Origin of the sequence: Enterobacter sp. ku-bf2, from assembly GCF_001742765.1 — a bacterium.
Classification (GTDB): domain Bacteria; phylum Pseudomonadota; class Gammaproteobacteria; order Enterobacterales; family Enterobacteriaceae; genus Enterobacter; species Enterobacter quasiroggenkampii.
The window spans coordinates 1-57,671 of the sequence record NZ_MDVW01000005.1 but is presented as its reverse complement, the minus strand read 5'-3'; the positions used below and the strand labels follow the sequence as shown (position 1 = coordinate 57,671).

At 55.5% G+C, this 57,671-nt stretch carries 52 protein-coding genes and 1 rRNA gene (1 of these 53 running past the window's edge); 20 read left to right on the top strand and 33 right to left on the bottom strand.

The window, feature by feature from the left end; translation table 11 throughout:
* From BFG58_RS10880 to BFG58_RS10870, 3 genes are all read right to left on the bottom strand, one after another.
* Window positions 1-496 carry the 5' portion of a DUF3748 domain-containing protein gene (locus BFG58_RS10880; protein ID WP_069719804.1) on the bottom strand. Its footprint begins 734 nt before the window's first position, so the window shows 496 of its 1,230 coding nt (coding positions 1-496); its start codon is at window positions 494-496; its stop codon lies off the left edge, out of view.
* 50 nt (window positions 497-546) lie between these two features.
* Window positions 547-1,359, bottom strand: coding sequence for a sugar-phosphatase (gene yidA, locus BFG58_RS10875; protein WP_008500165.1), 813 nt, complete (start codon window positions 1,357-1,359; stop codon window positions 547-549).
* A gap of 114 nt (window positions 1,360-1,473) precedes the next feature.
* Window positions 1,474-2,499, bottom strand: coding sequence for an NAD(P)-dependent alcohol dehydrogenase (locus tag BFG58_RS10870; protein WP_069719803.1), 1,026 nt, complete (start codon window positions 2,497-2,499; stop codon window positions 1,474-1,476).
* A 109-nt stretch (window positions 2,500-2,608) separates the two neighbouring features.
* On the opposite strand from BFG58_RS10870, the gene BFG58_RS10865 reads away from it, so the two are divergent.
* Window positions 2,609-3,544: a LysR family transcriptional regulator gene (locus tag BFG58_RS10865; RefSeq protein ID WP_045909363.1), complete on the top strand. Its 936-nt coding sequence runs from the start codon at window positions 2,609-2,611 to the stop codon at window positions 3,542-3,544.
* 34 nt (window positions 3,545-3,578) lie between these two features.
* Here the strand turns inward: BFG58_RS10865 and gyrB are convergent, their stop codons facing one another.
* The 4 genes from gyrB to dnaA are packed head-to-tail and all read right to left on the bottom strand — an operon-like array spanning window position 3,579 to window position 9,591.
* On the bottom strand, window positions 3,579-5,990 hold the full coding sequence (gene gyrB, locus BFG58_RS10860) for a DNA topoisomerase (ATP-hydrolyzing) subunit B (RefSeq protein WP_048030320.1): 2,412 nt from the start codon (window positions 5,988-5,990) through the stop codon (window positions 3,579-3,581).
* Between the two features lie 28 nt (window positions 5,991-6,018).
* Window positions 6,019-7,092 (bottom strand): DNA replication/repair protein RecF, encoded by a 1,074-nt coding sequence (gene recF, locus BFG58_RS10855; RefSeq protein WP_048030318.1) that lies wholly within the window; start codon window positions 7,090-7,092, stop codon window positions 6,019-6,021.
* Window positions 7,092-8,192, bottom strand: coding sequence for a DNA polymerase III subunit beta (gene dnaN / locus BFG58_RS10850; protein ID WP_008500170.1), 1,101 nt, complete (start codon window positions 8,190-8,192; stop codon window positions 7,092-7,094). The genes recF and dnaN overlap by 1 nt, the downstream gene beginning before the upstream one ends.
* A gap of 4 nt (window positions 8,193-8,196) precedes the next feature.
* Window positions 8,197-9,591 (bottom strand): chromosomal replication initiator protein DnaA, encoded by a 1,395-nt coding sequence (gene dnaA / locus BFG58_RS10845; protein WP_039267117.1) that lies wholly within the window; start codon window positions 9,589-9,591, stop codon window positions 8,197-8,199.
* A gap of 599 nt (window positions 9,592-10,190) precedes the next feature.
* Here dnaA and rpmH point away from each other — a divergent pair.
* From rpmH to BFG58_RS10805, 9 genes are all read left to right on the top strand, one after another.
* Window positions 10,191-10,331, top strand: a complete 141-nt coding sequence (gene rpmH / locus BFG58_RS10840; RefSeq protein WP_000831330.1) for a 50S ribosomal protein L34 — start codon at window positions 10,191-10,193, stop codon at window positions 10,329-10,331.
* Window positions 10,332-10,347: 16 nt separating this feature from the next.
* Window positions 10,348-10,707: a ribonuclease P protein component gene (rnpA, locus tag BFG58_RS10835; protein WP_024907873.1), complete on the top strand. Its 360-nt coding sequence runs from the start codon at window positions 10,348-10,350 to the stop codon at window positions 10,705-10,707.
* Window positions 10,671-10,928 carry a membrane protein insertion efficiency factor YidD gene (yidD, locus tag BFG58_RS23155; protein ID WP_001307474.1) on the top strand — a complete coding sequence of 86 codons (258 nt, stop codon included), beginning with the start codon at window positions 10,671-10,673 and terminating at the stop codon, window positions 10,926-10,928. Before rnpA ends, yidD begins: the two co-directional genes overlap by 37 nt.
* A 2-nt stretch (window positions 10,929-10,930) precedes the next feature.
* Complete coding sequence (yidC, locus tag BFG58_RS10830) at window positions 10,931-12,574, top strand: membrane protein insertase YidC (protein WP_023617679.1); 1,644 nt, start codon at window positions 10,931-10,933, stop codon at window positions 12,572-12,574.
* A gap of 72 nt (window positions 12,575-12,646) precedes the next feature.
* Entirely contained in the window at window positions 12,647-14,011 is a 1,365-nt protein-coding gene (mnmE, locus tag BFG58_RS10825) for a tRNA uridine-5-carboxymethylaminomethyl(34) synthesis GTPase MnmE (protein ID WP_021242672.1), read from the top strand.
* 111 nt (window positions 14,012-14,122) lie between these two features.
* On the top strand, window positions 14,123-15,298 hold the full coding sequence (locus tag BFG58_RS10820; protein ID WP_069719802.1) for an MFS transporter: 1,176 nt from the start codon (window positions 14,123-14,125) through the stop codon (window positions 15,296-15,298).
* Window positions 15,267-16,238 carry an HTH-type transcriptional regulator YidZ gene (gene yidZ, locus BFG58_RS10815; RefSeq protein ID WP_045909359.1) on the top strand — a complete coding sequence of 324 codons (972 nt, stop codon included), beginning with the start codon at window positions 15,267-15,269 and terminating at the stop codon, window positions 16,236-16,238. Before BFG58_RS10820 ends, yidZ begins: the two co-directional genes overlap by 32 nt.
* 122 nt (window positions 16,239-16,360) lie before the next feature.
* Entirely contained in the window at window positions 16,361-17,107 is a 747-nt protein-coding gene (locus BFG58_RS10810) for a 4'-phosphopantetheinyl transferase superfamily protein (protein WP_045909358.1), read from the top strand.
* 36 nt (window positions 17,108-17,143) lie between these two features.
* Window positions 17,144-17,710, top strand: coding sequence for an NADPH-dependent FMN reductase (locus BFG58_RS10805; RefSeq protein ID WP_014833835.1), 567 nt, complete (start codon window positions 17,144-17,146; stop codon window positions 17,708-17,710).
* A 91-nt stretch (window positions 17,711-17,801) separates the two neighbouring features.
* Here the strand turns inward: BFG58_RS10805 and adeP are convergent, their stop codons facing one another.
* Complete coding sequence (gene adeP, locus BFG58_RS10800) at window positions 17,802-19,139, bottom strand: adenine permease AdeP (RefSeq protein WP_021242668.1); 1,338 nt, start codon at window positions 19,137-19,139, stop codon at window positions 17,802-17,804.
* Window positions 19,140-19,304: 165 nt separating this feature from the next.
* Between adeP and yieH the strand changes: the two genes are divergently transcribed.
* Window positions 19,305-19,970, top strand: a complete 666-nt coding sequence (yieH, locus tag BFG58_RS10795; RefSeq protein ID WP_032648584.1) for a 6-phosphogluconate phosphatase — start codon at window positions 19,305-19,307, stop codon at window positions 19,968-19,970.
* Window positions 19,971-20,001: 31 nt separating this feature from the next.
* Here the strand turns inward: yieH and BFG58_RS10790 are convergent, their stop codons facing one another.
* The 21 genes from BFG58_RS10790 to asnC form a co-directional block, all read right to left on the bottom strand.
* Entirely contained in the window at window positions 20,002-21,177 is a 1,176-nt protein-coding gene (locus BFG58_RS10790; protein WP_069719801.1) for an esterase, read from the bottom strand.
* Window positions 21,178-21,311: 134 nt separating this feature from the next.
* Entirely contained in the window at window positions 21,312-22,037 is a 726-nt protein-coding gene (gene phoU / locus BFG58_RS10785; RefSeq protein WP_008500182.1) for a phosphate signaling complex protein PhoU, read from the bottom strand.
* Window positions 22,038-22,063: 26 nt separating this feature from the next.
* Window positions 22,064-22,837, bottom strand: coding sequence for a phosphate ABC transporter ATP-binding protein PstB (pstB, locus tag BFG58_RS10780; protein WP_008500183.1), 774 nt, complete (start codon window positions 22,835-22,837; stop codon window positions 22,064-22,066).
* Between the two features lie 47 nt (window positions 22,838-22,884).
* Complete coding sequence (gene pstA / locus BFG58_RS10775) at window positions 22,885-23,775, bottom strand: phosphate ABC transporter permease PstA (RefSeq protein ID WP_024907882.1); 891 nt, start codon at window positions 23,773-23,775, stop codon at window positions 22,885-22,887.
* Window positions 23,775-24,734 carry a phosphate ABC transporter permease PstC gene (gene pstC, locus BFG58_RS10770; protein ID WP_023309793.1) on the bottom strand — a complete coding sequence of 320 codons (960 nt, stop codon included), beginning with the start codon at window positions 24,732-24,734 and terminating at the stop codon, window positions 23,775-23,777. The genes pstA and pstC overlap by 1 nt, the downstream gene beginning before the upstream one ends.
* 126 nt (window positions 24,735-24,860) lie before the next feature.
* Window positions 24,861-25,901, bottom strand: a complete 1,041-nt coding sequence (gene pstS / locus BFG58_RS10765) for a phosphate ABC transporter substrate-binding protein PstS (RefSeq protein ID WP_032675678.1) — start codon at window positions 25,899-25,901, stop codon at window positions 24,861-24,863.
* A 321-nt stretch (window positions 25,902-26,222) separates the two neighbouring features.
* A complete protein-coding gene (gene glmS, locus BFG58_RS10760) occupies window positions 26,223-28,052 on the bottom strand; it encodes a glutamine--fructose-6-phosphate transaminase (isomerizing) (protein WP_021242665.1) in 1,830 nt (609 codons plus the stop codon).
* 224 nt (window positions 28,053-28,276) lie between these two features.
* Entirely contained in the window at window positions 28,277-29,647 is a 1,371-nt protein-coding gene (gene glmU / locus BFG58_RS10755) for a bifunctional UDP-N-acetylglucosamine diphosphorylase/glucosamine-1-phosphate N-acetyltransferase GlmU (protein WP_069719800.1), read from the bottom strand.
* A 139-nt stretch (window positions 29,648-29,786) separates the two neighbouring features.
* Window positions 29,787-30,206 (bottom strand): F0F1 ATP synthase subunit epsilon, encoded by a 420-nt coding sequence (locus BFG58_RS10750; RefSeq protein WP_003862360.1) that lies wholly within the window; start codon window positions 30,204-30,206, stop codon window positions 29,787-29,789.
* 20 nt (window positions 30,207-30,226) lie between these two features.
* Complete coding sequence (atpD, locus tag BFG58_RS10745; protein WP_003862362.1) at window positions 30,227-31,609, bottom strand: F0F1 ATP synthase subunit beta; 1,383 nt, start codon at window positions 31,607-31,609, stop codon at window positions 30,227-30,229.
* 31 nt (window positions 31,610-31,640) lie between these two features.
* Complete coding sequence (gene atpG, locus BFG58_RS10740; RefSeq protein ID WP_024907886.1) at window positions 31,641-32,504, bottom strand: F0F1 ATP synthase subunit gamma; 864 nt, start codon at window positions 32,502-32,504, stop codon at window positions 31,641-31,643.
* A 51-nt stretch (window positions 32,505-32,555) separates the two neighbouring features.
* Window positions 32,556-34,097, bottom strand: coding sequence for a F0F1 ATP synthase subunit alpha (atpA, locus tag BFG58_RS10735; RefSeq protein ID WP_003862367.1), 1,542 nt, complete (start codon window positions 34,095-34,097; stop codon window positions 32,556-32,558).
* A 12-nt stretch (window positions 34,098-34,109) separates the two neighbouring features.
* On the bottom strand, window positions 34,110-34,643 hold the full coding sequence (gene atpH, locus BFG58_RS10730) for a F0F1 ATP synthase subunit delta (RefSeq protein ID WP_008500192.1): 534 nt from the start codon (window positions 34,641-34,643) through the stop codon (window positions 34,110-34,112).
* 14 nt (window positions 34,644-34,657) lie between these two features.
* Entirely contained in the window at window positions 34,658-35,128 is a 471-nt protein-coding gene (gene atpF, locus BFG58_RS10725; RefSeq protein ID WP_003862370.1) for a F0F1 ATP synthase subunit B, read from the bottom strand.
* 48 nt (window positions 35,129-35,176) lie between these two features.
* Entirely contained in the window at window positions 35,177-35,416 is a 240-nt protein-coding gene (gene atpE / locus BFG58_RS10720) for a F0F1 ATP synthase subunit C (RefSeq protein ID WP_000429386.1), read from the bottom strand.
* 49 nt (window positions 35,417-35,465) lie between these two features.
* Window positions 35,466-36,281 (bottom strand): F0F1 ATP synthase subunit A, encoded by an 816-nt coding sequence (gene atpB / locus BFG58_RS10715; RefSeq protein WP_008500193.1) that lies wholly within the window; start codon window positions 36,279-36,281, stop codon window positions 35,466-35,468.
* Window positions 36,282-36,289: 8 nt separating this feature from the next.
* The gene (gene atpI, locus BFG58_RS10710) at window positions 36,290-36,670 is read right to left on the bottom strand and encodes a F0F1 ATP synthase subunit I (RefSeq protein ID WP_008500194.1); all 381 of its coding nucleotides are present in this window, start codon (window positions 36,668-36,670) and stop codon (window positions 36,290-36,292) included.
* Window positions 36,671-37,286: 616 nt separating this feature from the next.
* Window positions 37,287-37,910: a 16S rRNA (guanine(527)-N(7))-methyltransferase RsmG gene (rsmG, locus tag BFG58_RS10705; RefSeq protein WP_069719799.1), complete on the bottom strand. Its 624-nt coding sequence runs from the start codon at window positions 37,908-37,910 to the stop codon at window positions 37,287-37,289.
* A gap of 107 nt (window positions 37,911-38,017) precedes the next feature.
* On the bottom strand, window positions 38,018-39,907 hold the full coding sequence (gene mnmG / locus BFG58_RS10700) for a tRNA uridine-5-carboxymethylaminomethyl(34) synthesis enzyme MnmG (RefSeq protein ID WP_014072433.1): 1,890 nt from the start codon (window positions 39,905-39,907) through the stop codon (window positions 38,018-38,020).
* A gap of 374 nt (window positions 39,908-40,281) precedes the next feature.
* Complete coding sequence (gene mioC / locus BFG58_RS10695) at window positions 40,282-40,731, bottom strand: FMN-binding protein MioC (protein ID WP_069719798.1); 450 nt, start codon at window positions 40,729-40,731, stop codon at window positions 40,282-40,284.
* Between the two features lie 90 nt (window positions 40,732-40,821).
* Window positions 40,822-41,280 (bottom strand): transcriptional regulator AsnC, encoded by a 459-nt coding sequence (gene asnC, locus BFG58_RS10690; protein ID WP_008500198.1) that lies wholly within the window; start codon window positions 41,278-41,280, stop codon window positions 40,822-40,824.
* A 151-nt stretch (window positions 41,281-41,431) separates the two neighbouring features.
* Between asnC and asnA the strand changes: the two genes are divergently transcribed.
* On the top strand, window positions 41,432-42,424 hold the full coding sequence (gene asnA, locus BFG58_RS10685) for an aspartate--ammonia ligase (RefSeq protein ID WP_069719797.1): 993 nt from the start codon (window positions 41,432-41,434) through the stop codon (window positions 42,422-42,424).
* Here the strand turns inward: asnA and viaA are convergent, their stop codons facing one another.
* Both viaA and ravA read right to left on the bottom strand, forming a co-directional pair.
* Window positions 42,425-43,876, bottom strand: a complete 1,452-nt coding sequence (viaA, locus tag BFG58_RS10680) for an ATPase RavA stimulator ViaA (RefSeq protein WP_069719796.1) — start codon at window positions 43,874-43,876, stop codon at window positions 42,425-42,427. It abuts the gene before it with no gap.
* A complete protein-coding gene (gene ravA / locus BFG58_RS10675; RefSeq protein WP_032675673.1) occupies window positions 43,870-45,366 on the bottom strand; it encodes an ATPase RavA in 1,497 nt (498 codons plus the stop codon). The genes viaA and ravA overlap by 7 nt, the downstream gene beginning before the upstream one ends.
* A gap of 222 nt (window positions 45,367-45,588) precedes the next feature.
* Here ravA and kup point away from each other — a divergent pair, with 222 nt between their 5' ends.
* From kup to rbsR, 7 genes are all read left to right on the top strand, one after another.
* Window positions 45,589-47,457 carry a low affinity potassium transporter Kup gene (kup, locus tag BFG58_RS10670; protein ID WP_069719795.1) on the top strand — a complete coding sequence of 623 codons (1,869 nt, stop codon included), beginning with the start codon at window positions 45,589-45,591 and terminating at the stop codon, window positions 47,455-47,457.
* A gap of 216 nt (window positions 47,458-47,673) precedes the next feature.
* The gene (rbsD, locus tag BFG58_RS10665) at window positions 47,674-48,093 is read left to right on the top strand and encodes a D-ribose pyranase (protein WP_008503495.1); all 420 of its coding nucleotides are present in this window, start codon (window positions 47,674-47,676) and stop codon (window positions 48,091-48,093) included.
* Between the two features lie 7 nt (window positions 48,094-48,100).
* A complete protein-coding gene (gene rbsA / locus BFG58_RS10660) occupies window positions 48,101-49,606 on the top strand; it encodes a ribose ABC transporter ATP-binding protein RbsA (protein ID WP_024907897.1) in 1,506 nt (501 codons plus the stop codon).
* A 4-nt stretch (window positions 49,607-49,610) separates the two neighbouring features.
* Entirely contained in the window at window positions 49,611-50,576 is a 966-nt protein-coding gene (rbsC, locus tag BFG58_RS10655) for a ribose ABC transporter permease (protein ID WP_021242657.1), read from the top strand.
* Between the two features lie 27 nt (window positions 50,577-50,603).
* Window positions 50,604-51,494, top strand: coding sequence for a ribose ABC transporter substrate-binding protein RbsB (gene rbsB, locus BFG58_RS10650; RefSeq protein WP_008503498.1), 891 nt, complete (start codon window positions 50,604-50,606; stop codon window positions 51,492-51,494).
* A gap of 106 nt (window positions 51,495-51,600) precedes the next feature.
* Window positions 51,601-52,530: a ribokinase gene (gene rbsK, locus BFG58_RS10645; RefSeq protein ID WP_069719818.1), complete on the top strand. Its 930-nt coding sequence runs from the start codon at window positions 51,601-51,603 to the stop codon at window positions 52,528-52,530.
* Between the two features lie 3 nt (window positions 52,531-52,533).
* Entirely contained in the window at window positions 52,534-53,526 is a 993-nt protein-coding gene (gene rbsR, locus BFG58_RS10640; RefSeq protein WP_021242654.1) for a ribose operon transcriptional repressor RbsR, read from the top strand.
* Here the strand turns inward: rbsR and mdtD are convergent.
* Together mdtD and BFG58_RS10630 are read right to left on the bottom strand one after the other, a co-directional pair.
* Window positions 53,492-54,925, bottom strand: a complete 1,434-nt coding sequence (mdtD, locus tag BFG58_RS10635; protein WP_045909349.1) for a multidrug transporter subunit MdtD — start codon at window positions 54,923-54,925, stop codon at window positions 53,492-53,494. The two genes, rbsR and mdtD, sit on opposite strands and share 35 nt — an antisense overlap.
* On the bottom strand, window positions 54,922-55,629 hold the full coding sequence (locus tag BFG58_RS10630; RefSeq protein WP_069719794.1) for a FadR/GntR family transcriptional regulator: 708 nt from the start codon (window positions 55,627-55,629) through the stop codon (window positions 54,922-54,924). The genes mdtD and BFG58_RS10630 overlap by 4 nt, the downstream gene beginning before the upstream one ends.
* A gap of 453 nt (window positions 55,630-56,082) precedes the next feature.
* Here BFG58_RS10630 and BFG58_RS10625 point away from each other — a divergent pair.
* Window positions 56,083-57,622: ribosomal RNA gene (locus tag BFG58_RS10625) — 16S ribosomal RNA — on the top strand.
* Window positions 57,623-57,671: the final 49 nt, after the last annotated feature.

The window sequence follows — 57,671 nt, the reverse complement described above, 5'->3', positions numbered from 1 at the left end:
AAGGCGCCGCCACGCCGACGTTGCGTAAATCACGTTTAGGGTCGCGCACGTGCAGCACGTGGTCGTTATAGGTAAAGCTGACGAGCTGGCCGTTCGGGCTGAAGACATGGACGTGGCTGCCGCCGCGCAGCGCGCCAGGGGTGTACGGCGAAGTGATATCCATCGCGTCCAGGTTGCTCACCTGACCGTGAAGCGCAATCACCCCCTGACGATGATGAAAATCGTAGTGCCAGTCTGCATCCGGGTTTTTCGGGCCGTGGATGAAGACGTATTTCTCCTCCGCGGGATGAACGGTCACCACGCCAACATGCGCGCCGTCAGTGGCGCGATAAACCACGTCTACCTCGCCCGTGCCGACGTTGACCCGCTCGATGGTTTCTCCGGTGAACGATGCACCTGACGGGCGCACGTCATAGACCAGCCACTGGCTGTCCGGCGTCCAGGTATTGATGTTGGTCAGCTGGTGGTTGCGGGAAGCGAAGGTGATTTGTTTCATGAGGATACCCTGATGCGCAGTTATCGCATCAGGGTATAGCAAGCGGGTGTTTAGTTCAGCACAAACTTCTCAATGGCGTAAGCCACGCCGTCTTCGAGGTTAGATTTGGTGACAAAATTAGCCACTTCTTTCACCGACGGAATGGCGTTATCCATCGCCACGCCCATGCCCGCGAATTCAATCATCGCGATGTCGTTTTCCTGGTCGCCCAGCGCCATGATTTCGTCCGGCTTGATGCCCAGCGCGTCGGCCAGCGATTTCACGCCGGTGCCTTTATTGACGCGTTTATCGAGGATTTCAAGGAAGTACGGCGCACTTTTCAGCACGGTGTATTTCTCTTTCACCTCGGCCGGAATGCGCGCAATCGCTTTATCCAGGATCTCCGGCTCGTCGATCATCATCACTTTCAGGAACTGGGTGGCCGGATCCATTTTCTCGGCTTCACAGAACACCAGCGGAATGGTCGCCACGTAGGATTCATGTACCGTGTAGTAGCTGATATCACGGTTGGCGGTGTAAAGCGTATTGCGATCGAGGGCGTGGAAGTGGGAGCCCACTTCACGGGACAGTTTTTCCAGGAACCGGTAGTCATCGTAGCTCAGCGCGGTTTGCGCAACCGTACTGCCATCCGCGGCTTTCTGTACCAGCGCGCCGTTATAGGTGATGCAGTAGTCGCCAGGCTGATTCATATGAAGCTCTTTCAGGTAGCTGTGCACGCCCGCATACGGACGCCCCGTAGTGAGGACCACATTCACACCCTTGGCGCGTGCCGCGGCGATCGCGTTCTTAACGGCTGGAGAGATAGTGTGGTCTGGCAGCAACAGCGTGCCGTCCATATCGATTGCAATAAGTTTGATAGCCATGAGTTCCCCGGGATAAATGAGTGCTGCCTCATGCTAACGCGATTAAGCACACAAAAATAGAGCTATATTGCGCAACAAAAGCCCCCTTTTACGCTTCTCCCGGGGAATAAAAACTTACTCGCGAGTGAGAACGATTTTACCAAACGCACCGCGATCCAGATGCTCAAGTGCCTGTTCAAACTCGTTAAAACGGTAGCGATGCTCAATCACGGGTTTCAGGCCGGTGACATCAACAGCGCGGACGAAATCTTCCAGCGCCCTGCGGTGTCCTACGCCGATCCCCTGAATGACGGGAGATTTCTGCAACAGTTCGCCAGCAGAGAGCGAAATGTCAGTGCCGGCCAGCACGCCAATGACCGAGATACGTCCATGAACGGCAACGGCGCGCAGGGAGTGCTTCAGGTTCTCCCCGCCCACGGTTTCAATAATATGGTCGATGCCGCGATCCTGCGTCAGTGCCAGCGTATTTTCAGCCCAGTCGCCTTTCAGGCGGTTGATGCCCTGGCTGGCCCCCAGTTTTTTGGCCAACGCCAGCTTTTCATCGCTCCCCGAGGTGACAAATACCTCTGCGCCGTGCGCTTTGGCAATTTGCAGGGCGAAAATCGCCACGCCGCCCGTCCCCTGTACCAGCACCGACTGTCCGGCGCGCAGCTGGCCGCGTTCCACCAGCGCGAACCAGGCGGTAAGCCCTGCACAAGGCAAGGTGCTGGCCTCTGCGTCATCCAGGGTTTCCGGCGATGCCGCCAGCGCGTCTTCCTTCACAATCACATACTCGGCCAGCATTCCCTGGAAGTATCCACCGGACGTTCTATAGGGCAAATTGCGCGCGTCCGCCTGCGGTTTACCGTCGATCCACTCCGGGAAGAAGGTTGAGATAACGCGAGCGCCGGGCTGGAAACGCGTGACGCCTTCACCAACGCTGTCTACGACGCCCGCCATGTCAGACGCCGGGGTAAACGGGAAGGAGAGCGGAATCGGCATCGTGCCTTCAATCACCATTTTATCGCGATAGTTGAGCGCAACGGCATTCACCCGTACGCGTACTTCACCCGGGCCTGGCTGTGGAATGGGCTCCTGAGTGAGTGTGAGGCTCTCGCGCCCGAGGGCGTTCATCGTCCAGCGTTGCATTGTCTCTGTCATTTCTCTCTCCTGCGATCAAATAAGCTTCAGTACCGACAGTCTAGCGTTGACTCTTCGTCACCAGTGGCGATAAGTTTTCTCTTTATTGATGCCTGAATGGATACAATCCATGACCGATACGCTGAAAGATATTCCTGTTTTTGTCGCTGCCGTGGAGGCAGGAAGCTTTGCACAGGCCGCAGTTCGCCTGCACCTGTCGCGCTCGGCGGTGGGAAAAAGCATTGCTCGCCTTGAGGAACGCCTCGGAGTACGGCTCTTTCAGCGCACCACACGCAGCCAGCGGCTGACCGATAACGGCGCCCTGTTCTACGAGCGCTGTCTGCGCGCGCTGGAGGAGATTCGGGGCGCAGAGTCGCTGCTTGAAACAGGGAAACAGCAGGTCAGCGGCCGCCTGCGCGTTGCCATGCCGGTACTGTTTGGCCGCCAGTGCGTCGCGCCGCTGTTGATTGAACTGGCGCAGGAACACCCTGGGCTTGAGCTTGAAATGTCGTTCAGCGACCGCGTGGTGGATCTGGTGGAGGAAGGGTTTGATATGGCGGTGCGTAACGGCACGCTGCAGGACAGCAGCGTGCTGGTCGCCAGAAAGCTGGGGGAACACCGCATGGTGCTATGTGCCGCGCCGGATTATCTGCAGAAGAAAGGCCAGCCGCAAAGCGTGGCTGATTTACCCCATCATACGGCGATTAACTATCTGCGCGCAGGCAGAGTCCTCTCCTGGCAGCTGATGGATAATGAAGGGACCTCGCACAGCTTTACTCCTCGTTCATCACTCAATATGGATGATTTGCAGGCCATATGCGACGCGGCGTTGACCGGGCACGGCATTGCCTGGCTCCCCTGCTGGATGGCCATTAAAGAAATCCATCAGGGAAAACTCGTCCCGCTCCTGAAGCAGGCGCCGGATGTCCATTTTGACGTCCATGCGGTCTGGCAGCAGACGCCGCATCTGCCGCTGAGGGTAAGAATGGCCATAGACACGCTGGCGAGCCGTTTACCGTCCGTGATGTCGCTGGATATGCCTGCGCCCATAAAAAAGCCGCGCTAAAAGCGCGGCCAGTTATCGTGCGGTATAACGTCGATTAAATATCGATATTTGCCGCTTTCAGGGCGTTCTCTTCGATGAAGGCACGACGTGGTTCAACCGCATCGCCCATCAGGGTGGTGAACAGCTGGTCTGCAGCAATCGCGTCCTTAACGGTAACGCGCAGCATGCGACGGCTTTCCGGATCCATGGTGGTTTCCCACAGCTGCTCCGGGTTCATTTCGCCCAGACCTTTATAGCGCTGGATCGCGAGGCCGCGACGGGACTCTTTCACCAGCCAGTCCAGCGCCTGCTCGAAGCTGGCTACCGGCTGACGACGTTCGCCACGTTCGATGAACGCATCGTCTTCGATCAGGCCGCGCAGCTTCTCGCCGAGCGTGCAGATGCGACGGTATTCCGGACCGGTCACAAATTCGTGCTCCAGCGGGTAGTCGGTATCGACGCCGTGGGTACGCACGCGAACGATCGGCTCGAACTGATGATCGGCGTTCTGCTGAACATCGCATTTCCACTGGCTGCCGTGCTGCTCTTTCTCGTTCAGATCGGTCACCAGGGCATTCACCCAGCGGGTAACGGTTTGCTCGTCGCTCAGATCGGCTTCGGTCAGGGTTGGCTGATAAACCAGCTCCTTCAGCAGCGTTTTCGGATAACGGCGTTCCATACGCGTAATCATTTTCTGCGTGGCGTTGAACTCGGACACCAGACGCTCCAGCGGCTCACCGGCCAGTGCAGGAGCGTGCGAGTTCGCGTGCAGGGTTGCGCCATCAAGTGCGATCGCGATTTGGTACTGATCCATCGCTTCGTCATCTTTGATGTACTGTTCCTGCTTGCCTTTCTTCACTTTGTACAGCGGCGGCTGGGCAATATAGACGTGGCCACGTTCAACGATTTCAGGCATCTGACGATAGAAGAAGGTCAGCAGCAGCGTACGAATGTGCGAGCCGTCGACGTCCGCATCGGTCATGATGATGATGCTGTGATAGCGCAGTTTGTCCGGGTTGTACTCGTCACGGCCGATGCCGCAGCCCAGCGCGGTGATGAGCGTCGCCACTTCCTGAGAAGAGAGCATCTTGTCGAAGCGCGCCTTCTCAACGTTGAGGATTTTACCCTTCAGCGGCAGGATAGCCTGGTTCTTACGGTTACGGCCCTGCTTCGCAGAACCGCCCGCGGAGTCCCCTTCCACAAGGTACAGTTCGGACAGCGCCGGGTCGCGTTCCTGGCAGTCAGCCAGCTTGCCCGGCAGGCCAGCTAAGTCCAGCGCGCCTTTACGACGGGTCATTTCACGGGCTTTACGCGCCGCTTCACGGGCACGCGCCGCATCGATAATTTTACCCACCACGATTTTCGCGTCGGACGGGTTTTCCAGCAGGTATTCGCTCAGCAGTTCGTTCATCTGCTGCTCAACCGCCGATTTCACCTCAGAAGAGACCAGCTTGTCTTTGGTCTGTGAGGAGAACTTCGGATCCGGCACCTTCACGGAGACAACGGCAATCAGGCCTTCACGAGCATCGTCACCGGTGGCGCTGACTTTCGCTTTCTTGCTGTAGCCTTCTTTGTCCATGTAGGCGTTCAGGGTACGGGTCATCGCCGCACGGAAGCCTGCAAGGTGAGTACCACCGTCACGCTGTGGAATGTTGTTGGTGAAGCAGTAGATGTTTTCCTGGAAACCGTCGTTCCACTGCAGCGCCACTTCCACGCCAATACCGTCTTTTTCGGTGGAGAAGTAGAAGATATTCGGGTGAATAGGCGTTTTGTTCTTGTTCAGATACTCAACGAACGCCTTGATACCGCCTTCGTAGTGGAAGTGGTCTTCTTTGTTGTCACGCTTGTCGCGCAGGCGAATCGAGACGCCGGAGTTCAGGAACGACAGTTCACGCAGGCGTTTCGCCAGGATGTCGTACTCGAACTCGGTGACGTTGGTGAAGGTTTCGAGGCTCGGCCAGAAACGCACCATGGTACCGGTTTTGTCGGTGTCGCCCGTAACGGCCAGTGGTGCCTGCGGCACGCCGTGCGTATAAAGCTGACGGTGGATTTTGCCTTCGCGCTGGATAACCAGCTCCAGCTTCTGCGACAGGGCGTTTACTACCGAAACACCCACGCCGTGCAGGCCGCCGGAAACTTTATAGGAGTTATCGTCGAACTTACCGCCTGCGTGCAGGACGGTCATGATCACTTCCGCCGCAGAGACGCCCTCTTCCGGGTGAATACCGGTTGGGATGCCACGACCGTCATCGGTGACGGAGACGGAGTTGTCCGCATGGATGGTGACCACGATGTCTTTACAGTGACCCGCGAGCGCTTCGTCGATAGCGTTATCTACCACCTCGAATACCATGTGGTGCAGACCGGTGCCGTCATCCGTGTCGCCGATATACATACCCGGGCGCTTACGCACCGCATCCAGCCCTTTCAGGACTTTGATACTGGAGGAGTCATAAGAATTCGACATCAACGTTTCTCGCTCATTTCAACTTGGGTTAATCCGTTATTTTACCCTTTTCCACGGTAAACATCTTCGAATTTTCGTCCGACATGTCTATAACGTGTTCAGCGCTTATTGCGCTGACGAAAACCTGCGACTGCGTGGCTTTTAAGCGGCTGGCAAGCAGCCCGCGCCGCGCGTCGTCAAGTTCCGAGGCAAAATCATCTATCAGGTACAGGCAGCGTCGCCCGCTCTCGCGGGTAAGAAACTCCCCCTGTGCCAGGCGTAGCGCACACATCAGGAGCTTGAGCTGCCCGCGCGACAGCGTGTCTTCCACCGGCGCACCGTCAGCACGAATGCGGAAATCCGCCTTGTGCGGGCCGTGCGCGGTGTAGGTCAACATGCGGTCGCGCTCGAAGCTTCTCTCTAACACCTCGGCATAGTCCGTCTCTTTCTCCCAGCCGCGCTGGAAGGAGAAGGTGAGAGAGAATTCAGGTAAAAACTGTTTGCAGGTGTCGGCCATGTCTTCGGCGATACCTGCGCTGTATTCGGCACGCCAGCGGCTGATCTGTTCCGCGAGAGGGATTAACTCCATGTCCCACGGACGCAGCTGGGCGTAGCGCGTCACCTGACGCAGTGCGGCGTTACGCTGCTTGAGCAGACGCTTCAGGTTGCTCCAGGCGTTAAAGAATCCGGCTTCGTTGTGAAAGCATCCCCAGTCGAGGAACGCTCTTCTGTATTTGGGGCCGCCGTTGAGTAAAGTAAACCCCTCGGGCGTGATCAGCTGCATCGGCATCAGCAGCGCCAGCTCGGCCACCTTGTGACCGTCGGTACCATCGATGCGCACCTTGCTGTCGCCCTGCTTGTCTTTGGTCAGGCCGATGGCGGTTTCCCGCTCCTCGCCCTGCAAACGCCCGTGCAGAACAAAGGATTCCTGCTCGTGGCGAATGACGCGACCAATCTGCAAACTGCGAAACGCCCGGCCGTGGCCGAGCGTATAGATGGCTTCCAGCACGCTGGTTTTGCCGCTGCCGTTCGCGCCAACCAGGAAGTTAAAGCCAGGGGATAAAGCGAGATCCGCGCTCTCGATGTTGCGAAAGTCGCGGATCAACAGACGGGTGAGCGACATTACAGTCTCATTGGCATGACAACATAGGCAGCCGACTGTGATGCGGCATCTTCAATCTGTACGCTCGAAACGGAGTCGGTCAGCAGGATGCGCACGTTCTCGCATTTCAGCGCATTCAGCACATCCAGCACGTAGCTAACATTGAAGCCGATTTCCATCTCAGCCCCGGCGTAGGTGACGTCCAGAATCTCTTCTGCCTCTTCCTGCTCCGGGTTGTTGGCGGTGATTTTGATCTGGTTTTCACTCACATACAGACGCACGCCGCGGAATTTCTCGTTAGAGAGAATGGCCGCACGCGCAAACGCCTGCTTAAGGCTATCGCAACCGGCTTCCAGCGTTTTGTCCGGATTCTTCGGCAATACGCGGCGATAATCCGGGAAACGGCCGTCAACCAGCTTCGATGTGAAGACAAAGTCGCCCACGTGAGCGCGGATGTTATTGCTGCCGATCTGCACGCGCAGCGGCGTGTCGCCACCGTCGAGCATACGCATCAGCTCAATCACCCCTTTACGCGGCACGATCACCGAATGGTTTGGCAGTGAGTCGCCAATCGGCATGGAACAGACCGCCAGACGGTGGCCGTCGGTCGCCACGGTACGCAGCTCTTCACCTTCGGTTTCGAACAGCATGCCGTTTAAGTAGTAACGAACGTCCTGATGCGCCATAGAGAACTGCGTGGCTTCAATCAGACGCTTCATCGTTGCCTGCGGCAGGGTAAATTCCACTTCGCTCTGCCAGTCGTCCAGGTTCGGGAAGTCCGCAGCAGGCAGCGTGGAGAGCGAGAAACGGCTGCGGCCAGAGCGCACCAGCATACGGTCGCCTTCCAGCTGCACGGCGATTTCAGCGCCTTCCGGCAGCCCGCGGCAGATATCAAAGAATTTACGTGCCGGAACCGTGGTCGCGCCCGCGTCGTGCGGCTGCGTCAGCGTAACGCGTGCGATCATTTCCATTTCCAGATCTGTACCGGTCAGCGACAGCGTACCGTCCGCGACCTGAAGCAGCAGGTTTCCGAGAATAGGCAGCGTTGGGCGGCCGCCTAATGGGCCACTCACCTGTTGCAGCGGTTTTAATAAATGTTCACGTTCAACGGTAAATTTCATAGCGTCACGATGATAATGTTCTGATTAGATTGGAAAAATCTTCTTTTATGTCGTGGCTTTCTTCGCGTAACTGCTCAATCTTGCGACAAGCGTGCAGCACGGTCGTATGGTCACGGCCACCAAACGCATCCCCGATTTCCGGCAGACTGTGGTTGGTTAACTCCTTTGCCAGCGCCATCGCCATCTGACGCGGACGCGCCACCGAGCGGGAACGACGTTTAGACAGTAAATCTGCCACTTTGATCTTGTAGTACTCAGCCACCGTCTTTTGAATATTGTCGATAGTGACCAGTTTTTCCTGCAATGCCAGCAAATCGCGCAGCGCTTCACGCACAAAATCGATGGTGATCGCACGACCGGTGAAGTTGGCATTGGCGATAACGCGGTTCAGTGCCCCCTCCAGCTCACGCACGTTGGAGCGCAGACGCTTGGCAATGAAGAACGCCACTTCACCCGGCAGGCGAATGTCGTTTTCATCGGCTTTCTTCATCAGGATCGCGACGCGGGTTTCCAGCTCCGGTGGCTCGATCGCCACGGTCAGGCCCCAGCCGAAGCGGGATTTCAGACGATCTTCAACGCCGTTGATCTCTTTTGGATAACGATCCGAGGTCAAAATGATCTGCTGATTACCTTCCAGCAGGGCGTTGAAGGTGTGGAAAAATTCTTCCTGCGATCGTTCTTTGTTGGCAAAGAATTGAATGTCATCGATCAGCAGCGCGTCAACGGAACGGTAGTAGCGTTTAAACTCTTCGATCGCATTGTTTTGCAGGGCTTTTACCATGTCCTGAACGAAGCGTTCGGAGTGCATATACACCACTTTGGCATTGGGCTTGCGCGCCATAATGCCGTTGCCCACCGCATGAAGAAGGTGCGTTTTACCCAGACCCGTGCCGCCATACAGAAACAGCGGGTTGTAGGCCCCACCGGGGTTATCAGCAACCTGGCGAGCCGCCGCGCGCGCCAGCTGGTTCGACTTACCTTCAACGAAGTTATCGAACGTGTGTTTCACGTTTACGTTAGAGCGGTAGGTTGGCTCAGCCGGTGCGGGAACATTATCCCACCCCTGACGAGCGGGGGCGACGCGAGGGGCCGGAACAGGAGCGGCCTGAGCAGGTGCTGCGACGTTTACGGTTTCACGAACGGTTTGGGTGACCGGCTTTGTACCCACTTCAAAGCGCAGCTGTGGGGCATCTGACCCGCAGAAATCGTTCAGCAGTCCATTGATGTTATTAAGGTATTTGTCCCTTACCCAATCGAGCACAAAACGGTTTGGCGCATACAAAGCCAGCGTGTTATCGCTCAGTTCCGCCTGCAACGGGCGGATCCACATACTGAATTCTGTGGCTGGTAACTCATCCTGCAATCGGGCAAGACACTGCTGCCAAAGCGAAAGTGACACGGCGGACTCCACTCGAACAATAAAAGAAAACTATTGAATATTCATGATTGTTGGCGCACATCGGCATGACCCTGTGTAAAGGGGGACGTGCGAATTGCTATCTGCAATTTATCCTGACCAGGATCCTGGGATCCCGATCGGGACCGCGGATCATAGCCTAAACTGAGCCAGAGATCTTCTGTTTCTCACAGATTCTTCCCGATTTATCCACAGGAAGATCAGAAACCGGTTAAGTGTAAACGATCCTGGCGCGAGTGCCCCACGATTTAGCCCGCATATTGGAAAAATTAATGAGCACAGACAATTTATTGCTTAAATGATCTAACGAAGATCCGGGACGATCCTTGCGCTTTGTCGGTGAGCCCGTATAATCCTCGACCCGGCGCGTGATGCTCATCTTCCTGCGTCGTCCGTTGCTCATTTTCCACGCGAAAACGTGCGGAAATACGCGGGAAATAAGGAAAGAGAATTGACTCCGGAGTGTACAATTATTACAATCCGGCCTCTTTAATCACCCACGCTGAGGCGTTAGTCGTTCGAAACTCGTTCGGGTATACGCAAAAGTCAGTGAATTTATTCAAGTTTAGGTAGAAATCGCCATGAAACGCACTTTTCAACCGTCTGTACTGAAGCGCAACCGTTCTCACGGCTTCCGTGCTCGTATGGCTACTAAAAATGGTCGTCAGGTTCTGGCACGTCGTCGTGCTAAAGGCCGCGCTCGTCTGACCGTTTCCAAGTAATAAAGCTAACCCCTGAGTGGTTAAGCTAGCATTTCCCAGGGAGTTACGTTTGTTAACTCCCGCTCATTTCACTTTCGTCTTCCAGCAGCCACAACGGGCTGGCACGCCGCAAATCACCATCCTCGGCCGCCAAAATTCGCTGGGGCATCCCCGCATCGGTCTCACAGTCGCCAAGAAAAATGTTAAGCGTGCGCATGAACGCAATCGGATTAAACGTCTGACGCGTGAAAGCTTCCGTTTACGTCAGCACGAACTGCCTTCAATGGATTTCGTGGTGGTGGCGAAGAAAGGGGTTGCCGACCTCGATAACCGTGCTCTCTCGGAAGCGTTGGAAAAATTATGGCGCCGCCACTGTCGCCTGGCTCACGGGTCCTGATAGCCCTCATTCGGGTCTATCAACGCCTGATTAGTCCGCTACTCGGGCCGCACTGCCGTTTCACACCAACATGCTCAAGCTACGGAATTGAGGCATTGCGCAGGTTTGGAGTGATAAAAGGCAGTTGGTTGACGGTGAAACGCGTATTAAAATGCCACCCTTTACACCCAGGTGGAGACGACCCCGTCCCCCCAGGACCCTTTGATACCAGAGAACACTAACGATGGATTCGCAACGCAATCTTCTTATCATCGCTTTGTTGTTCGTGTCTTTCATGATCTGGCAGGCGTGGGAGCAGGATAAAAATCCTCAACCACAACAGCAGGTCACGCAGACAACGACCACCGCAGCGGGTAGCGCCGCCGACCAGGGCGTACCGGCCAGTGGCCAGGGGAAACAGATTACGGTTAAGACCGATGTGCTTGAGCTGACTATCAACACCCGTGGTGGTGATGTTGAGCAGGCGCTGCTGTTAACCTACCCGAAAGAGCTGAAGTCTAACGAACCGTTCCAGTTACTGGAAACCACGCCTGAGTTTATCTACCAGGCGCAGAGCGGCCTGACCGGTCGTGATGGCCCGGATAACCCGGCTAACGGTGCGCGTCCACTGTATAACGTCGAGAATGACACCTTTGTGCTGGCTGATGGTCAGAACGAACTCGTGATCCCGATGACGTACACCGACGCCGCAGGCAACACCTTCACCAAAACCTTCACCCTGAAGCGCGGTGAATATGCGGTGAACGTGGGCTACAGCGTACAGAACGCCAGTGCGAAACCGCTGGAGCTGTCGACCTTTGGCCAACTGAAGCAGTCCATCAATCTGCCGTCACACCGTGACACCGGAAGCAGCAACTTTGCGCTGCATACCTTCCGTGGCGCGGCGTACTCCACGCCTGACGCGAAGTACGAGAAATACAAATTCGACACCATTGCCGATAACGAAAACCTGAACGTCAGCGCTAAAGGCGGTTGGGTGGCGATGCTGCAGCAGTATTTCGCGACGGCGTGGGTGCCAAATAACGACGGTACCAACAACTTCTATACCGCGAACCTGGGTAACGGTCTTGCCGCCATCGGCTACAAATCTCAGCCGGTTCTGGTACAGCCGGGTCAAACCGGTAAGCTGGCCAGCACCCTGTGGGTCGGCCCGGAAATTCAGGACAAAATGGCCGCTGTTGCGCCGCACCTGGATCTGACCGTGGATTACGGTTGGTTGTGGTTCATCTCTCAGCCGCTGTTTAAGCTGCTGAAGTTCATCCACAGCTTCCTGGGTAACTGGGGCTTCTCCATCATCGTTATCACCTTCATCGTTCGTGGCATCATGTACCCGCTGACCAAAGCGCAGTACACCTCCATGGCGAAGATGCGCATGCTGCAGCCGAAGATTCAGGCAATGCGTGAGCGTCTGGGCGATGACAAACAGCGTCAGAGCCAGGAGATGATGGCCCTGTATAAAGCAGAGAAAGTGAACCCACTGGGTGGTTGCTTCCCGCTGCTGATTCAGATGCCAATCTTCCTTGCGCTGTACTACATGCTGATGGGTTCCGTTGAGCTGCGCCACGCGCCGTTCGCACTGTGGATCCATGACCTGTCCGCACAGGACCCGTACTACATCCTGCCGATCCTGATGGGCGTGACGATGTTCTTCATCCAGAAGATGTCGCCGACCACCGTGACCGACCCGATGCAGCAGAAGATTATGACCTTTATGCCGGTCATCTTCACCGTGTTCTTCCTGTGGTTCCCGTCAGGTCTGGTGCTGTACTATATCGTCAGCAACCTGGTGACCATTATCCAGCAGCAGCTGATTTACCGTGGTCTGGAAAAACGTGGCCTGCATAGCCGCGAAAAGAAAAAGTCCTGATCCGATAAGTTAACGCTAAAATAAGGGCGGTCGATTGACCGCCTTTTTTATTTGTATTGAACGAGAGCAACCATGAGCCATAACGACACTATCGTCGCCCAGGCAACCCCACCGGGACGCGGTGGTGTAGGCATTCTGCGCATCTCCGGCCTGAAGGCGCGCGAGGTGGCCGAAGCGGTACTGGGTAAGCTGCCAAAGCCGCGCTACGCTGATTACCTGCCGTTTAAAGATACCGACGGCACGCCGCTGGACCAGGGCATTGCGCTGTGGTTCCCCGGCCCGAACTCCTTTACCGGTGAAGACGTGCTGGAGCTGCAGGGCCACGGCGGCCCGGTTATCCTCGACCTGCTGTTAAAACGGATCCTGACCCTGCCGGGCCTGCGCATTGCGAAGCCGGGCGAGTTCTCCGAACGTGCCTTCCTCAACGACAAGCTCGACCTGGCGCAGGCGGAGGCCATTGCTGACCTGATCGACGCCAGCTCCGAGCAGGCGGCCCGCTCCGCCCTGAACTCGCTGCAGGGGGCATTCTCCGCGCGTGTGAATCACCTTGTGGAAGCACTTACTCACCTGCGCATCTACGTGGAAGCGGCTATCGACTTCCCGGATGAGGAGATCGATTTTCTCTCTGACGGTAAAATTGAAGCCCAGCTCAACCAGGTGATGGCCGATCTCGACGCCGTTCGCGCCGAAGCGCGCCAGGGCAGCCTGCTGCGCGAAGGGATGAAGGTGGTGATTGCCGGACGCCCTAACGCCGGGAAATCAAGCCTGCTGAACGCCCTGGCGGGCCGTGAAGCGGCAATCGTGACCGACATTGCCGGTACCACTCGCGACGTGCTGCGCGAGCACATTCACATCGACGGCATGCCGCTGCACATCATCGATACCGCCGGTCTGCGCGATGCCAGCGACGAGGTTGAGCGCATCGGTATCGAACGCGCCTGGCAGGAGATCGAACAGGCCGACCGCGTGCTGTTTATGGTGGACGGCACCACGACCGACGCCGTTGACCCGGCGGAGATCTGGCCGGACTTTATCGCCCGTCTGCCGGCAAAACTGCCGATCACCGTGGTGCGTAACAAAGCGGACGTGACCGGCGAAACGCTCGGTATCAGCGATGTGAATGGTCACTCACTTATTCGCCTGTCGGCGCGGACCGGTGAAGGCGTGGACGACCTGCGTAACCATCTCAAGCAGAGCATGGGCTTTGACACCAGCATGGAAGGCGGCTTCCTCGCGCGTCGCCGTCACCTTCAGGCGCTGGAAGAGGCGGCGAACCATCTCGTTCAGGGTAAAGCGCAGCTGATCGGCGCGTGGGCGGGTGAACTGCTGGCGGAAGAGCTGCGTCTGGCGCAGCAGAATCTGAGCGAGATCACCGGGGAGTTTACGTCGGACGATCTGCTGGGACGGATCTTCTCGAGCTTCTGTATTGGTAAGTAATTCCCGCTAATCCATGGTGATTTCCTTCAGGGAAATCACCATTGTCCAAATGGCAACTCGCCTAATCCCTTTTCACCCCCTATCCTGCATGCCTGCATCTATGGGGGGTTTATGGCGCGTTTTCTGTTTTGTAGTTTCGCATTAGTTCTGCTTTATCCGTCCGGTATTGATATGTATCTGGTGGGATTACCGCATATCGCCCGCGATCTGGGCGCCAGCGAAGCGCAGCTGCATATTGCGTTTTCGGCCTACCTCGCGGGGATGGCGTCGTCGATGGTCTTTGCCGGGAAGATCGCGGATAAAGCAGGCCGTCAGCCTGTCGCTATCGCCGGAGCCATCGTTTTTGCCCTGGCGTCCCTTCTTTGCTCACAGGCGCAAAACAGCACCGTGTTTCTGACCGGGCGCTTTATCCAGGGCATCGGGGCGGGCGGTTGCTACGTGGTGGCGTTTGCCATTTTGCGCGACACCTTAAGCGCCCAGCGTCGCGCTAAGGTGCTCTCGATGCTGAACGGTATTACCTGCATCATCCCGGTGCTGGCCCCGGTCGTGGGATATCTGATCATGCTGAAATTCCCGTGGCAGAGCCTGTTCTGGACCATGGCGGCGATGGGCGCGCTGGTGTTTATCCTGTCGAGCGCTGTGCTGAAAGAGACCCACCCGGGCTCGCAGAATACCGACCATACCGCAACCATTCACCCGGCAGAGAAGCTTCTCAACCGCTTTTTCCTCAGCCGTCTGGCCGTGACCACGTTAAGCGTGGCGGTGATCCTAACCTATGTAAACGTTTCCCCGGTGTTGCTGATGGAGACCATGGGCTTCGATCGCGGTGAGTATTCCACGGTGATGGCATTGACCGCTCTGGTCAGTATGGCTGTGTCGTTCTCCACCCCGTTTGCGCTGAATATCTTCCGCCAGCGCACGCTGATGCTGACCTCACAGGTTTTATTCCTCGCCGCAGGCGCGATCCTGGCGACCACCAGCTCACATGCGGTGATGCTGGTGGGCATTACGCTCATTTGTGCCGGGTTCTCGGTTGGCTTTGGCGTGGCGATGAGCCAGGCGCTTGGTCCCTTCTCGCTGCGGGCAGGCGTGGCCAGCTCGGTGCTGGGGATCGCGCAGGTCTGCGGCTCGTCGCTGTGGATTTGGCTGGCGGCGGTCATCGGGCTTAACGCGCTGAATATGCTGATCGGGGTTCTGATTGGCTGTAGCATAGTCTGCATTACCTTACTTATGGTCATCCAGCCCGCGGCGCACTATGAAGAAGCCCATCAGCAGTCTCGATCTTAACCTGTTGCTGTGCCTGCAGCTTTTGCTGCAGGAGCGCAGCGTTACCAAAGCGGCGAAGCGGATGAACGTGACGCCGTCAGCGGTGAGCAAATCGCTGGCTAAGCTGCGCGACTGGTTCGATGATCCGCTGTTTGTCAAAACGCCGCTAGGGCTGCTGCCGACGCCGCTGACGGTGAGCCTGGAGCAGGATCTGGCTGACTGGATGCAAATCGGCAACCAGATCCTCGATAAATTCCACCATGACTCTCCGGGCGGGCTGACGTTCGTGCTGGCCGCGGAAACGCCGCTGATGCTGATCCGCTTCAATACCCTGCTGGAGCAGGTGAACCAGCGCTATCCGCAGGCGACGGTGAAAATGCGCCAGTGGGATTACGACTCGCTGGACGCGATTACGCGTGGCGAGGTGGATTTGGGCTTCACCGGGCGTGAAACGCATCCGCGATCCCGCGAGCTGCTTAAGCTGATGCCGTGGTTTATCGACTACGAAATCCTGTTCAGCGACCGCCCCTGCGTCTATCTGCGCGAGGATCATCCGGCGCTTCAGCAAGAGTGGAATCTGGAGACCTTCCTGCGCTATCCCCATATCAGCATCTTCTGGGAACGCAGCGATACCTGGGCGCTGGATGAGGTGCTAAAGGAGATGGGACGCGAGCGCACGATCGCCATGAGCCTGCCGGGCTTCGAACAGGCGATGTTTATGGCGGCGCAGCCCGGCCATCACTATATCGCCACCGCCCCGCACTACTGTCACCACTACAATGAACTCCACCAGCGGAAGCTGATCGCCCTTCCCATTCCGATTGATGAGGAGCAGGCGGAAAAATTGACCGTGCCCTTCACGCTGATCTGGCATAAGCGGAACAGCCATAATCCAAAAATCCTCTGGCTGCGGGAGACCATCAAGGCGCTGTACGGTGCGAGCGATCCAATTTTTGCCTAAGAAAATGTAAAGTTCGGTCCTAAGGCTTCTCTTACGCCCATTTACTGATTAAAACAGGAGGCAAGTTAAGCGATAATCATGTAACCGTTTAACCGATTACGACCATTATCAAGGAGCGAAAAATGGCTACGCACTTTGCAAGAGGGATACTGACAGAAGGACGTCTCGTATCGGCAAGAATTTCTTCAGCCTGTCACCGTGAAGCACTCACGCTTCCGGAGCACCGCAGGTCGCGGTTTTTAGCGTCCCGGGCGCTTCTCGCGGAACTGCTGTTTATGCTGTACGGCACCAGCGAGCTGCCGGATATCATTACCCAGCCAGAAGGCCGTCCGGTCTTTGCTGACCCGGATCTCCCTCGTTTTTCCATTGCCTACACGGGCAATATCATTGGCGTCGCGCTAACCACCGAGGGGGACTGTGGGCTCGATATGGAACTTCAGCGTGCGACGCGCAGCTTCCATGGCGCTAATGCGCATGAAGACTATCCGCTCTCCAGCAATGAGAAGCTGTGGGTACGCAACCAGAACGATCCTGTCGAAGCCAGAGCGCAGCTCATTACCTTGCGCCAGAGCATTCGTAAGCTCTGCGGATGCGCCTCTGACGACGCCAGCCTGCTGCAGCTGTTGCCAGGCTCCGGACGTCTGCGCGCCACCCAGGCCACGCTGGTAGAAGCGCTCTGCGACGCTGAGGATGTGCTCATTTGGTCCATCGCGGTGACCCCCGCCATCGAACGCATGAAAATCTGGGAATTTGACAGTCAACAGGGATGGCGTAGCCTTCCTGATGTGCCCGAGCGCGCCAACGAGCCCGCCGCACGTCTGATGCGATTAACCAGTTTACCGGCAGAAAAAGCATTCACCCTAAGCTGATCCAATCAGGGTCATCATGATGAAACAGGAGTAATCATGTCTGATACGTTGAAAGTCGTTACGTTACTGGGAAGCCTGCGCAAAGGTTCATTTAACGGGATGGTAGCCCGCACGCTGCCACAGCTGGCGCCTGCAGGTATGGAAATTAGCGCCCTGCCGTCTATCGGCGATATCCCGCTGTATGATGCTGATGTACAGCAGGAAGAAGGGTTCCCTCAGAGCGTTGAGGCGCTGGCCGAACAGATCCGCCAGGCTGACGGCGTGGTTATCGTCACGCCAGAGTACAACTACTCTGTACCCGGTGGCCTGAAGAATGCCATCGACTGGCTGTCCCGTTTACCTGAGCAGCCGCTGTCAGGCAAACCGGTGCTGATCCAGACCAGCTCCATGGGCGCGATTGGCGGCGCGCGCTGCCAGTATCACCTGCGTCAGATCCTGGTCTTCCTCGATGCGATGGTGATGAACAAGCCGGAATTTATGGGCGGAGTGATTCAGAACAAGGTCGACCCGCAAACGGGTGAGGTGGTGGATCAGAGCACGCGCGACCATCTCTCTGGCCAGCTGACGGCGTTCGGGGATTATATTAAGCGGGTTAAAGCCTGATAAAAAAGCCCGGTGGCGCTAACGCTTACCGGGCCTACACTCGTCAGTAGGTCAGGTAAGCGAAGCGCCACCTGACACCACAAACCGCACCTTAGTGCGCGTCAATAAACACAATCTTCAGCACAAACAGCAGCGCCACAACAATCACGCATGGGCTGAGGTCGCGGAAGCGGCCAGTACCGATCTTCATTACGCAGTAAGAGATAAAGCCCAGCGCGATACCTTCGGTAATCGAGAAGCTGAACGGCATCATCACGGCGGTAATAAACGCCGGCACCGCTTCGGTTAAATCATCCCACTTCACGCGAGACAGGCTGGAGGTCATCAGCACCCCCACGTAGATCAGCGCACCCGCCGCCGCGTACGGAGGCACCATGCCCGCCAGTGGCGAGAGGAAGATCACCAGCAGGAACAGAATACCCACCACAACCGCCGTCAGGCCGGTACGGCCACCCACAGAAACCCCGGAAGAGGATTCAATGTAAGCGGTAACAGACGAGGTTCCGATAAATGAGCCGGTCACAGAGGAGATACTGTCCACAAACAGCGCCTGCTTCATGCGCGGGAATTTGCCTTTCTCATCTGCCAGACCCGCTTTGTCGGTCACGCCAATCAGCGTACCGGAAGAGTCGAACAGGTTCACCAGCATGAAGGAGAAAATCACGCCCGCCAGGCCCAGGTTCAGGGAACCCGCCAGATCAACATGACCAACAACGGTAGAGACGCTCGGTGGCGCGGAAACGATGCCGTTATAGTGAACGTCGCCCAACATCCAGCCCAGCAGCGTGGTCACCACGATGGACACCAGCACCGCCGCATGAATATTACGGGAAGCCAGGATCGCGATGATAAAGAAGCCCAGCACGCCCAGCAGCACGTTATGAGAGGTCAGGTGACCGATGCTCACCAGCGTATCCGGGTTCGCCACGATAACACCGGCGTTTTTCAGCCCCATCATCCCGATAAACAGACCGATACCGCTGGTAATGCCCACGCGCAGGCTCACGGGGATGTTCGCAATCATCCAGTAACGCACGCGGAAAATGGTCAGCAGCAGCAGGCCAACCGCGCCCCAGAAGATGGCGCCCATACCCACCTGCCACGGCAGACCCATCGCCTGAACCACCACGAAGGCAAAGAACGCATTCAGGCCCATCGCCGGTGCCAGCGCGACCGGCAGGTTAGCGAACACGCCCATCAGAATGCTGCCAAGGGCCGCGATCAGACAGGTTGTTACGAAGACGGCGCTGGTATCCATGCCAGCAACGCCCAGAATTTGAGGGTTAACAAAAACGATATAGACCATCGTCAGGAAGGTGGTGAAACCGGCGATCACTTCGGTGCGTGCCGTCGTGCCGTGCTCGCGCAGTTTAAACACGCGCTCAAGCAGACCCTGACCAGATGTCTGGGTAGTGTGTTGTTGACTCATCATCAATTTCCGAACAAGGAGGGAAAATTCGTCGCTATCCTATACCAAAATGCGACAATAGTGGCGGTTACGTGATACTTTTTTCATTGAATTTGCTTATACGGCAACGATTGCGTTCCGGTGAACTGCCGTACGTAAACGTTAAACTGGTTAAAAGGGAAAGGCATGTCCGGAATTGAAGCGGTATTTTTCGACTGCGACGGTACGCTGGTCGACAGTGAGGTCATTTGTTCCCGCGCGTATGTGGCCATGTTCCAGGAATTTGGCATTACGCTGGAACTCGAAGAGGTGTTTAAACGCTTTAAGGGCGTGAAGCTCTACGAGATCATCGACATCATTAACGAAGAACACGGCGTCGTTCTGGAGAAAGCGGCTCTGGAACCGGTGTACCGCGCCGAGGTTGCACGCCTGTTCGATTCGGAGCTGGAGGTGATTCCGGGCGCAAACGCGCTGCTGGATGCCATGACGGTGCCGATCTGCGTGGTCTCCAACGGTCCGGTCAGCAAAATGCAGCACTCGCTGGGCAAGCTTGAGATGTTGCACCACTTCCCGGAAAAACTGTTCAGCGGCTACGATATCCAGCGCTGGAAGCCGGACCCGGCACTGATGTTCCATGCGGCAAAGGCGATGAACGTTAACGTAGAGAACTGCATTCTGGTGGATGACTCGTCTGCGGGCGCGCAGTCGGGGATTGATGCGGGAATGGAGGTGTTTTACTTCTGCGCCGACCCGCACAACAAGCCGATCGATCATCCCAAAGTCACGACCTTCACCGATCTGGCGCAGCTACCCGCGCTGTGGAAGGCCCGCGGGTGGGATATTACGCGTTAAGCAGACCCTCCCGGCAGGGAGGGCGACAGGTTTATCTGAAGAGCTTTTGAACAAACTCAGCATAGGCCGGACGCCAGACATCCATTTCGTGATTCAGACCGGGGTACATTTTATAGTCGAATTTGATGCCCTGCTTTTCCAGCTCCGCTTTCAGACCGGCGATATCTTTGCCGGTCACCGAATCGCGCTCTCCCACGACGACGGTGAAGTTATGCAGCTGACGGTTAATGGCCTCCGGCTGCTTAAAGCGTGCGGCCACGCCGTCGTCAGGCACGGTTGTTGTGGTAACGCCGCTGAACGTCCCCAGCCAGCCGAAGCTCTCCAGATGGTTCATACCGGTTACGAGCGCCTGATAGCCGCCCTGTGACAACCCCGCCAGCGCCCGGCCGTCAGCATCTTTACGCACGTTGAAGCGTGTATCCACCAGCGGAATAATCTCGCTCATCAGTTCACGGTCTGCGGCTTTCGCATTAAGCGGGTAGAAGGATTTCCGGCGTTCTGCCGGGGGGAAATTCTCGGGAATGGCCTCAGCGCTCTCCGTCTCGGTGTCGGGAACGACCACCAGCATCGGTTTTATTTTCCCCTCGGCCATCAGGTTATCCATCATTTGCGGCAGGCGGCCCTGATCGATTGCCGAGAGCCCGGTATCCCCAAAGCCATGGTAGAAGTAGAGCACCGGTAGAGGTTCCCCTCTGCCGTTGTAGCCAGGGGGAGTCCATACATAAACGCGGCGCTCTGACTTGAGTGACGGCGAGTGCCAGGTCAGGGTGGTGAGATCGCCATGCGGTACGGCACGATCGTCGAGAATGCTGCCCGGAACCAGAATCAGGCTGGTGTTCACCTGCCGCTGAGGTTTTTGATAACGGCTTCCCGTGTCGACTGAACGGAAACCATCGATGTCGAAATAATATTCGTAGAGATTCGGGGCCATCGGCTCACTTTTCCATGTCCAGACGCCATTTTTCTCTTTCGTCATATCATGGGAAACCTGGGTTTCAGGCATTGACCCCGTCACCACGGAGACTCGCGTTGCGCCGGGCGCAAACAGGCGAAACGTAATGCTTTTATCCGCATTGACCTGCGTCACATAGCGGCTGACCGGGGTAGCCGGGTCGGGTGTCGCTGGCAACGGTGCGGCAATCACGTTTGTTCCAGCACCGATCCCGATGCTGATAGCCATCGCCAGGCACGCTAATGAATTTTTCATATCCCATCCTTTGCTGTTTTTTTCGTCTCACGTTAGCGCGTTTCGAACGTCAGGCAACGGATGAAGGGGAGAATTGTGATTACTATAGAAATAATAACGCCGGTAAGTACCGGCGTTATTATAAGATGACAGGATTACTCTTTCGGATCTTTACCCGCCAGCAGCTTGTCCAGTTCGTCGCCGCCCACGTGACGGAAGTCCTGACCCTTCACGAAGTAGAAAATGTATTCGCAAATGTTCTGGCAGCGGTCGCCAATACGCTCGATGGAGCGCGCGCAGAACAGGGCCGTCAGTACGCTTGGGATCGTACGGGAATCTTCCATCATGTAGGTCATCAGCTGACGCACGATGCCTTCATACTCCTGATCGACCTTCTTGTCTTCGCGGTAGATACGCACCGCTTCGTCCAGATCCATACGCGCAAAGGCATCCAGCACGTCGTGCAGCATCTGCACGGTATGGCGGCCCAGCGACTCCAGGCTGACCAGCAGCGGCTGATGCTGCTGAGAGAACTTCTCCAGCGCGGTGCGGCAGATTTTATCGGCGACGTCACCGATACGTTCCAGCTCGGCGATGGTTTTGATGATCGCCATCACCAGACGCAGGTCGCTCGCCGTCGGCTGACGCTTCGCGATAATGCGCACGCAAGCCTCGTCGATGGCGACTTCCATCATGTTGACGTTTTTGTCGCCTTCGATCACGCGCTTCGCCAGCTCGCTGTCCTGGTTGTGCATCGCCGTAATCGCATCAGAAAGCTGCTGCTCGACCATGCCGCCCATGGTCATCACCTGGGTGCGAATGCTTTCCAGCTCTGCGTTGAACTGGCCGGAAATGTGTTTATTAAGATTGAGGTTGTCCATGGTTTCTCCACATGCACTAAGGCAAATCAACCGTAGCGGCCAGTAATATAATCTTCGGTTTGTTTCTTCGCGGGCTTAGTGAACAGATCGTCCGTGTTACTGAACTCAATCAATTCACCCAGGTACATAAACGCCGTGTGATCGGAGCAACGTGCAGCCTGCTGCATGTTGTGGGTCACGATAACCACGGTGTAATCCTGCTTCAGCTCGGTGATCAGTTCTTCAATACGACCGGTTGAAATCGGGTCCAGCGCTGAACACGGCTCATCCAGCAGCAACACTTCCGGGCGAATCGCAATACCGCGCGCAATGCACAGACGCTGCTGCTGACCACCGGAGAGAGAGTACCCGCTCTGGTGCAACTTATCTTTGGTTTCGTTCCATAATGCGGCCTTGGTCAAAGCCCACTGCACGCGCTCATCCATATCGGCACGGGAGAGCTTTTCAAACAGACGCACACCAAACGCAATGTTGTCATAAATAGACATCGGGAACGGAGTGGGTTTCTGGAACACCATCCCCACTTTCGCACGCAGCAGGGCAATATCCTGAGCCTGGGTCAGAATGTTTTCACCATCGAGGATGATTTCCCCTTCAGCGCGCTGCTCCGGATAGAGCGAATACATTTTGTTAAAGGTACGCAGCAGCGTGGATTTCCCACAGCCGGACGGACCGATAAATGCCGTGACCTGGTTCTTTGCGATATCCAGGTTGATGTTCTTCAGGGCATGGAATTTGCCGTAGTAGAAGTTCAAATCACGAACCTGAATCTTACCCGGGGCAGTATCAACCATACTCATTGACTCATTTCCTCATTCGGCGCCGCGATCTGCCGCGCCGTAAAAAATTAACCGTGTTTCTTCTTCGCGAAAATGACGCGCGCCAGAATGTTCAGCAACAGTACGCAAAGGGTAATGATCAGCACCCCGGCCCAGGCCAGTTGCTGCCATTCCGCGAAGGGGCTCATCGCAAATTTAAAGATCGTCACCGGCAGGTTGGCGATCGGCTGCATCATGTCCGTGCTCCAGAACTGGTTGGAGAGGGACGTAAACAGCAGCGGTGCCGTTTCACCCGCGATACGCGCCACCGCCAGCAGGATACCGGTCATGATCCCGGAGACCGACGCCTTCAGCGTAATCGCAGAGATCATCTTCCATTTCGGCGTACCCAGCGCGTAAGCGGCTTCACGCAGGCTGTCCGGCACCAGTTTCAGCATGTTCTCGGTGGTTCGAATCACAATCGGCACCTGCAGCAGTGCCAGCGCAATGACGCCCGCCCAGCCGGAGAAGTGTTCCATCTGCGCCACCACCACGGTGTAAACGAACAGACCCACGACGATAGACGGGGCTGACAACAAAATGTCGTTAATGAAGCGAATCACTTCCGCCAGCCAGGATTTACGGCCGTATTCTGCCAGGTAGATCCCCGCCATGATGCCCAGCGGCGTGCCGAAGACCGTCGCCCAGAGGATCAGCAGTCCGCTGCCCGCCAGGGCATTCGCCAGGCCACCACCCGCCGTGTTCGGCGGCGGCGTCATTTCGGTGAACAGCGACAGTGACATTCCGTCAATCCCGCGAACGACCGTCGAGAAGAGGATCCAGACCAGCCAGAACAGGCCGAATGCCATCGTCGCCATAGAGAGCGTCAGGGCAATGCGGTTTTTCATGCGGCGTCTGGCCTGCATTTTGCGGCGGGATTCCGCCAGTTCAGCAGTTGCTTGCATTTCGAGAGTGGCCATTAGCGTGCTCCCTCATTTTTAGCGAGACGCATAATCATCAGCTTAGAAATCGCCAGAACAATGAAGGTAATAACGAACAGAATCAGACCCAGCTCCATCAGCGCCGCGACGTGCAGACCCGATTCCGCTTCCGCAAATTCATTCGCCAGCGCAGAGGTAATACTGTTACCCGGCATATAGAGCGACGCGCTGTCGAGCTGGTAGGTGTTACCGATGATAAAGGTGACCGCCATGGTTTCACCCAGCGCACGACCTAAGCCCAGCATCACGCCCCCGATCACCCCATTTTTGGTGAACGGAAGGACGATGCGCCAGATCACTTCCCAGGTGGTGCAGCCGATACCGTAGGCCGACTCTTTCATCATCACCGGCGTTTGTTCGAAGACATCGCGCATAACCGCCGCAATGTACGGAATAATCATGATGGCGAGGATCACGCCAGCCGCCAGAATGCCGATACCGAAAGCCGGGCCAGAGAACAGGGCCCCCACAAACGGAATGGCAGAGAGGACGTTACCCACCGGTTCCTGGAAGTACGTGGCGAACAGTGGCGCAAAGATGAACAGGCCCCACATGCCGTAGACGATACTCGGAATAGCTGCCAGCAGTTCGATGGCGATCCCCAGCGGACGACGCAGCCAGCCCGGCGCCAGCTCCGTCAGGAACAGGGCAATACCAAAGCTTACCGGAACCGCAATCAGCAGGGCGATGAACGAGGTCACCAGCGTGCCGTAAATTGGCACCAGGGCACCGTAGATGTCGTTCGGCGCGTCCCACTCTTTGGTCCACAGGAAGGAGAAACCGAATTTCTGGATGCTCGGCCAGGAGGAGAAAATCAGAGACACGATAATGCCGCCCAGCAGCAATAGCACAATCAGCGCAGCCAGTTTGACCAGCGCGCTGAAAATCATGTCACCTTTTTTACCCGGAGGGTTAAATGCAGGCTTGGTTGCAGCCATAAATTACTCTTCTGTTAAACGCGTTTACGAAATCGCCGGGTGGCGCTTGCGCTTACCCGGCCTACAGTCGGAACCGTAGGGCGGGTAAGCGCAAGCGCCACCCGCCATTTTCGTCAGAATGCTAAATTAATACAATGCTTTACCGCTGCTGTCTTTTACGTTGGTTTTCCATGCAGCGCGAATCTGCTCAACCACGTTGTCCGGCAGGGTGGCGTAATCCAGAGCGTTAGCCTGTTTGCCGCCGTTTTTGTATGCCCAGTCGAAGAACTTCAGCACTTCAGCGCCCTGCTCAGGTTTCTTCTGCTCTTTGTGCACCAGGATGAAGGTGGTAGAGGTGATTGGCCATGCACCTTCGCCCTTCTGGTTAGTCAGATCCTGCGCGAAGGATTTGCTCCAGTCAGCGCCTTTGGCGGCGTTAGCAAAGTTCTCTTCGGTCGGGCTAACCGGTTTGCCGTCGGCAGAAACCAGTTTGGTGTAGGACAGGTTGTTCTGCTTCGCGTACGCATACTCTACGTAGCCGATGGAGCCAGGCAGACGCTGTACGAACGCGGCGATACCGTCGTTACCTTTACCGCCCAGACCGGTAGGCCAGTTAACGGTAGAGCCGGAGCCGACTTTAGATTTCCACTCTTCGTTCACTTTCGCCAGGTAGCTGGTGAACACGAAAGAGGTACCGGAACCATCCGCGCGGCGAACCACGGCGATGTTCTGAGAAGGCAGCTTCAGGCCTGGGTTGAGCTTAGCGATCGCTTCGTCATCCCATTTTTTGATGTTGCCCAGGTAGATGTCACCCAGCGTTTTGCCGTCCAGCACCAGCTCGCCCGACTTCACGCCCGGCAGGTTGATGGCCAGAACCACGCCACCGATCACGGTAGGGAACTGGAACAGGCCTTCCTGAGCCAGTTTGTCATCAGACAGCGGAGCGTCAGACGCGCCGAAATCAACCGTGTTCGCGGTAATTTGTTTCACGCCACCGGAGGAGCCGATACCCTGATAGTTAACCTTGTTACCGGTTTCTTTCTGGTAGGTATCCGCCCATTTGGCATACACCGGCGCAGGGAAGGTTGCACCAGCGCCAGTCAGGCTTGCTTCTGCAAATACAGAGAACGCGCTCAGAGATAAGGTCGCGGCGACAACAGTTGCGACAGTGGTACGCATAACTTTCATAATGTCTCCTGCAAGATTTTCGTAAATCGTTGTTTAGTGGCTACGATGAGCAAAATAGGACAAACAGGTGACAGATAAATGTACGAATTATGACAGTTTTATGACAATGAAAATTTAACTTAAAATTAAACAAAACAAAGCTTAATTTTCATCGAGTTAGCCACTTTTATGACAGGTTGTTTTCAGAAATATTTTCTTTATGTGACACTGAAAAAAGTAGCTGAAGATGACAAATTGTCATTATTAAAAATGAGAAAGGATTGATGAAAAACAAACCAGGCAGGATAAAAAAGCTCCACCCGAAGGTGGAGCCTGAAGGGTTTATTCTACAGTGACCGATTTCGCCAGGTTACGCGGCTGGTCGACGTCGGTGCCTTTGATCAGCGCCACGTGGTAAGCCAGCAGCTGCAGCGGAACGGTGTAGAAGATCGGTGCAATCACCTCTTCCACATGCGGCATCTCGATGATGTGCATGTTGTCGCTGCTGGCGAAACCGGCATCTTTGTCGGCGAAGACGTACAGGACACCACCGCGGGCGCGCACTTCTTCGATGTTAGATTTCAGTTTTTCCAGCAGTTCGTTGTTGGGTGCCACAACGATGACCGGCATATCGGCGTCAATCAGCGCCAGCGGGCCGTGTTTCAGTTCGCCTGCCGCATACGCTTCAGCGTGAATATAGGAGATCTCTTTCAGCTTCAGCGCGCCTTCCAGCGCAATCGGATACTGATCGCCACGACCCAGGAACAGGGCGTGATGCTTGTCAGAGAAATCTTCCGCCAGCACTTCAATGCGTTTGTCCTGAGACAGCATCTGCTCAATACGGCTCGGCAGCGCCTGCAGACCATGAACGATGTCATGCTCAACGGAAGCATCTTCGCCTTTCAGACGCGCCAGCTTCGCCACCAGCATCAGCAGAACGGTCAGCTGAGTGGTAAACGCTTTAGTGGAGGCCACGCCGATTTCGGTACCCGCTTTGGTCATCAGCGCCAGATCGGATTCACGCACCAGGGAAGAGCCCGGGACGTTACAGATGGCCAGAGAGCCCAGGTAACCCAGCTCTTTAGACAGTCGCAGCGCAGCCAGGGTATCCGCCGTTTCACCAGACTGGGAAAGGGTGATCATCAGGCTGTTACGACGCACCGCAGATTTGCGATAGCGGAATTCAGACGCAATTTCCACATCACACGGCACGCCCGCCAGGGATTCAAACCAGTAGCGAGAGACCATACCGGAGTTGTAGGAGGTGCCGCAGGCCACGATCTGAATATGCTCAACCTTGCTGAGCAGTTCGTTCGCGTTTGCGCCCAGCTCGCTCAGATCCACTTCACCGTGGCTAATGCGCCCGGTCAGGGTGTTTTTGATGGCGTTTGGCTGCTCGTAAATCTCTTTCTGCATGTAGTGACGGTATGCGCCTTTGTCGCCCGCGTCGTACTGAAGGTTAGACTCGATCTCCTGGCGCTTCACCTGCTCGCCTTTGGTATCGAACACGGTCACGCTGCGGCGAGTCACTTCGGCGATATCCCCCTCTTCCAGGAAGATAAAGCGGCGGGTGACCGGCAGGAGCGCCAGCTGGTCAGAGGCGATAAAGTTTTCCCCCATGCCCAGACCGATAACCATCGGGCTACCGGAACGCGCGGCCAGCAGCGTGGACGGATCGCGGGAATCCATGATCACCGTACCGTACGCACCGCGCAGCTGAGGGATAGCACGCAGCACCGCATCACGCAGTGTACCGCCCTGCTCAAGCTCCCAGTGCACCAGGTGAGCAATCACTTCGGTGTCGGTTTCAGAGACGAAGGTGTAGCCGCGCGCTTTCAGTGCTTCGCGCAGCGGTTCGTGGTTTTCGATAATGCCGTTGTGCACTACCACGATGTGTTCAGACACATGCGGGTGCGCGTTGCCTTCAGACGGTTCGCCGTGCGTCGCCCAGCGGGTATGCGCAATACCGGTTCCCCCGTGCAGCGGATGTTCTTCCGCGGCCTGGGCCAGCATCTGCACTTTACCGAGACGACGCAGACGGGTCATATGACCTTCTGCATCGACGACAGCCAGACCGGCAGAGTCGTAACCACGGTATTCCAGACGACGTAAACCTTCGAGAAGGATTTCAGCAATATCACGCTGCGCAACTGCGCCAACAATTCCACACATAATTTATATTCCGAATTTAGGCATTATGCCTGCGTTGTCGCTGACCTGTATTTGCCCTTTCCGGGCGCCCCGAGCCTTGTAGAGAGTGGGGTTATTTTTATGGGTACTGCTTGTGGGGGGAGATATATATTTATCTCCTCTCCCGGGTTTGCCTGATGACGGCTACGCCTTATCAGGCCTACTCAATCGTAGGGCGGGTAAGCGTAGCGCCACCCGCCTTGTTGTTACTTTTTCTTCACCGGGCGTTTCCAGCCCTGCTTGCTGACCTGCGGAACGCGGCTTAATACCAGCTCGTTCTCGGCCACATCGCGCGTTACGGTTGTTCCAGCGGCAATAGTCACCCCGTTACCCACGGTAACAGGCGCCACCAACTGCGTATCGGAGCCAACGAACACGTCATCACCAATGATCGTTTTAAACTTATTAGCGCCGTCATAGTTACAGGTAATCGTCCCTGCACCAATATTCACGTTATTGCCAATTTCCGCGTCGCCCAGATAGGTCAGATGACCTGCTTTAGAGCCTTTACCCAGACGCGCTTTTTTCATCTCCACGAAGTTACCCACGTGAGCGCCTTCCAGCAGCTCAGCACCCGGGCGCAGGCGCGCAAACGGGCCGATAGTACAGGCCACGTCCAGACGGGCATCTTCCACCACGCTGTACGGGCTGATTTCGCAGTCGTCACCGATGATGCTGTTTTTGATCACGCAGCCGGCGCCAATTTTGACGCGGTTGCCCAGCGTCACGTTACCCTCGAGGGTGACGTTAGTATCAATCTCAACGTCACGCCCGTGAGATAATGAGCCACGCAGATCGAAACGCGCCGGATCGCGCAGCATCACGCCTGCCAGCAGCAGTTTTTCAGCCTGTTCGGACTGATAAACACGCTCAAGGCGGGAAAGTTGAAGACGGTTATTCACCCCTTCGGTTTCGCTGATGCGCGCCGGATGGACTGCCGCAATCTCGCGCCCTTCGTGGTACGCCATCGCAATAATGTCGGTGATGTAGTATTCACCCTGCGCATTGTTGTTGTTGAGCTTCGACAGCCAGCGCTTCATATCCGCGCCATTGGCAATCAGGATACCGGTGTTGATCTCCTGAATCTGACGCTGCGCCTCACTGGCATCTTTATGCTCAACAATACCCGTAACGTTGCCGTTTTCACGGGTGATACGACCATAACCGGTTGGATCGTCCAGCACGACGGTTAATAAACCGATGCCGCCCTGCGGTTTGGCTTCACGCAGGCGAGTCAGTGTTTCAACAGAGATCAGCGGGACATCGCCGTAGAGCATCAAAATGTCTTCGTCATCCGCAAAGAAGGGCGCAGCCTGCTGCATGGCATGGCCTGTACCCAACTGTTCAGCCTGAAGCACCCAGTTGAGCTTGTCGTCGTTCAGCGTCTTTTTAAGCAGATCGCCGCCGTGGCCGTAGACCAGGTGAACCTGATTAGCACCCAGTTCATTCGCTGCATCAATGACATGCTGCACCATTGGCTTTCCTGCAAGCGTGTGAAGCACTTTAGGCAGGTCGGAATACATGCGGGTCCCTTTGCCTGCGGCAAGGATCACCACGCTCATCGCACTGTTTGACATACGCATCCTGACGGTAGTTTGAGTGAGAAGTAAAAACGTTTGATGCTTAAAATTCTACATCTTTTTCAGCATGAATTAAGGCCGAAAAAAAAAAGCCAGCCTGGTATCCAGACTGGCTTTTGTGCTTTTCAAGCCGGTGTTACATCGCTTTTTTGGTCAACTCGATAACGCGCAGTTTCGCGATCGCTTTGGCCAGCTCCGCAGACGCCTGAGCGTAATCCACGTCACCATGAGAGCTGTTAATGTGCTCTTCAGCCTTACGCTTCGACTCCAGGGCTCGCGCTTCGTCGAGATCCTGGCCACGAATAGCGGTATCGGCCAGAACGGTCACACTGCCAGGCTGCACTTCAAGAATGCCGCCGGACAGATAGATAAACTCTTCGTGACCGAACTGTTTAACGATGCGGATCATACCAGGCTTAATGGCGGTGAGCAGCGGTGCGTGCCCCGGGAAAATACCCAGTTCACCTTCACTACCCGTTACCTGGATTTTTTCGACCAGACCAGAGAACATTTGTTGCTCTGCGCTGACGACGTCCAGGTGGTAAGTCATTGCCATATCACCCTCCGATTAAGGCGTTAAAGTTTTTTGGCTTTTTCCACAGCTTCTTCGATGGAACCAACCATGTAGAACGCCTGCTCTGGCAGGTGATCGTATTCGCCTTCCATGATGCCTTTAAAGCCACGGATGGTGTCTTTCAGGGAAACGTATTTACCTGGAGAACCGGTGAATACTTCCGCAACGAAGAACGGCTGGGACAGGAAGCGCTGGATCTTACGCGCACGTGCTACCACCAGTTTGTCTTCTTCAGACAGTTCATCCATACCCAGGATGGCGATGATGTCTTTCAGTTCCTGATAACGCTGCAGCAGGGACTGTACGCCACGCGCGGTGTCGTAGTGTTCCTGACCAACAACCAGTGGATCCAGCTGACGGCTGGTGGAGTCCAGCGGGTCAACGGCCGGGTAGATACCCAGAGACGCGATCTGACGGCTCAGTACCACGGTTGCATCTAAGTGCGCAAAGGTGGTGGCTGGTGATGGGTCAGTCAAGTCATCCGCAGGTACGTATACCGCCTGAACGGAGGTGATAGAACCGGTTTTGGTAGAGGTGATACGTTCCTGAAGAACACCCATCTCTTCCGCCAGCGTAGGCTGATAACCTACCGCTGAAGGCATACGACCCAGCAGTGCAGATACTTCAGTACCGGCCAGGGTGTAACGATAGATGTTATCAACGAACAGCAGAACGTCACGGCCTTCGTCACGGAACTTCTCAGCCATCGTCAGGCCGGTCAGCGCAACGCGCAGACGGTTTCCAGGTGGCTCGTTCATCTGGCCGTAAACCAGGGATACTTTGTCCAGAACGTTGGAGTCGGTCATTTCGTGGTAGAAGTCGTTACCCTCACGAGTACGTTCACCTACGCCCGCAAACACAGAGTAACCGGAGTGCTCGATCGCGATGTTACGGATCAGCTCCATCATGTTTACGGTTTTACCTACACCCGCACCACCGAACAGACCAACTTTACCGCCCTTCGCGAACGGACACATCAGGTCGATAACTTTGATACCGGTTTCCAGCAGTTCCTGAGAGCTGGACAGCTCTTCGTAGGAAGGTGCCGCGCGGTGGATAGCCCAACGCTCTTCTTCACCGATGTCGCCTTTCATGTCGATTGGCTGACCCAATACGTTCATGATACGACCCAGTGTTGCTTTACCTACCGGGACTTCGATCGGGTGCTCAAGGTCTTTTACTTCCAGACCACGACGCAGACCGTCGGAAGAACCCATCGCGATGGTACGCACGATACCGCCGCCGAGCTGCTGCTGAACTTCCAGCACCAGGCTCTCGTTACCATTCTGTACCTCAAGCGCGTCGTACACGCGTGGTACGGCGTCCTGAGGGAACTCGACGTCCACCACGGCGCCGATTACCTGGACAATCTTTCCAGTAGCCATCTTGAATCCTCTACGTAATTCGTAAACCTGGTTAAACCGCGGCGGCCCCCGAGACGATCTCGGTGAGTTCCTGAGTAATGCTGGCCTGACGAGCTTTGTTGTAAACCAACTGCAGCTCTTTAATCAGGCTGCCGCCATTATCGGTCGCGGCTTTCATCGCCACCATTCGTGCGGCCTGCTCGCTGGCCAGGTTTTCTACAACGCCCTGATAAACCTGAGATTCAACGTAACGACGCAGCAGGGTATCCAGCAGCGGTTTCGGATCGGGTTCATACAGGTAATCCCAGGTTTTTTGCTTCAGCTCGCCATCTTCTGATGCCGGTAACGGCAGCATCTGAGTGAGCGTTGGAACCTGAGACATGGTGTTAATGAATTTGTTGCTGACAACGTACAGTCTGTCCAGACGGCCTTCATCATAAGCCTGCAACATCACTTTAACCGGGCCGATCAGTTCGGACAGGGACGGGTTATCACCCATACCGGTCACCTGAGCGACAATGTTGCCACCAACGGAATTAAAGAAAGAGACGCCTTTAGAGCCGATCATTGCGATATCGCACTGAACGCCTTTTTCAGACCATGCTTTCATATCCGCCAGCAGTTTTTTGAACAGGTTAATGTTCAAGCCGCCACACAGACCACGGTCGGTCGACACCACCAGGTAGCCCACGCGCTTAACGTCGCGTTCTTCCAGGTAAGGGTGCTTATATTCCAGATTACCGTTTGCAAGGTGACCAATCACTTTGCGCATGGTTTCTGCATAAGGACGGCTGGCCGCCATGCGATCCTGCGATTTACGCATTTTGGAAGCGGCGACCATCTCCATCGCTTTAGTGATCTTTTGCGTGTTCTGGACGCTTGCGATCTTACTACGTATCTCTTTTGCGCCGGCCATGAGCTTCTCCTCAATGCCAGGCGGCTTGTCCTGAGACAAGCCGCCGGACGATTACCAGGATTGGGTTGCTTTGAAGGAATCGAGGATAGCTTTCAGCTTGCCTTCGATTTCGTCGTTATAGCCACCGGTCTGGTTGATCTCTTGCATCAGCGGAGCGTGATCACGGTCGACGTAAGCCAGCAGAGCGGCTTCGAAGCTACCGATTTTCGCCAGTTCCACATCTTCGAGGTAACCGCGTTCAGCCGCGAACAGAACCAGGCCCTGCTGAGCAACAGACATTGGTGCGTACTGTTTCTGCTTCAGCAGCTCGGTCACTTTCTGACCGTGGCTCAGCTGTTTACGGGTTGCTTCGTCCAGATCGGATGCGAACTGAGAGAACGCAGCCAGTTCACGATACTGTGCCAGCGCGGTACGGATACCACCGGACAGTTTCTTGATGATCTTGGTCTGAGCAGCACCACCAACACGGGATACGGAGATACCCGGGTTAACTGCCGGACGAATACCGGAGTTAAACAGGTTGGTTTCCAGGAAGATCTGACCATCGGTAATGGAGATTACGTTGGTCGGAACGAACGCAGAAACGTCACCCGCCTGGGTTTCAATGATCGGCAGAGCGGTCAGAGAGCCCGTTTTACCCTTCACTTCACCTTTGGTGAAGTTCTCGACGTATTCCGCGTTAACGCGGGAAGCACGCTCCAGCAGACGAGAGTGGAGGTAGAATACGTCGCCAGGGAACGCTTCACGTCCAGGTGGACGACGGAGCAGCAGGGAAACCTGACGATAAGCAACAGCCTGTTTAGACAGGTCATCGTATACGATCAGCGCATCTTCACCGCGGTCACGGAAGTATTCGCCCATTGCGCAACCGGCGTATGGCGCCAGGTATTGCAGTGCAGCAGATTCAGACGCGGTCGCCACCACAACGATGGTGTTAGACAGTGCGCCGTGCTCTTCCAGTTTACGAACCACGTTGGAAATGGTGGACGCTTTCTGGCCGATGGCCACGTACACACATTTGATGCCGGAGTCACGCTGGTTGATGATGGCGTCGATAGCCATCGCGGTTTTACCGGTCTGACGGTCACCGATGATCAGTTCACGCTGACCACGACCGATTGGGATCATGGCATCAACGGACTTATAACCTGTCTGAACAGGCTGATCTACGGACTGACGGTCGATAACGCCCGGTGCGATAACTTCGATTGGGGAGAAGCCATCGTGCTCAACCGGACCTTTACCGTCGATTGGCGCACCCAGGGTGTTAACAACGCGACCCAGCAGGCCACGGCCAACCGGCACTTCCAGAATACGGCCAGTACACTTAACCTTCATGCCTTCGGCGAGGTCAGCGTATGGACCCATCACAACTGCACCAACGGAGTCGCGCTCCAGGTTCAGTGCGATAGCGTAACGGTTACCCGGCAGGGAAATCATCTCACCCTGCATACAATCGGCCAGGCCGTGGATGCGGATAACACCGTCACTTACAGAAACAATAGTACCTTCGTTGTGAGCTTCACTCACAACATTGAACTGAGCAATGCGCTGCTTGATCAGTTCGCTGATTTCGGTGGAATTCAGTTGCATGCTCCAGTCCCCTTAAGACTGCAAGACGTCTGCAAGGCGCTCAAGACGGCCGCGTACGCTGCCATCAATGACCATATCACCCGAGCGGATGATTACGCCTGCCATTACAGACTTATCGATTTTGCAATTCAGCTTAACTTTGCGTGACAGACGTTTTTCCATCGCGGCGGTAATTTTCGCAAGCTGTTCGTCACTCAGTTCAGTCGCAGAAGTCACTTCGACTTCAGCGGTAGCTTCACTAAGGGCACGTAAGTGCTCAAACTGCTCGAGAACATCCGGGAGCACACGGAGACGACCATTCTCTGCCATCACCTTAATCAGGTTCTGGCCGTTGGCATCCAGTTGCTCTCCGCACACGGCGATAAACGACGCGGCGAGGGTTTCAGGTGCTAACGCACCGGAAAGCAACTCGGCCATTTGTTCGTTTTTCGTCACCTCAGCGGCAAACGCCAGCATATTCTGCCAGCGATCGACATTTTGGTGTTCGATAGCAAAGTCAAAAGCTGCTTTGGCGTAGGGGCGAGCTACCGTAACAAATTCAGACATCAGCCCCTCCCTCCTTACAGTTCAGCGACAAGTTTGTCCACGATGTCGCTGTTAGCAGCTTCATCCACGGAACGTTCGATGATCTTCTCGGCGCCAGCAACAGCCAGAATCGCAACCTGCTTACGCAGTTCTTCACGAGCACGTTTACGCTCAGCTTCAATTTCAGCCTGAGCCTGTGTCACGATCTTAGTACGTTCCTGTTCTGCTTCAGCTTTGGCTTCGTCCAGGATCTGCGAACGGCGTTTGTTAGCCTGTTCGATGATAACCTGAGCTTCCGCTTTCGCTTTTTTCAGCTGGTCTGTCGCGTTGGCCTGTGCAAGGTCCAAATCTTTCTTAGCGCGTTCTGCAGAAGCCAGACCGTCAGCAATTTCTTTCTGACGTTTTTCGATGGCAGCCATTAAAGGCGGCCATACATACTTCATGCAGAACCAGACAAAGAGAATAAACGCGATGGCCTGGCCGAGGATTGTTGCGTTCATGTTCACAGCACAATACCTCTTTAATATCTGTGGCTTAGGGTTTTAAAACTACTACTACGCGACAGCAAACATCACGTACAGACCCAGACCTACAGCGATCATTGGGATAGCATCCACCAGACCCATAACGATAAAGAACTGAGTACGCAGCAGAGGAATCAGATCAGGTTGACGCGCAGCGCCTTCCAGGAATTTGCCCCCGAGGATGCCGATACCGATCGCAGCACCGATAGCCGCCAGACCCATCATCACAGCGGCAGCCATGTACAGCAGATCCATATTCAGGTTTTCCATGACAGTCTCCAGTTTGTTTCAATTAAAACGTAGTAGTGTTGGTAAAAAATCAGTGCTCTTCAGACGCCATCGACAGATAGACGATCGTCAGAACCATGAAGATAAAGGCTTGCAGCGTAATGATCAGGATGTGGAAAATGGCCCACGGCACATTCAGAACCCACTGTGACCACCACGGCAGAAGACCCGCGATCAGAATGAAAATCAGCTCACCCGCATACATGTTGCCGAACAGTCGCAGACCCAGTGAAACAGGTTTGGACAGCAGGCTAACGCCTTCCAGGATCAGGTTGACCGGAATAAACGCCCAGTGGTTGAACGGCTGCAAGGTAAGCTCTTTCACAAAGCCGCTTACGCCTTTCATTTTGATGCTGTAGAAAAGAATCAGGATAAACACGCCCAGCGCCATCGACAGGGTGATGTTCACGTCCGCAGACGGTACCACACGCAGTGCAGGCAGGCCGAAGATGTGCTCGCCGATAAACGGCAGCAGATCGATTGGCAGCAGGTCCATCAGGTTCATCAGGAAGACCCAAACGAACACGGTCAGCGCCAGCGGAGCAATCAGCTTGCTCTTGCCATGGTACATGTCTTTGACGCTGCCATGGACGAAGCCGATGATCATTTCGATGAAGGTCTGGAATTTCCCTGGTACACCGCTGGTCGCTCGTTTAGCAACACCGCGGAACATGGCCAGGAACAGAAGACCCAAAACCACCGAGAAGAACATGGAGTCGATGTTGATCGTCCAGAAGGTGGCCGGGGGGTTATGTGGATCCACCAGCGAGAATGTACGCAGGTCCAGCTGAAGGTTATTCAGATGGTGACCTATGTAATCCTGCGGCGTCATATTTTCTGAAGCCATGATGCCTTTTACCCTTTGTTATTGATTACAGCTGGAGCCAGAACTTGTACCACCAGCACCAAAACCCACGTTGCTATCAGCGGCATGAAGACCACTTTCAAAACCGCCAGCGCCATCACCAGTAGAGCAAAGGTCAGCAACACCTTACACACTTCGCCGAGGGCGAAGGACCAGGCCACGCGGCCTTTGGCAGGTGTATGCGCCTGATGACGCCAGGCAAAAATCATAAACAACACGTTTGGCAGCACAACCGCCAAACCCCCGCACACGGCGGAGATGCCCCAGAAGGGGTCTTTGAGGCTAAACAGCAGTCCACTTGCTATCACAGCCAGAAACTGAATGAACAGAAGCTTACGAGCAACGTTTCTACTCAAGAGCGACACAGACATCACGTTTTTACTCCTGCTCCCTTCGAGGTATGCCGCGTGTCGTATAAAACGTCCTTTAAGGCTCAGAGTCAAGCATCAAAAAGCGGTCAAATTATACGGTGCGCACCCGTGATTTCAAACATTAAGTAGCGAAAAGGTGAATAAATGTTTAAATATTTTTCCCCACCGCTATTTTTTAACTTTCGCTGAAAGCGTCAACCTTCGACCAAAACTGCAAACAGCGCGAAAACGTTGACGATAAAGCGTGCACGAGATCACAAAACACACATTTGCAATAAGGTTGTATTTATCAAAGGCGCAAATCGCGGAAATTTATCTTTATGAAATTAAAAGCAAAACGTCGTAACTATTTTCAAAACAGCCCAGTACACAATAAAAACCTTTTATTGACATTCTTAATAAATAATTAACATTGCGTTCTGGTTACTGCCTTCCACTTTTAGCAGACTTATATTTTCACAGATGACTATCTTCTCGGTGAATAATAGTTACTTCGTTAACCGGAAGAAAAACCTTAGTGAAGCAGAGGTTAAAAGCTGCCCGAAAAATCCCCGCTAGTTGTGCTGTTTTTTAACATGATAAGAACAGCACGAATTCCACATTTTTTATTAATTTTTTAAAAATTGTTTGGCTTAATTATCACCAGGTGACGTTCACCTTCGAGCTGAGGAATCTCTAATTTCTCAATAGACTCGACAGCAAAACCGTCCGGAAGCTGTTCAATCTCATCGCCTGGCAACTGCCCTTTCAGCGCATAAAAGCGGCCGTTCTCCGCAGGTAAGTGTTTGCACCAGCTCACCATATCGTTGAGCGACGCAAATGCGCGGCTGATAACCCCGTCAAACGGCGGCTCTGCCGGGAACTCCTCTACCCTGCTCTGCACGGGCGTGATGTTCTCAAGCTTCAGCTCATGCTGTACCTGACGTAAAAATCGCACGCGTTTGCCGAGGCTGTCCAGCAGCGTGAAATGGCTCTCAGGGCGAACAATCGACAGCGGAATACCCGGCAGACCAGGGCCCGTCCCCACGTCGATAAAGCGTTCACCTTTCAGCCAGGGGGCAACCACGATGCTGTCGAGAATGTGGCGAACGAGCATCTCGTTGGGGTTGCGAACAGACGTCAGGTTGTACGCTTTGTTCCATTTGTTCAGCATATCGACATAGGCCACCAGCTGATTTTTCTGGTGATCGGTGAGCGAAATACCTGCCTGATCCAGCAGACGAGAGAGTTTGTTGAGCACGGTGAATACCTGTTGAGAGACTTAAGTGGCGGGTGGCGCTTCGCTTACCCGCCCTACGGAGTTCAGTAGGCCCGGTAAGCGCAGCGCCACCGGGCAATTTCAAGGCTTTACGCGCTACGGCGCAGCATGCCCTGCTTTTTCAGCCACACCAGCAGGATCGAAATCGCCGCTGGAGTCACGCCCGAGATGCGGGAAGCCTGGCCGATCGATACCGGTTTGTGATCGTTCAGCTTAGCGATCACTTCGTTGGAAAGGCCCGTCACCTGGCGGTAGTCCAGCATTTCCGGCAGCAGCGTGTTTTCGTTACGCTGCTGTTTTTCGATCTCATCCTGCTGACGCGCGATGTAACCTTCGTACTTCACCTGGATCTCAACCTGCTCCGCCGCTTCAGCATCTTCCAGGCCCGGCGCGAACGCGGTCAGTTTGACCAGGTTCTCGTAGGTGACTTCAGGACGGCGCAGCAAATCTTCACCGCTGGCCTCGCGCGACAGCGGCGCGGTTAAGTGAGCGTTTACTTCAGCAGCGGTTTCCGCCTGCGGATTCACCCAGGTGGTTTTCAGACGCTGACGTTCCTGTTCAATGCGCTCCAGCTTCTCGTTGAAGCGCGCCCAGCGTTCGTCATCGACCAGGCCGAGCTCGCGGCCCATTTCGGTCAGACGAAGGTCGGCGTTATCTTCACGCAGCATCAGGCGATATTCTGCGCGAGAGGTAAACATACGGTACGGTTCTTTGGTACCCAGCGTGCAGAGATCGTCAACCAGCACGCCCAGGTACGCCTGAGAACGGCCGGGTGCCCAGCCTTCTTTCTCGGCAGAGAAGCGCGCAGCGTTCAGGCCGGCAAGCAGGCCCTGTGCAGCCGCTTCTTCGTAGCCGGTGGTGCCGTTAATCTGACCCGCGAAGAACAGACCGTGGATGAATTTGCTCTCCAGGGTCGGCTTCAGGTCACGCGGATCGAAGAAATCGTACTCAATAGCGTAGCCAGGGCGAACGATTTTTGCGTTCTCCATACCCTGCATTGAGCGAACAATTTGCATCTGCACGTCGAACGGCAGGCTGGTGGAGATGCCGTTCGGGTAAATTTCGTTTGAGGTCAGCCCTTCCGGCTCCAGGAAGATCTGGTGCTGGTTGCGATCGGCAAAGCGCATCACTTTGTCTTCAATCGACGGGCAGTAGCGCGGACCGATCCCTTCGATCACGCCAGCGTACATCGGGCTGCGATCGAGGTTATTGCGGATCACATCATGGGTTTTCTCGTTGGTATGCGTGATATAGCACGGCACCTGCTGCGGATGCTGTGCCGCATTGCCCATGAACGAGAAGACCGGCATTGGGTTATCACCGTGCTGTTGCGCCAGCACGCTGAAATCAATGGTACGCGCATCAATACGCGGCGGCGTACCGGTTTTCAGGCGGCTAACGCGCAGCGGCAGTTCGCGCAGACGGCGAGACAAGGGAATAGACGGCGGATCGCCAGCACGACCACCGCTGTAGTTATCCAGGCCGATATGAATTTTACCGTCCAGGAATGTCCCCACGGTCAACACCACGGCTTTGGCGCGGAATTTGAGGCCCATCTGGGTCACCGCGCCTACGACGCGATCGTTCTCAACGATAAGATCTTCGACCGCCTGCTGGAAGATCATCAGGTTCGGCTGGTTCTCCAGCGCGGTACGTACCGCCTGACGGTAAAGTACGCGGTCTGCCTGTGCACGGGTCGCTCGAACAGCAGGCCCTTTGCTCGCGTTTAGTATCCTAAACTGGATGCCGGCATGATCGATCGCTTTCGCCATCAGGCCGCCAAGTGCATCCACTTCTTTTACCAGGTGTCCTTTCCCAATGCCGCCAATCGCCGGATTACAGGACATTTGTCCCAGCGTGTCGATATTGTGTGTCAAAAGCAGGGTCTGCTGACCCATTCGCGCTGCGGCCATTGCGGCCTCAGTGCCTGCGTGACCCCCGCCAATGATGATGACGTCAAAAGGATCCTGATAAAACATGGTGGTCTGCCTCGCGTAAAGCGGTATGAAAATGGATTGAAGCCCGGGCCGTGGATTCTACTCAACTTTAGTCTTTCGAGAAAGCATTGGGATCCTGGGCTATTAAAAAGAAGATCTTTTTATTTAGAGATCTGTTCTATTGTGATCTCTTATTAGGATCGCGAACCCATGTGGATAAGTCCGATCTCATAAAGAAGATCATGCAGTTAGAAAGGATCGTTTGCTGTGAATGAACGGTGATCCTGGACCGTATAAGCTGGGATCAGATCGCGACTTTATACACAGGCCAAAAACGACGCTACGGTTGTTCTTTGGATAACTACGGGTTAATACGAGCTTTTAACCAGAGTTATCCACATCTGTTCGCGCGATCTTTAATCGTTTTTGAGTAAATTTTTCCATTCCGCGAGCCAGATCTCGGCTGGATCCTCCGGAATGTCATGATCGAGGATGTTGATCTTGAGTGTTTCACCCAGCTGTTTTGCTCCGCAGGAGGTCACAGCGGTTTCGACTTTCTCTATTGCCCCGCAAAAGGTGTCATATTCACGACTGCCGATCCCTACTGCGCCAAAACGGACGTTTGACAGATCGGGCTGCTGTTCCAGCAGTTCGTCATATAAAGGTTGCAGGTTATCCGGCAGATCGCCCGCGCCGTGCGTAGAGGTGATCAGCAGCCAGACCCCATCAGTCGGGAGATCTTCCAGCAACGGGCCGTGCAGGGTTTCCGTGGAAAAGCCCGCCTCTTCCAGCTTTTCAGCCAGATGTTCCGCTACGTATTCTGCACCACCCAGGGTGCTGCCGCTGATAAGGGTAATGTCCGCCATTGATCGCTCGCCCAGATAAAGAGACGGCCATTGTACGCTGTGAACGAGCTGGGATCTACCTGTGGAAAATGTGGGAATGGATTTGCCCGATCACGGGCGGATGGTACGCATGATCGGGTTTTGCAGGGAGATCAGGGTCTCGGTGGACTGAATTTCATCGATTGTTTGGATCTTGTTGATAAGTACCTGCTGGAGCGCGTCGATGGATCGGCACATGACTTTAATAAAGATGCTGTAGTGCCCGGTGGTGTAGTACGCCTCGGTGACTTCATCCAGCGCGTTCAGTTTCGCCAGGGCGGAAGGGTAGTCTTTGGCGCTTTTAAGAATGATGCCGATGAAGCAGCAGACGTCGTAACCCAGCTGCTTCGGGCTGACGTCAATGCGTGCACCGGTGATGATCCCTGCCTGCTTCATCTTCTCTACGCGAACGTGAATGGTTCCCGGGCTGACGCCAAACTGTTTCGCCAGTTCGGCGTAGGCGGTACGGGCATTGGCCATTAACGCCTCCAGAATGCCGCGGTCGAGATTGTCGATCTGATAATTTTCCATAGCTTTTTCTTATGAAGATTAATGAATCACTCTATTCTAGCGCCTTATATTATCGAATCAAAAGTGAAGGTGGCTTTTTGTTGATGGGTTATTGAATAAGGTGCCATTTCTGTTGCTTAATCAATATCAACAGGACGCAGGAGTATAAATAATGAAAACCGCTTACATCGCAAAACAACGCCAGATCAGTTTCGTAAAATCCCATTTTTCCCGCCAGCTGGAAGAGAAGCTTGGGCTGATTGAAGTCCAGGCGCCGATCCTCAGCCGCGTGGGTGACGGGACGCAGGATAACCTCTCTGGATGCGAAAAAGCGGTACAGGTGAAAGTGAAAACACTGCCAGATGCTCAGTTCGAAGTGGTTCATTCACTGGCGAAATGGAAGCGTCAAACCCTGGGGCAACACGACTTCAGCGCGGGCGAAGGGCTCTACACGCACATGAAAGCCCTTCGCCCCGATGAAGACCGCCTTTCTCCGATTCATTCCGTTTATGTTGACCAGTGGGACTGGGAGCGCGTGATGGGTGATGGCGAGCGTCATGTCGGCACGCTGAAATCCACCGTTGAGGCGATCTACGCCGGGATCAAAGCAACCGAAGCGGCCGTAAGCAAAGCGTTTGGTCTGGCACCGTTCCTGCCGGATACGATCCACTTTGTGCACAGCCAGGAATTGCTGACCCGTTTCCCGGATCTGGATGCCAAAGGCCGCGAGCGCGCGATTGCTAAAGAGCTGGGTGCGGTGTTCCTGATTGGGATCGGCGGCAAGCTGTCTGACGGTAAGTGCCATGACGTTCGTGCGCCAGATTATGATGACTGGAGCACCACCGGTGAGGGTGAATTTGCCGGTCTGAACGGCGATATTCTGGTCTGGAACCCGGTACTGGAAGACGCATTCGAGCTTTCTTCTATGGGGATCCGCGTGGATGCTGACGCGCTGAAGCGCCAGCTGGCGGTGACCGGTGATGAAGATCGTCTCAAACTGGAGTGGCACCAGGCGCTGCTGCGTGGGGAGATGCCGCAGACGATTGGCGGCGGTATCGGCCAGTCCCGTCTGACCATGCTGCTACTTCAACTGCCCCATATTGGTCAGGTTCAGTGTGGCGTCTGGCCTCAGCAGGTTCGCGAAAGCGTCGGCTCTCTTCTGTAATTAACGCTGCCAGCGTCTAAGCAGGCGGCTGCGCAACCCGGTATCAAAGCGCCAGATATGATCGAAGATGCGCATGATGCCGGGTTTTCCATGGGCGGACATCGCCACCGCATGAAAACGGTGCTGATGCACACGCTGTAATTCCTTCACTTTATTTATCACGTCATCCGGCAGCCGCTGGGCGATAAAATCGGAAATCACCACCGCGTCAGCGTCGTACCAGTCGCCGCCCTGCATCCGCTCAACGATGCTGCGAAAACAGCTGGCCAGATCGGTGCCGCCGCGAAAACGCTGGCTCAGGAAGCGGATTGCCTGCTCGATCCCCTGCTGGTTCGTCAGCTCATAGCCTACGACTTCGCTGGAGAACAGCATGATGAAGCAGCGACGGCGATCGGCGAGCGCCACGCGCATCAGCGCCAGACAGAATGCTTTTGCACACTGCTCGTTAAACCCACCCATCGAGCCGGACGTATCCACGCAAACGATGAAGGGTCCGCGCGGCTGTTCATCAAAATCCTGATGAACGACCGGCCGCTGGCTGATTTTCTCACGCCAGGCTTCGCCGTGCAGCCGGTAGGTGAGGAGCTGTTTTTCCACCAGCCGACGGTAAAACTCATACTCCAGCTCGGTCATCCCCAGCGTGCTCAGCTCCGTGGGCAGCAGACGCAGAATATCATCGCTCTGCTGGAGCCCGTCGACCTGCTCCGGAACGGTGGCCGGTTCACGCACCAGGGTGCGGAAGGTTTCCATCGGGGCGTCTTTCTTTGGAACTGACTTCGCCTCCCTTGAGCGTCCCAGCTGTTCTGCAAGCTTCATCAACTCGGGCTGCTGCGTCAGAAAATCGCCGTATTTGACGATCAGCTGATAGTCCCCGCGCCGGAGCTGGCCGGCGCTCATATCCCAGAGACGCCCTGCCGCGTTCTCATTTTCCACCAGCACCTGCTCAAGCTGGCCGCTTAAGGTCATGCGTTCCTGAACTTCACTGAGCAGCTGTTCGCGCTCTTCATCCAGCAGCTGCTGGTTTAGCGTCGTGGCCTGCACCACCAGGCTGAGACGCCAGCGCTGTAAAAAGAGGGTGTGCAGTGCGGGAGTAAACGTGGCGTTGTCCGTGACCAGCCCCCGGGCCTGGCTGGCAAACGGGGAGTGGACCTTGTCGAGCAACGTCAGGGTTTGCGGAAGCTGGACGATAAACTGCGGCGTGGAGAGCCGCTGGCACTGCTGATAGCAGGCCACCTCTTCCTTTAACTCAGGCGGAACTTCGGTCTCCCTGAAGCGCTGACGCAAATTTTCGCGCCAGCGCGGAAGATCGTCCGTCATCGCCTTTTTGAGCTTCGGAAATTTTTCAAAGAAGGCTGCCAGCTGCGGCGAAGCCAGAAGGGTTATGACCACTTCTTCGATCAACCCTTCCTCGCTGACGGCCAGCATGACGTTAAGCGTATCCAGAGTTAGCATTGACGCGCCTGTTTAATCTGCGCGCTGACGTCCTGCAGGCTGGCTTCAATGCGACCTAACCAGTCGCTATGAATAAAGAGGCATTTTTGCTGCTCGCTAAAGCGGGTGTGCTGCTGGTGCCATTCGGTATCCAGCGCGTCCAGCTGCTGCTTAATCTCTTCGGGAACGCTGTCAGAGGCGGTTCCCGGAAGCGCGAGACGCGAGCCCTGCAGGCTGACGTCGCGGATCACCAGGTGCTGGCTGCTGTCGACTTCCATATTCAGCGGCTGCGCGAAACCGATACCGTTGAGCTTTCCGCGGATCTCTCCGCCCTTATCCAGCCACTGCGCCAGCGCTTCGCGCTCAATCGTCACGTGCACCACCTGCATATCATGCAGCTTGAGCGGCTGCTGGAGCAGCAGGGTCAGCGTCGGGCTGGTGAGTTCGGCGGGTAATTCATAGTGCGGTTTGCGGGCGAACATCCCCCCCAGGCGATTCACTTTCAGCGCGGTTTTATCACTTTGCTGCTGCTGAAGCTGGATACGCCGCTGGGCAATCGCCCCCAGCTGGTTGAGCATCGCCTGCTGTCCCCACGCGTGTCCGGTCATCAAAACGTCAAGCTGCTGCTGCATCAGATTCATGCCTTCCGCGTCGTGCCAGAGGCAATCTTTCAGCAGGATCAGATCGATGGGGGCAACAGCATCGCGGCCGCTAAACAGGGCGCTGGCCTGCAAGAGGCGGATCGCTTTTTTCCAGCGGCGATCGGAGACATAGGGCGCAGAAGGAAGATGATCAAGCTGCTGACGCAGCAGATAGATCAGCTCGAATACCGCGTCCGGCAATGTGATTTTGCCAATATCCTGCTGCCACTGGTAATACTCTTCATCCGTCACCTGCAGCGAAGCGGATACCGGGTTTTCACTTTCATCCTGCTGGCTGATCAGCATGGAGCGGAAGTTAGACTTATCCTGTACTTTGTCCAGCCACAGGCGGATGAGCATACGGTCATACAGCGCTTCCAGGCTGCTGTCGGCTTCGGGCAGTTCGTTAGAGGCGGCCACCAGCAGGCGCATCGGGATTTTCTCTTCACTGGCGCCGTTACGGAACCGACGTTCGTTTATCGCCGTGAGCAGGGTGTTCAGAATGGCCGGTCCCGCTTTCCAGATCTCATCAAGAAAGACAATTTCTGCCTCAGGCAGATACCCCGCCGTCAAACGCTCGTAGCGCCCTTCATCTTTCAGCGCCTGAATGGAAAGGGGGCCAAACACCTCTTCCGGGGTAGAAAAGCGGGTCATCAGGTATTCAAACGCGCGGGCGTTCTGAAAAGCAAACTTAAGCCTGCGGGCAATCAGGCTTTTGGCGATGCCCGGCGGCCCTAGCAGAAACACGCTTTCACCGCTCAACGCCGCCAGTAAACAGAGGCGAATGGCGTGGCTACGCTCGAAAAGGCCTTTCTCCAGCGCGCTGCTGAGGCGGGAAATTCTTTCTGCTAATAAATGTGAGTGAGCCATAATAGTTTTGCATCCTTTCGCCGTCGTGGCGGCCAATTGAAGCGAGTATAGACGTTTCAGTCAGGGCTGGTAATAGACTGAAGTGCGGCGCAATTTTCTTTGCGCTACATTAATGCGGTTGCATTTAGGGGTACGATTTTGCATTGAATCGTGCATACTGTGCGCTTTTTGTGGGCCAAGGGACCAGGAACACATTTGTTATTCAAACGAAAAGACTAGTCTATGAGCACTGATAATAAGCAATCATTACCCGCAATAACGCTTGCGGCGATCGGGGTTGTCTACGGTGATATTGGCACCAGCCCGCTTTATACGCTTCGTGAATGTCTGTCCGGCCAGTTTGGCTTTGGTGTTGAGCGCGATGCCGTATTTGGCTTCCTGTCCCTCATCTTCTGGCTGCTGATCCTGGTGGTTTCTGTTAAATATCTTTCCTTCGTTATGCGCGCTGATAACGCGGGCGAAGGCGGTATCCTGACCCTGATGTCCCTTGCAGGGCGCAACACCTCCGCCAGAATGACCTCCGTGCTGGTGATTATCGGCCTGATTGGCGGCAGCTTCTTCTATGGCGAGGTGGTTATCACGCCCGCGATTTCGGTCCTCTCGGCGATAGAGGGGCTGGAGATCATTGCGCCGCAGCTTGATACGTGGGTGGTCCCGCTGGCCATAATCGTGCTGACGCTGCTGTTTGTGATCCAGAAGCACGGTACCGGGCTGGTGGGTAAACTGTTTGCACCAATTATGCTGGCCTGGTTCCTGATCCTGGCCGCGCTTGGCTTGCGCAGCATTATTGCTAACCCGGAAGTGCTGCATGCGCTGAACCCCTACTGGGCCGTGCATTTCTTCCTCGAATACAAAGTGGTTTCCTTCGTAGCGCTGGGGGCGGTCGTGCTCTCCATTACCGGCGTTGAAGCGCTGTATGCTGACATGGGTCACTTCGGGAAACTGCCTATCCGCGTGGCCTGGTTTATTGTGGTGCTGCCGTCGCTGGTGCTGAACTACTTTGGCCAGGGCGCGCTGTTGCTCAAAAATCCGGAAGCGATAAAGAACCCGTTCTTCCTGCTGGCGCCTGACTGGGCGCTGGTGCCGATGCTGATCCTGGCGACGCTGGCGACCGTCATTGCCTCTCAGGCGGTGATTTCCGGCGTGTTTTCTCTGACGCGCCAGGCCGTGCGTCTGGGGTATCTCTCGCCGATGCGCATCATCCATACTTCAGAGATGGAGTCGGGCCAGATCTACATCCCGTTCGTTAACTGGCTGCTCTATCTCGCGGTTGTGATTGTTATCGTCAGCTTCGAGCACTCCAGCAACCTGGCGGCGGCGTACGGTATTGCAGTAACCGGTACGATGGTGCTGACATCGCTTCTCTCCACTACGGTGGCGTACCGAAACTGGCACTGGAATAAATTCCTCGTGGCGATGATTCTGGTGGGCTTCCTGTGTATTGACGTGCCGCTGTTCTCCGCGAACCTCGACAAGATTGTCTCCGGCGGCTGGCTGCCACTGACGCTGGGTCTGGTGATGTTCATCGTCATGACCACCTGGAAAAGCGAGCGTTTCCGCCTGCTGCGGCGCATGCATGAGCACGGGAATTCTCTGGAGGCGATGATCGCTTCGCTGGAGAAATCTCCGCCGGTCCGCGTGCCGGGCACTGCGGTGTACATGTCTCGCGCCCTGAACGTCATCCCGTTCGCGCTGATGCATAACCTCAAGCACAACAAAGTGCTGCACGAGCGCGTGATCCTGCTGACGCTGCGCACCGAAGATGCGCCTTACGTTCATAACGTGCGTCGCGTGCAAATCGAGCAGCTCTCTCCGACATTCTGGCGTGTGGTGGCGAGCTACGGCTGGCGTGAAACGCCAAACGTGGAAGAGGTGTTCCACCGCTGCGGTCTGGAAGGGCTGAGCTGCCGGATGATGGAGACGTCGTTCTTTATGTCTCACGAGTCGCTGATCATCGGCAAGCGCCCGTGGTATTTGCGCCTGCGCGGCAAGCTGTACCTGATCCTGCAGCGTAACGCCCTGCGCGCGCCTGACCAGTTTGAGATCCCGCCTAACCGCGTGATAGAGCTGGGTACGCAGGTCGAGATTTAAGTCCTTTCGAAAATGCCGGGTGGCGCTTCGCTTACCCGGCCTACCCAACCCGTAGGCCCGTGCAAGCGAAGCGCCGGCGGGCAATTTCTCCCATCAATATTTCACTTAGCGAAACGTTTCGACGTCGATCACAAATCTGTTACGTCATGGTGGTTTTCTGAACATTTCTGAGGCTACACTTCTTTTAGCGAAACGTTTCGCTAGTGGAGCAAGAAAATGAAGAAAGGCACTGTACTCAACTCAGAAATCTCATCGGTTATTTCCCGTCTTGGGCATACCGATACGCTGGTGGTTTGCGATGCAGGCTTACCGGTTCCGCGCAGCACAACCCGTATCGATATGGCGTTAACGCAGGGCGTACCTTCGTTTATGCAGGTACTGGACGTGGTGACCGCGGAGATGCAGGTTGAGGCGGCCATTCTCGCGGCGGAAATCAAACAACATAATCCGCAACTCCACGAAACGTTGCTCAGCCATCTTGAGCAGCTGCAACAACACCAGGGAAACACCATCGAAATTCGTTACACAACGCACGAACAATTCAAACAACAAACCGCAGACAGTCAGGCGGTGATTCGCAGCGGGGAGTGTTCCCCGTATGCGAATATCATTCTCTGTGCTGGCGTCACCTTCTGAGGCCATCATGGACGCATTACTGCAACTCAAAGGGATCGATAAGTCGTTCCCGGGCGTAAAAGCCCTCTCCGGCGCGGCGCTGAACGTTTACCCCGGGCGCGTAATGGCGCTGGTGGGCGAAAACGGCGCCGGCAAATCCACCATGATGAAAGTGCTGACCGGTATCTATCAACGCGATGCCGGTTCGCTCCTCTGGCTGGGTAAAGAGACCACCTTTAACGGCCCGAAATCCTCTCAGGAAGCGGGCATCGGCATTATTCACCAGGAGTTGAACCTGATCCCACAGCTCACCATTGCGGAGAACATCTTCCTCGGCCGTGAGTTCGTGAACCGCTTCGGCAAGATCGACTGGAAAACCATGTATGCCGAAGCCGACAAGCTGCTGGCGAAGCTGAACCTGCGCTTTAAGAGCGACCGCCTGGTCGGCGATCTCTCCATCGGCGATCAGCAGATGGTGGAAATCGCGAAGGTGCTGAGCTTTGAGTCGAAGGTCATCATTATGGATGAACCGACCGACGCCCTGACCGATACCGAAACCGAATCCCTGTTCCGCGTTATCCGCGAGCTGAAATCGCAGGGGCGCGGGATTGTCTATATCTCTCACCGTATGAAAGAGATCTTTGAAATCTGCGATGACGTCACCGTCTTCCGCGACGGGCAGTTTATTGCTGAGCGCGAAGTGGCCACGCTGACCGAAGATACGCTCATCGAAATGATGGTAGGACGTAAGCTGGAAGATCAGTACCCGCATCTGGATAAAGCGCCGGGTGAGATCCGCCTGAAGGTGGACAACCTCTGCGGTCCGGGTGTGAACGACGTCACCTTTACCCTGCGCCAGGGCGAGATCCTGGGCGTGGCGGGCCTGATGGGCGCGGGACGTACCGAGCTGATGAAAGTGTTGTACGGCGCACTGCCGCGCACCAGCGGTTATGTCACCCTCGACGGCCATGAAGTGGTCACCCGCTCCCCGCAGGATGGTCTGGCGAACGGCATCGTCTATATCTCCGAAGACCGCAAACGCGACGGCTTAGTGCTGGGCATGTCGGTAAAAGAGAACATGTCCTTGACTGCGCTGCGCTATTTCAGCCACAGCGGCGGCAGCCTGAAGCATAAAGACGAGCAGCAGGCGGTCAGCGATTTCATCCGTCTCTTTAACGTTAAAACCCCGTCGATGGAGCAGGCGATTGGCTTGTTGTCCGGCGGGAATCAGCAGAAAGTGGCGATTGCGCGCGGGCTGATGACGCGCCCGAAAGTGTTGATCCTCGACGAGCCAACCCGCGGCGTGGACGTGGGGGCGAAAAAAGAGATCTATCAGCTGATTAACCAGTTCAAGGCCGACGGTCTGAGCATCATTCTGGTCTCTTCCGAGATGCCAGAAGTATTAGGCATGAGCGATCGTATTATCGTCATGCATGAAGGGCATCTCGGCGGTGAATTCACTCGCGAGCAGGCCACCCAGGAAGTTCTGATGGCTGCCGCTGTGGGCAAGCTTAATCGCGTGAATCAGGAGTAAGAAGATGACAACCCAGGCTGTTTCTGGTCGCCGCTATTTTACAAAGGCGTGGCTGATGGAGCAAAAATCGCTGATTGCCCTGCTGGTGCTGATCGCGATTGTGTCGACCATGAGCCCGAATTTCTTCACCGTAAATAACCTGTTCAACATTCTGCAGCAGACGTCGGTGAACGCCATTATGGCGGTCGGCATGACGCTGGTGATTTTGACCTCAGGGATCGATCTGTCCGTCGGTTCCCTGCTGGCCCTCACCGGCGCGATCGCCGCTTCGCTTGTCGGGATTGAAGTTAACGCGCTGGTGGCCGTGGCCGCGGCCCTGGCGGCAGGCGCGGCGATTGGCGCCGTCACCGGCGTGATTGTGGCAAAAGGCCGCGTTCAGGCGTTCATCGCGACGCTGGTGATGATGCTGCTGCTGCGCGGGGTGACCATGGTTTATACCAACGGCAGCCCGGTCAATACCGGCTTCACCGATAACGCCGATCTGTTTGGCTGGTTCGGTATAGGTCGCCCGCTGGGTGTCCCGACCCCGGTCTGGATCATGGCTATCGTCTTCCTGGCGGCGTGGTACATGCTGCACCATACCCGTCTGGGCCGTTACATCTATGCGCTGGGCGGTAACGAAGCGGCAACGCGCCTGTCCGGGATTAGCGTTAATAAAGTTAAAGTCATCGTGTACTCCCTGTGTGGTCTGCTGGCGTCACTGGCGGGCATCATCGAAGTGGCGCGCCTCTCTTCCGCGCAGCCGACGGCGGGTACGGGGTATGAGCTGGATGCTATTGCAGCAGTGGTTCTGGGCGGTACGAGTCTGGCGGGCGGTAAAGGTCGCATTGTTGGGACATTGATCGGCGCACTGATTCTCGGTTTCCTGAATAATGGTTTGAATTTGTTAGGTGTTTCCTCCTATTACCAGATGATCGTTAAGGCAGTGGTGATTTTGCTGGCGGTACTGGTAGACAACAAAAAACAGTAACTGACGACACTACAGGACATCTTAGATATGAACATGAAAAAACTGGCTACCCTGGTTTCCGCTGTCGCGCTGAGCGCAACCGTAAGTGCTAACGCCATGGCGAAAGATACCATCGCGCTGGTTGTCTCTACGCTGAACAACCCGTTCTTCGTCTCCCTGAAGGACGGTGCGCAGAAAGAAGCGGATAAACTGGGCTACAACCTGGTGGTACTGGATTCACAGAACAACCCGGCGAAAGAGCTGGCTAACGTTCAGGACTTAACCGTTCGTGGCACCAAAATTCTGCTGATCAACCCAACCGATTCTGATGCCGTAGGCAACGCCGTGAAGATGGCAAACCAGGCGAAAATTCCGGTGATCACCCTGGACCGTCAGGCAACCAAAGGCGACGTGGTGAGCCATATCGCGTCTGACAACGTGCTGGGCGGCAAAATCGCGGGTGACTACATTGCGAAGAAAGCAGGCGAAGGCGCGAAAGTTATCGAACTGCAGGGGATTGCCGGTACGTCTGCCGCCCGCGAGCGTGGCGAAGGCTTCCAGCAGGCGGTTGCAGCGCATAAATTCAACGTACTGGCCAGCCAGCCTGCGGACTTCGACCGTACTAAAGGTCTGAACGTCATGCAGAACCTGCTGACCGCACATCCTGACGTACAGGCGGTCTTCGCGCAGAACGACGAAATGGCGCTGGGCGCGCTGCGTGCCCTGCAGACTGCAGGTAAATCTGATGTGATGGTTGTCGGATTTGACGGCACGCCGGATGGTGAAAAAGCAGTAAACGATGGCAAACTGGCTGCGACCATCGCTCAGCTGCCTGAGCAGATTGGCGCCACTGGCGTTGAAACTGCCGACAAAGTGCTGAAGGGCGAAAAAGTTCAGGCTAAATACCCTGTTGACCTGAAGCTGGTTATCAAGCAGTAAAAGGCGAATCAGGTCGTCACTGGCGGCCTGAGGGACACCAATAAAGAAAAGTGTGGCATACGCCACCGGGTAACACCGGTGGCGCTCTCAGATGGACAACCCAACCATGAAAACCGCAGGCAACCTCGTCGTCCTTGGCAGTATCAATGCCGATCACATTCTTAACCTTGAATCGTTCCCTGCACCGGGCGAGACCGTCACGGGTAGCCAGTATCAGGTCGCTTTTGGCGGTAAAGGGGCAAACCAGGCCGTTGCCGCTGGGCGCAGCGGAGCGAATATTGCGTTTATCGCCTGCACGGGCGATGACGATACCGGTGAGCGCGTACGCAAGCAGCTGGCAAGCGACAACATTGATATCGCACCGGTCAGCGTTGTTGCAGGGGAGTCTACCGGCGTGGCGCTGATTTTCGTCAACGCAGAAGGTGAGAATGTTATCGGTATTCATGCTGGCGCTAATGCAGCGTTGACGACGGAGCGCGTAGAAGCGCAACGTGCAATCATCGCCGGAGCGGAAACCCTGCTCATGCAGCTGGAGTCACCGGTTGAAAGCGTGCTGGCCGCGGCCAACATCGCGCATGAAAATCATACCACTGTCGTACTTAATCCGGCCCCTGCCCGTGTATTATCTGACGAGCTGCTGGCGCTGGTGGACATCATCACGCCGAACGAAACCGAAGCCGAAAAGCTGACGGGCATTCGCGTTGAAAACGATGATGATGCCGCGCGAGCCGCGCGTGCGTTGCACGACAAAGGCATCGGAACGGTGATCATCACCCTGGGCAGCCGTGGGGTATGGGCAAGCGTAAACGGTGAAGGCCGTCGCGTGCCGGGCTTTAAGGTGAAGGCGATTGATACCATTGCAGCGGGAGATACCTTCAATGGTGCACTGGTGACCGCGCTGCTGGAAGGCAAGAGTATGGATGATGCGATCCGCTTCGCGCATGCGGCTGCCGCGATTGCGGTGACGCGCAAGGGCGCCCAGCCTTCCGTTCCGTGGCGTAAAGAGATCGATGAATTCTTAAGTCAGCAGGGGTAACGCTTGGCCACAATGAAAGATGTCGCTCGCCTGGCGGGCGTTTCTACCTCGACGGTGTCTCACGTCATTAATAACGATCGCTTCGTCAGCGAGGCGATTCGGGAAAAAGTCGAAGCGGCAGTAAAAGATCTCAACTATGCGCCGTCTGCGCTGGCGCGCAGCCTTAAGCTCAACCAGACGCGTACGATCGGTATGTTGATCACCGCCAGTACCAATCCCTTTTATTCTGAGCTGGTTCGCGGCGTGGAGCGCAGCTGCTTCGAGCGTGGCTACAGCCTGGTGCTGTGCAATACCGAAGGGGACGAGCAGCGCATGAACCGTAACCTGGAAACGCTGATGCAAAAACGCGTCGACGGGCTACTGCTGCTGTGTACCGAAACGCACCAGCCCTCGAAAGAGATTATCCAGCGCTACCCCTCCATTCCCACGGTGATGATGGACTGGGCGCCGTTCGACGGCACCAGCGACCTCATTCAGGATAACTCCCTGCTGGGGGGCGATATGGCCACTCAGTATCTGATCGATAAAGGCTATACCCGCATCGCCTGTATTACCGGTCCGCTGGACAAAACCCCGGCGCGTTTGCGACTGGAAGGGTATCTCGCCGCGATGGCGCGGGCGGGCCTTTCCGTGCCGGAAGGGTACCGTATTACCGGTGATTTTGAGTTTCACGGTGGTTTTGAAGCGATGCAGACGCTGCTGGCGCAGCCGCAGCGTCCGCAGGCGGTGTTTATCGGCAACGATGCCATGGCGTTTGGCGCCTATCAGGCGTTATATCAGGCCGGTTTGCGTGTTCCCCACGATATGGCGGTAATCGGCTACGATGATATTGAGCTGGCCAGCTATATGACGCCGCCGCTCACCACCATCCATCAGCCAAAAGATGAGCTGGGCGAGCTGGCCATCGATGTGTTGATCCACCGAATGGCTCAGCCCACGCTGCAGCAGCAACGCCTGCAGCTTACTCCTGTTCTGATGGAACGGGGTTCGGTTTAGCTTTCGCCTTATGGCGTTCTTTTATCAGGTTACGGCCATCTTTCGGTTTTAACAGCATAAAGACCAGCGCTGAAACGACGGTGAGTGCGCCCATGGTGATAAAGGTATAGTGGAACTGCTCGACGGTGTTCGCGCTGTCGAAACCTTCATAAAACCGCAGTACCGCCGCGCTCACGGCCACCCCTAAACTGATCGACAGCTGCTGGGTGACTGCCAGCACGCTGTTGCCGCTACTGGCGTTCTCGTCGGTCAGATCCGCAAGAGTGATGGTGTTCATTGATGTGAATTGCGTCGACATCGCCATGCCTAGCACAAACAGCGGCAGGATCAGCATCCAGACGGGAAGCGAGGCGGACTGCAGCGAGAACTGTGCAATCATCAGACCGATAAAGACCGTCACGCCAACCAGCGTCTTGCGATAGCCAAACCAGCGTAGCACCTGCGTCACGGTCGATTTTGCCAGAATCGAGCCCATCGCCGTAGGGGCCATCATGCAGCCGGCAATCAGGGCCGGATAGCCGAAACCGACCTGCAGCATCAGTGGCATCAGGAACGGTACGCAGCCGGTTCCCAGACGCGAGGCAATGTTTCCCGCGATCCCGACGGAAAAGGTTCGGGTGTTGAAGAGCCCAAGAGAGATTAACGGCGTCGGGTGACGGCGCGCATGACGTATATAAAGAAGGAACAGCAGAATCCCGGCGAGGATAACGGAGAGCGCCATCCATGTCGCGACGATCTTCTCGCCAAACAGCTCCATCCCGCTGGAGAAAAGCACCAGGCTCAGGCCAAACAGGAAAAAGCCCCCCATGTCGAAGCTGCGTCTTGGCGTGGTGAAGTTCGGCATATATTTGCGGGCATACAGCAGCCCCGCAACGCCAATCGGAATATTAATCAGGAAGATCCAGTGCCAGCTTGCCCAGGTGACAAACACGCCACCGAGTACCGGGCCAAGTATCGGGCCGACCAGTCCCGGCATGGTGACGAAGTTGAGCACGGGAAGCAGTTCGCTTCGAGGGTAGGCTCGTAATAAGGCAAGGCGCGCCACGGGCATCATCATCGCGCCGCCAATGCCCTGTAATACGCGGAAGATAACCAGTTCCGTTAAGGACGAGGAGAGCGCACAGGCCAGCGAACCGAGCGTAAAGAGTGTTACGGCCAGCATGAAAACTCTGCGGGTACCGAAGCGGTCGGCCAGCCAGCCGCTAACCGGAATTAACATTGCGACCGTCAGGGTGTAGCTGATGATGGCGGATTGCATTGCCAGCGGGGAGCGGTTAAGGCTTTGCGCAATAGCGGGAAGCGCGGTGTTGAGGATGGTGGCATCCAGTGCCTGCATAAAAAACGCCATGGCTGCAATCCACGGCAATCCGGCCATGCTGCGCGCTTTTTTCTTTGTCATCTATTTACCTGCTGGTGGGTTGGCGCAGCCAGTAATGCCTGGCACGCACTCAGGGCTCGCTGCCCGTCGCTTTCCTGAATGGCATCTACTATCGCCTGATGCAATTCCAGTTTTACCACGTCGTTTTGTGTAATAGAGGTAAAGTAAGTGTGGTACACCGAATGGAATAATGAGGCAAACGAGGTGAGGAACGGATTGGCGCTCATCATATAGATATGTTCATGCCAGGCCATATCGACTTCAACCCAGCGTTCGCGGTTGAAGTGTTTTTTCAGGAACACCATCTCTTCCATCAATGCGTTAAGCTGCGCTTTTTGCTCTGCCGTGCCAAGCGTGGCGGCAAGCAGACATGCCTGAGGTTCAAGACTGCTGCGCATCACCAGAAAGTGATCGACAACCTGATGAAAGTTATCTTCCGTCATCCACCAGGAGAGCAGCTCCTGATCGAGAAAATTCCAGTTACTCTGTGGCATCACGCGTGTGCCAATACGCGGGCGTGGAAGCACCATACCTTTTGCCGTCAGGGTTTTCACCGCCTCGCGAACCGCGGTACGGCTCACCCCAAACTGCTCACCCAGCTCCATTTCACCCGGCAGGATGCTACCCGGGGCATATTTACCCGCTAAAATTCGCTGCGCCAGCTTTTCTGCCAGCACATACGACAGGTTTTTTTGGGCGGCCAGCTGTTGTGCGCTTAATGGCATCGCTTTTATTCCTTAAAGATTCATGCTGATAATTATGCCACCTCGAATGTGATTGTGGTTGCAGATACATCAAATAGAACAATTTGTAGCTTGATTTCACCGCTGCTGGTGAAAAAAAACACGGATAGAAACTTTTTTTAAATTTCCTCTTGTCACGCCGGAATAACTCCCTATAATGCGCCTCCACTGACACGGAACAACGGCACACACGCCGCCGGGTCAGCAGAGAATAGCGAAAATAAACGCTTGACTCTGAAGCGGGAAAGCGTAATATGCACACCCCGCGCCGCAGCGAAAACGAAGCGGCACTGCTCTTTAACAATTTATCAGACAATCTGTGTGGGCACTCAAAGTGACATGGATTCTTAATGTCTTCGGACAATAAATGAATACCAAGTCTCTGAGTGAACATGCGTAATTCATTACGAAGTTTAATTCACGAGCATCAAACTTAAATTGAAGAGTTTGATCATGGCTCAGATTGAACGCTGGCGGCAGGCCTAACACATGCAAGTCGAGCGGTAACACAGGGAGCTTGCTCCTGGGTGACGAGCGGCGGACGGGTGAGTAATGTCTGGGAAACTGCCTGATGGAGGGGGATAACTACTGGAAACGGTAGCTAATACCGCATAACGTCGCAAGACCAAAGAGGGGGACCTTCGGGCCTCTTGCCATCAGATGTGCCCAGATGGGATTAGCTAGTAGGTGGGGTAACGGCTCACCTAGGCGACGATCCCTAGCTGGTCTGAGAGGATGACCAGCCACACTGGAACTGAGACACGGTCCAGACTCCTACGGGAGGCAGCAGTGGGGAATATTGCACAATGGGCGCAAGCCTGATGCAGCCATGCCGCGTGTATGAAGAAGGCCTTCGGGTTGTAAAGTACTTTCAGCGGGGAGGAAGGYGKTGAGGTTAATAACCTCASCRATTGACGTTACCCGCAGAAGAAGCACCGGCTAACTCCGTGCCAGCAGCCGCGGTAATACGGAGGGTGCAAGCGTTAATCGGAATTACTGGGCGTAAAGCGCACGCAGGCGGTCTGTCAAGTCGGATGTGAAATCCCCGGGCTCAACCTGGGAACTGCATTCGAAACTGGCAGGCTAGAGTCTTGTAGAGGGGGGTAGAATTCCAGGTGTAGCGGTGAAATGCGTAGAGATCTGGAGGAATACCGGTGGCGAAGGCGGCCCCCTGGACAAAGACTGACGCTCAGGTGCGAAAGCGTGGGGAGCAAACAGGATTAGATACCCTGGTAGTCCACGCCGTAAACGATGTCGACTTGGAGGTTGTGCCCTTGAGGCGTGGCTTCCGGAGCTAACGCGTTAAGTCGACCGCCTGGGGAGTACGGCCGCAAGGTTAAAACTCAAATGAATTGACGGGGGCCCGCACAAGCGGTGGAGCATGTGGTTTAATTCGATGCAACGCGAAGAACCTTACCTACTCTTGACATCCAGAGAACTTWSCAGAGATGSWTTGGTGCCTTCGGGAACTCTGAGACAGGTGCTGCATGGCTGTCGTCAGCTCGTGTTGTGAAATGTTGGGTTAAGTCCCGCAACGAGCGCAACCCTTATCCTTTGTTGCCAGCGGTTAGGCCGGGAACTCAAAGGAGACTGCCAGTGATAAACTGGAGGAAGGTGGGGATGACGTCAAGTCATCATGGCCCTTACGAGTAGGGCTACACACGTGCTACAATGGCGCATACAAAGAGAAGCGACCTCGCGAGAGCAAGCGGACCTCATAAAGTGCGTCGTAGTCCGGATTGGAGTCTGCAACTCGACTCCATGAAGTCGGAATCGCTAGTAATCGTAGATCAGAATGCTACGGTGAATACGTTCCCGGGCCTTGTACACACCGCCCGTCACACCATGGGAGTGGGTTGCAAAAGAAGTAGGTAGCTTAACCTTCGGGAGGGCGCTTACCACTTTGTGATTCATGACTGGGGTGAAGTCGTAACAAGGTAACCGTAGGGGAACCTGCGGTTGGATCACCTCCTTACCTTAAAGAACCTGCCTTTGYAGTGCTCACACAGATTGTCTGATGAAAA

Excerpts from the sequence above, each read along its gene's own strand:
- yidA (WP_008500165.1), bottom strand. The coding sequence starts at position 1,359 with ATGGCTATCAAACTTATTGCAATCGATATGGACGGCACGCTGTTGCTG.
- BFG58_RS10870 (WP_069719803.1), bottom strand. The coding sequence starts at position 2,499 with ATGACAGAGACAATGCAACGCTGGACGATGAACGCCCTCGGGCGCGAG.
- BFG58_RS10865 (WP_045909363.1), top strand. The coding sequence starts at position 2,609 with ATGACCGATACGCTGAAAGATATTCCTGTTTTTGTCGCTGCCGTGGAG.
- gyrB (WP_048030320.1), bottom strand. The coding sequence starts at position 5,990 with ATGTCGAATTCTTATGACTCCTCCAGTATCAAAGTCCTGAAAGGGCTG.
- recF (WP_048030318.1), bottom strand. The coding sequence starts at position 7,092 with ATGTCGCTCACCCGTCTGTTGATCCGCGACTTTCGCAACATCGAGAGC.
- dnaN (WP_008500170.1), bottom strand. The coding sequence starts at position 8,192 with ATGAAATTTACCGTTGAACGTGAACATTTATTAAAACCGCTGCAACAG.
- rpmH (WP_000831330.1), top strand. The coding sequence starts at position 10,191 with ATGAAACGCACTTTTCAACCGTCTGTACTGAAGCGCAACCGTTCTCAC.
- yidD (WP_001307474.1), top strand. The coding sequence starts at position 10,671 with ATGGCGCCGCCACTGTCGCCTGGCTCACGGGTCCTGATAGCCCTCATT.
- yidC (WP_023617679.1), top strand. The coding sequence starts at position 10,931 with ATGGATTCGCAACGCAATCTTCTTATCATCGCTTTGTTGTTCGTGTCT.
- mnmE (WP_021242672.1), top strand. The coding sequence starts at position 12,647 with ATGAGCCATAACGACACTATCGTCGCCCAGGCAACCCCACCGGGACGC.
- BFG58_RS10820 (WP_069719802.1), top strand. The coding sequence starts at position 14,123 with ATGGCGCGTTTTCTGTTTTGTAGTTTCGCATTAGTTCTGCTTTATCCG.
- yidZ (WP_045909359.1), top strand. The coding sequence starts at position 15,267 with ATGAAGAAGCCCATCAGCAGTCTCGATCTTAACCTGTTGCTGTGCCTG.
- BFG58_RS10810 (WP_045909358.1), top strand. The coding sequence starts at position 16,361 with ATGGCTACGCACTTTGCAAGAGGGATACTGACAGAAGGACGTCTCGTA.
- BFG58_RS10805 (WP_014833835.1), top strand. The coding sequence starts at position 17,144 with ATGTCTGATACGTTGAAAGTCGTTACGTTACTGGGAAGCCTGCGCAAA.
- adeP (WP_021242668.1), bottom strand. The coding sequence starts at position 19,139 with ATGAGTCAACAACACACTACCCAGACATCTGGTCAGGGTCTGCTTGAG.
- yieH (WP_032648584.1), top strand. The coding sequence starts at position 19,305 with ATGTCCGGAATTGAAGCGGTATTTTTCGACTGCGACGGTACGCTGGTC.
- BFG58_RS10790 (WP_069719801.1), bottom strand. The coding sequence starts at position 21,177 with ATGAAAAATTCATTAGCGTGCCTGGCGATGGCTATCAGCATCGGGATC.
- phoU (WP_008500182.1), bottom strand. The coding sequence starts at position 22,037 with ATGGACAACCTCAATCTTAATAAACACATTTCCGGCCAGTTCAACGCA.
- pstB (WP_008500183.1), bottom strand. The coding sequence starts at position 22,837 with ATGAGTATGGTTGATACTGCCCCGGGTAAGATTCAGGTTCGTGATTTG.
- pstA (WP_024907882.1), bottom strand. The coding sequence starts at position 23,775 with ATGGCCACTCTCGAAATGCAAGCAACTGCTGAACTGGCGGAATCCCGC.
- pstC (WP_023309793.1), bottom strand. The coding sequence starts at position 24,734 with ATGGCTGCAACCAAGCCTGCATTTAACCCTCCGGGTAAAAAAGGTGAC.
- pstS (WP_032675678.1), bottom strand. The coding sequence starts at position 25,901 with ATGAAAGTTATGCGTACCACTGTCGCAACTGTTGTCGCCGCGACCTTA.
- glmS (WP_021242665.1), bottom strand. The coding sequence starts at position 28,052 with ATGTGTGGAATTGTTGGCGCAGTTGCGCAGCGTGATATTGCTGAAATC.
- glmU (WP_069719800.1), bottom strand. The coding sequence starts at position 29,647 with ATGTCAAACAGTGCGATGAGCGTGGTGATCCTTGCCGCAGGCAAAGGG.
- BFG58_RS10750 (WP_003862360.1), bottom strand. The coding sequence starts at position 30,206 with ATGGCAATGACTTACCACCTGGACGTCGTCAGCGCAGAGCAACAAATG.
- atpD (WP_003862362.1), bottom strand. The coding sequence starts at position 31,609 with ATGGCTACTGGAAAGATTGTCCAGGTAATCGGCGCCGTGGTGGACGTC.
- atpG (WP_024907886.1), bottom strand. The coding sequence starts at position 32,504 with ATGGCCGGCGCAAAAGAGATACGTAGTAAGATCGCAAGCGTCCAGAAC.
- atpA (WP_003862367.1), bottom strand. The coding sequence starts at position 34,097 with ATGCAACTGAATTCCACCGAAATCAGCGAACTGATCAAGCAGCGCATT.
- atpH (WP_008500192.1), bottom strand. The coding sequence starts at position 34,643 with ATGTCTGAATTTGTTACGGTAGCTCGCCCCTACGCCAAAGCAGCTTTT.
- atpE (WP_000429386.1), bottom strand. The coding sequence starts at position 35,416 with ATGGAAAACCTGAATATGGATCTGCTGTACATGGCTGCCGCTGTGATG.
- atpB (WP_008500193.1), bottom strand. The coding sequence starts at position 36,281 with ATGGCTTCAGAAAATATGACGCCGCAGGATTACATAGGTCACCATCTG.
- atpI (WP_008500194.1), bottom strand. The coding sequence starts at position 36,670 with ATGTCTGTGTCGCTCTTGAGTAGAAACGTTGCTCGTAAGCTTCTGTTC.
- mnmG (WP_014072433.1), bottom strand. The coding sequence starts at position 39,907 with ATGTTTTATCAGGATCCTTTTGACGTCATCATCATTGGCGGGGGTCAC.
- mioC (WP_069719798.1), bottom strand. The coding sequence starts at position 40,731 with ATGGCGGACATTACCCTTATCAGCGGCAGCACCCTGGGTGGTGCAGAA.
- asnC (WP_008500198.1), bottom strand. The coding sequence starts at position 41,280 with ATGGAAAATTATCAGATCGACAATCTCGACCGCGGCATTCTGGAGGCG.
- asnA (WP_069719797.1), top strand. The coding sequence starts at position 41,432 with ATGAAAACCGCTTACATCGCAAAACAACGCCAGATCAGTTTCGTAAAA.
- viaA (WP_069719796.1), bottom strand. The coding sequence starts at position 43,876 with ATGCTAACTCTGGATACGCTTAACGTCATGCTGGCCGTCAGCGAGGAA.
- ravA (WP_032675673.1), bottom strand. The coding sequence starts at position 45,366 with ATGGCTCACTCACATTTATTAGCAGAAAGAATTTCCCGCCTCAGCAGC.
- kup (WP_069719795.1), top strand. The coding sequence starts at position 45,589 with ATGAGCACTGATAATAAGCAATCATTACCCGCAATAACGCTTGCGGCG.
- rbsD (WP_008503495.1), top strand. The coding sequence starts at position 47,674 with ATGAAGAAAGGCACTGTACTCAACTCAGAAATCTCATCGGTTATTTCC.
- rbsA (WP_024907897.1), top strand. The coding sequence starts at position 48,101 with ATGGACGCATTACTGCAACTCAAAGGGATCGATAAGTCGTTCCCGGGC.
- rbsC (WP_021242657.1), top strand. The coding sequence starts at position 49,611 with ATGACAACCCAGGCTGTTTCTGGTCGCCGCTATTTTACAAAGGCGTGG.
- rbsB (WP_008503498.1), top strand. The coding sequence starts at position 50,604 with ATGAACATGAAAAAACTGGCTACCCTGGTTTCCGCTGTCGCGCTGAGC.
- rbsK (WP_069719818.1), top strand. The coding sequence starts at position 51,601 with ATGAAAACCGCAGGCAACCTCGTCGTCCTTGGCAGTATCAATGCCGAT.
- mdtD (WP_045909349.1), bottom strand. The coding sequence starts at position 54,925 with ATGACAAAGAAAAAAGCGCGCAGCATGGCCGGATTGCCGTGGATTGCA.
- BFG58_RS10630 (WP_069719794.1), bottom strand. The coding sequence starts at position 55,629 with ATGCCATTAAGCGCACAACAGCTGGCCGCCCAAAAAAACCTGTCGTAT.